This window comes from Bradyrhizobium sp. USDA 10063 (assembly GCF_054063735.1).
On record NZ_JBSSGP010000002.1, the window covers coordinates 8,942,862 to 9,000,532 of the forward strand.

At 64.1% G+C, this 57,671-nt stretch carries 45 protein-coding genes and 1 pseudogene (2 of these 46 cut by a window edge); 27 read left to right on the plus strand and 19 right to left on the minus strand.

Annotation, left to right across the window (positions count from 1 at the left end; genetic code table 11):
- On the plus strand, nt 1-806 hold the 3' end of the coding sequence (locus ACVJGD_RS43700) for a PQQ-dependent dehydrogenase, methanol/ethanol family (RefSeq protein ID WP_456639868.1). Its footprint begins 931 nt before the window's first position; only the last 806 of its 1,737 coding nucleotides appear in the window; the start codon falls outside the window, past its left edge; its stop codon occupies nt 804-806.
- A gap of 116 nt (nt 807-922) precedes the next feature.
- Nucleotides 923-1,696 (plus strand): FadR/GntR family transcriptional regulator, encoded by a 774-nt coding sequence (locus tag ACVJGD_RS43705; RefSeq protein WP_456639869.1) that lies wholly within the window; start codon nt 923-925, stop codon nt 1,694-1,696.
- 6 nt (nt 1,697-1,702) lie between these two features.
- Here the strand turns inward: ACVJGD_RS43705 and ACVJGD_RS43710 are convergent, their stop codons facing one another.
- Complete coding sequence (locus tag ACVJGD_RS43710) at nt 1,703-3,217, minus strand: porin (protein WP_456639870.1); 1,515 nt, start codon at nt 3,215-3,217, stop codon at nt 1,703-1,705.
- 312 nt (nt 3,218-3,529) lie between these two features.
- On the opposite strand from ACVJGD_RS43710, the gene ACVJGD_RS43715 reads away from it, so the two are divergent.
- The 3 genes from ACVJGD_RS43715 to ACVJGD_RS43725 all read left to right on the plus strand — a co-directional run bounded on the left by ACVJGD_RS43715 (nt 3,530) and on the right by ACVJGD_RS43725 (nt 8,258).
- Nucleotides 3,530-4,783: an efflux RND transporter periplasmic adaptor subunit gene (locus ACVJGD_RS43715; protein WP_456639871.1), complete on the plus strand. Its 1,254-nt coding sequence runs from the start codon at nt 3,530-3,532 to the stop codon at nt 4,781-4,783.
- Entirely contained in the window at nt 4,780-7,929 is a 3,150-nt protein-coding gene (locus ACVJGD_RS43720) for an efflux RND transporter permease subunit (RefSeq protein WP_456639872.1), read from the plus strand. The genes ACVJGD_RS43715 and ACVJGD_RS43720 overlap by 4 nt, the downstream gene beginning before the upstream one ends.
- A 137-nt stretch (nt 7,930-8,066) precedes the next feature.
- Nucleotides 8,067-8,258 (plus strand): hypothetical protein, encoded by a 192-nt coding sequence (locus ACVJGD_RS43725; protein WP_456639873.1) that lies wholly within the window; start codon nt 8,067-8,069, stop codon nt 8,256-8,258.
- Nucleotides 8,259-9,181: 923 nt separating this feature from the next.
- Here ACVJGD_RS43725 and ACVJGD_RS43730 read toward each other — a convergent pair.
- From ACVJGD_RS43730 to ACVJGD_RS43770, 9 genes are all read right to left on the minus strand, one after another.
- Complete coding sequence (locus tag ACVJGD_RS43730; RefSeq protein ID WP_456639874.1) at nt 9,182-11,359, minus strand: molybdopterin cofactor-binding domain-containing protein; 2,178 nt, start codon at nt 11,357-11,359, stop codon at nt 9,182-9,184.
- A 9-nt stretch (nt 11,360-11,368) separates the two neighbouring features.
- On the minus strand, nt 11,369-11,818 hold the full coding sequence (locus tag ACVJGD_RS43735; protein WP_456639875.1) for a (2Fe-2S)-binding protein: 450 nt from the start codon (nt 11,816-11,818) through the stop codon (nt 11,369-11,371).
- A 153-nt stretch (nt 11,819-11,971) separates the two neighbouring features.
- Nucleotides 11,972-13,363, minus strand: coding sequence for an MFS transporter (locus tag ACVJGD_RS43740; RefSeq protein ID WP_456639876.1), 1,392 nt, complete (start codon nt 13,361-13,363; stop codon nt 11,972-11,974).
- Nucleotides 13,364-13,507: 144 nt separating this feature from the next.
- Nucleotides 13,508-14,293 carry an ABC transporter ATP-binding protein gene (locus tag ACVJGD_RS43745; RefSeq protein ID WP_456639877.1) on the minus strand — a complete coding sequence of 262 codons (786 nt, stop codon included), beginning with the start codon at nt 14,291-14,293 and terminating at the stop codon, nt 13,508-13,510.
- Nucleotides 14,281-15,336, minus strand: coding sequence for a dihydrodipicolinate synthase family protein (locus tag ACVJGD_RS43750; protein ID WP_456639878.1), 1,056 nt, complete (start codon nt 15,334-15,336; stop codon nt 14,281-14,283). Before ACVJGD_RS43750 ends, ACVJGD_RS43745 begins: the two co-directional genes overlap by 13 nt.
- Nucleotides 15,337-15,344: 8 nt before the next feature.
- Nucleotides 15,345-16,166, minus strand: coding sequence for a GNAT family N-acetyltransferase (locus tag ACVJGD_RS43755; RefSeq protein ID WP_456639879.1), 822 nt, complete (start codon nt 16,164-16,166; stop codon nt 15,345-15,347).
- Entirely contained in the window at nt 16,153-17,190 is a 1,038-nt protein-coding gene (locus ACVJGD_RS43760; protein WP_456639880.1) for an NAD-dependent epimerase/dehydratase family protein, read from the minus strand. Before ACVJGD_RS43760 ends, ACVJGD_RS43755 begins: the two co-directional genes overlap by 14 nt.
- An 18-nt stretch (nt 17,191-17,208) precedes the next feature.
- On the minus strand, nt 17,209-17,979 hold the full coding sequence (locus ACVJGD_RS43765) for an ABC transporter permease (protein WP_456639881.1): 771 nt from the start codon (nt 17,977-17,979) through the stop codon (nt 17,209-17,211).
- Between the two features lie 83 nt (nt 17,980-18,062).
- The gene (locus ACVJGD_RS43770) at nt 18,063-18,710 is read right to left on the minus strand and encodes a TetR/AcrR family transcriptional regulator (RefSeq protein WP_456639882.1); all 648 of its coding nucleotides are present in this window, start codon (nt 18,708-18,710) and stop codon (nt 18,063-18,065) included.
- Nucleotides 18,711-18,809: 99 nt separating this feature from the next.
- Here ACVJGD_RS43770 and ACVJGD_RS43775 point away from each other — a divergent pair, with 99 nt between their 5' ends.
- A complete protein-coding gene (locus ACVJGD_RS43775) occupies nt 18,810-19,826 on the plus strand; it encodes an ABC transporter substrate-binding protein (RefSeq protein WP_456639883.1) in 1,017 nt (338 codons plus the stop codon).
- 94 nt (nt 19,827-19,920) lie between these two features.
- Nucleotides 19,921-21,855, plus strand: coding sequence for an alkyl/aryl-sulfatase (locus ACVJGD_RS43780; protein ID WP_456639884.1), 1,935 nt, complete (start codon nt 19,921-19,923; stop codon nt 21,853-21,855).
- A gap of 433 nt (nt 21,856-22,288) precedes the next feature.
- On the opposite strand, the gene ACVJGD_RS43785 is transcribed toward ACVJGD_RS43780, so the two are convergent.
- Nucleotides 22,289-23,464 carry an IS110 family RNA-guided transposase gene (locus ACVJGD_RS43785; protein WP_456632918.1) on the minus strand — a complete coding sequence of 392 codons (1,176 nt, stop codon included), beginning with the start codon at nt 23,462-23,464 and terminating at the stop codon, nt 22,289-22,291.
- A 101-nt stretch (nt 23,465-23,565) separates the two neighbouring features.
- Nucleotides 23,566-24,636, minus strand: a complete 1,071-nt coding sequence (locus ACVJGD_RS43790) for a glycosyltransferase family 4 protein (RefSeq protein WP_456639885.1) — start codon at nt 24,634-24,636, stop codon at nt 23,566-23,568.
- 310 nt (nt 24,637-24,946) lie between these two features.
- On the opposite strand from ACVJGD_RS43790, the gene ACVJGD_RS43795 reads away from it, so the two are divergent.
- From ACVJGD_RS43795 to ACVJGD_RS43810, 4 genes and pseudogenes are all read left to right on the plus strand, one after another.
- A complete protein-coding gene (locus tag ACVJGD_RS43795; RefSeq protein ID WP_456639886.1) occupies nt 24,947-26,710 on the plus strand; it encodes an ABC transporter ATP-binding protein in 1,764 nt (587 codons plus the stop codon).
- Nucleotides 26,711-26,772: 62 nt separating this feature from the next.
- Nucleotides 26,773-28,975: pseudogene (locus ACVJGD_RS43800) on the plus strand (amylo-alpha-1,6-glucosidase).
- Between the two features lie 64 nt (nt 28,976-29,039).
- Nucleotides 29,040-29,501, plus strand: a complete 462-nt coding sequence (locus ACVJGD_RS43805) for a PRC-barrel domain-containing protein (protein WP_456639887.1) — start codon at nt 29,040-29,042, stop codon at nt 29,499-29,501.
- Complete coding sequence (locus ACVJGD_RS43810) at nt 29,491-30,846, plus strand: MFS transporter (RefSeq protein ID WP_456639888.1); 1,356 nt, start codon at nt 29,491-29,493, stop codon at nt 30,844-30,846. The genes ACVJGD_RS43805 and ACVJGD_RS43810 overlap by 11 nt, the downstream gene beginning before the upstream one ends.
- Here the strand turns inward: ACVJGD_RS43810 and ACVJGD_RS43815 are convergent.
- Both ACVJGD_RS43815 and ACVJGD_RS43820 read right to left on the minus strand, forming a co-directional pair.
- Nucleotides 30,800-32,026 (minus strand): MFS transporter, encoded by a 1,227-nt coding sequence (locus ACVJGD_RS43815; protein ID WP_456639889.1) that lies wholly within the window; start codon nt 32,024-32,026, stop codon nt 30,800-30,802. The two genes, ACVJGD_RS43810 and ACVJGD_RS43815, sit on opposite strands and share 47 nt — an antisense overlap.
- Nucleotides 32,027-32,128: 102 nt before the next feature.
- Complete coding sequence (locus ACVJGD_RS43820) at nt 32,129-32,548, minus strand: cupin domain-containing protein (RefSeq protein WP_456640577.1); 420 nt, start codon at nt 32,546-32,548, stop codon at nt 32,129-32,131.
- A gap of 317 nt (nt 32,549-32,865) precedes the next feature.
- Between ACVJGD_RS43820 and ACVJGD_RS43825 the strand changes: the two genes are divergently transcribed.
- Nucleotides 32,866-33,150: a hypothetical protein gene (locus ACVJGD_RS43825; protein WP_456639890.1), complete on the plus strand. Its 285-nt coding sequence runs from the start codon at nt 32,866-32,868 to the stop codon at nt 33,148-33,150.
- 82 nt (nt 33,151-33,232) lie between these two features.
- The gene (locus ACVJGD_RS43830; protein WP_456639891.1) at nt 33,233-33,949 is read left to right on the plus strand and encodes a peroxiredoxin-like family protein; all 717 of its coding nucleotides are present in this window, start codon (nt 33,233-33,235) and stop codon (nt 33,947-33,949) included.
- Between the two features lie 21 nt (nt 33,950-33,970).
- Here ACVJGD_RS43830 and ACVJGD_RS43835 read toward each other — a convergent pair whose 3' ends face one another.
- A complete protein-coding gene (locus ACVJGD_RS43835; RefSeq protein ID WP_456639892.1) occupies nt 33,971-34,873 on the minus strand; it encodes a LysR family transcriptional regulator in 903 nt (300 codons plus the stop codon).
- A 235-nt stretch (nt 34,874-35,108) separates the two neighbouring features.
- Here ACVJGD_RS43835 and ACVJGD_RS43840 point away from each other — a divergent pair, with 235 nt between their 5' ends.
- Nucleotides 35,109-36,260 (plus strand): patatin-like phospholipase family protein, encoded by a 1,152-nt coding sequence (locus ACVJGD_RS43840; RefSeq protein ID WP_456639893.1) that lies wholly within the window; start codon nt 35,109-35,111, stop codon nt 36,258-36,260.
- A gap of 6 nt (nt 36,261-36,266) precedes the next feature.
- On the opposite strand, the gene glgA is transcribed toward ACVJGD_RS43840, so the two are convergent.
- The gene (gene glgA / locus ACVJGD_RS43845; protein WP_456639894.1) at nt 36,267-37,697 is read right to left on the minus strand and encodes a glycogen synthase GlgA; all 1,431 of its coding nucleotides are present in this window, start codon (nt 37,695-37,697) and stop codon (nt 36,267-36,269) included.
- A gap of 274 nt (nt 37,698-37,971) precedes the next feature.
- Between glgA and ACVJGD_RS43850 the strand changes: the two genes are divergently transcribed.
- The 3 genes from ACVJGD_RS43850 (at nt 37,972) to ACVJGD_RS43860 (ending at nt 41,698) form a co-directional block, all read left to right on the plus strand.
- Entirely contained in the window at nt 37,972-39,153 is a 1,182-nt protein-coding gene (locus tag ACVJGD_RS43850) for a CaiB/BaiF CoA transferase family protein (RefSeq protein WP_456639895.1), read from the plus strand.
- A gap of 248 nt (nt 39,154-39,401) precedes the next feature.
- Nucleotides 39,402-40,472 carry an alcohol dehydrogenase gene (locus ACVJGD_RS43855; RefSeq protein ID WP_456639896.1) on the plus strand — a complete coding sequence of 357 codons (1,071 nt, stop codon included), beginning with the start codon at nt 39,402-39,404 and terminating at the stop codon, nt 40,470-40,472.
- Between the two features lie 143 nt (nt 40,473-40,615).
- Nucleotides 40,616-41,698: an isocitrate/isopropylmalate dehydrogenase family protein gene (locus ACVJGD_RS43860; RefSeq protein ID WP_456639897.1), complete on the plus strand. Its 1,083-nt coding sequence runs from the start codon at nt 40,616-40,618 to the stop codon at nt 41,696-41,698.
- 270 nt (nt 41,699-41,968) lie between these two features.
- Here ACVJGD_RS43860 and ACVJGD_RS43865 read toward each other — a convergent pair whose 3' ends face one another.
- Entirely contained in the window at nt 41,969-42,364 is a 396-nt protein-coding gene (locus ACVJGD_RS43865) for a helix-turn-helix domain-containing protein (protein ID WP_130222530.1), read from the minus strand.
- Nucleotides 42,365-42,744: 380 nt separating this feature from the next.
- On the opposite strand from ACVJGD_RS43865, the gene ACVJGD_RS43870 reads away from it, so the two are divergent.
- A complete protein-coding gene (locus tag ACVJGD_RS43870) occupies nt 42,745-43,215 on the plus strand; it encodes a hypothetical protein (protein ID WP_456639898.1) in 471 nt (156 codons plus the stop codon).
- 6 nt (nt 43,216-43,221) lie between these two features.
- Here ACVJGD_RS43870 and ACVJGD_RS43875 read toward each other — a convergent pair whose 3' ends face one another.
- A complete protein-coding gene (locus tag ACVJGD_RS43875; protein WP_456639899.1) occupies nt 43,222-44,544 on the minus strand; it encodes a dicarboxylate/amino acid:cation symporter in 1,323 nt (440 codons plus the stop codon).
- Nucleotides 44,545-44,781: 237 nt separating this feature from the next.
- Here ACVJGD_RS43875 and ACVJGD_RS43880 point away from each other — a divergent pair, with 237 nt between their 5' ends.
- The 3 genes from ACVJGD_RS43880 (at nt 44,782) to ACVJGD_RS43890 (ending at nt 47,692) form a co-directional block, all read left to right on the plus strand.
- On the plus strand, nt 44,782-45,780 hold the full coding sequence (locus ACVJGD_RS43880; protein ID WP_456639900.1) for a TRAP transporter substrate-binding protein: 999 nt from the start codon (nt 44,782-44,784) through the stop codon (nt 45,778-45,780).
- Between the two features lie 80 nt (nt 45,781-45,860).
- Nucleotides 45,861-46,376, plus strand: a complete 516-nt coding sequence (locus tag ACVJGD_RS43885; RefSeq protein WP_456639901.1) for a TRAP transporter small permease — start codon at nt 45,861-45,863, stop codon at nt 46,374-46,376.
- Complete coding sequence (locus tag ACVJGD_RS43890) at nt 46,373-47,692, plus strand: TRAP transporter large permease (RefSeq protein ID WP_456639902.1); 1,320 nt, start codon at nt 46,373-46,375, stop codon at nt 47,690-47,692. Before ACVJGD_RS43885 ends, ACVJGD_RS43890 begins: the two co-directional genes overlap by 4 nt.
- A gap of 51 nt (nt 47,693-47,743) precedes the next feature.
- Here ACVJGD_RS43890 and ACVJGD_RS43895 read toward each other — a convergent pair whose 3' ends face one another.
- Nucleotides 47,744-49,018, minus strand: a complete 1,275-nt coding sequence (locus ACVJGD_RS43895; RefSeq protein WP_456639903.1) for a serine hydrolase domain-containing protein — start codon at nt 49,016-49,018, stop codon at nt 47,744-47,746.
- A 135-nt stretch (nt 49,019-49,153) separates the two neighbouring features.
- On the opposite strand from ACVJGD_RS43895, the gene ACVJGD_RS43900 reads away from it, so the two are divergent.
- The 6 genes from ACVJGD_RS43900 to ACVJGD_RS43925 form a co-directional block, all read left to right on the plus strand.
- Entirely contained in the window at nt 49,154-50,077 is a 924-nt protein-coding gene (locus ACVJGD_RS43900; RefSeq protein WP_456639904.1) for an intradiol ring-cleavage dioxygenase, read from the plus strand.
- Nucleotides 50,078-50,545: 468 nt separating this feature from the next.
- Complete coding sequence (locus ACVJGD_RS43905) at nt 50,546-51,865, plus strand: ABC transporter substrate-binding protein (RefSeq protein WP_456639905.1); 1,320 nt, start codon at nt 50,546-50,548, stop codon at nt 51,863-51,865.
- Between the two features lie 62 nt (nt 51,866-51,927).
- A complete protein-coding gene (gene ntrB / locus ACVJGD_RS43910) occupies nt 51,928-52,827 on the plus strand; it encodes a nitrate ABC transporter permease (protein WP_456639906.1) in 900 nt (299 codons plus the stop codon).
- Between the two features lie 11 nt (nt 52,828-52,838).
- The gene (locus tag ACVJGD_RS43915) at nt 52,839-53,633 is read left to right on the plus strand and encodes an ABC transporter ATP-binding protein (protein WP_456639907.1); all 795 of its coding nucleotides are present in this window, start codon (nt 52,839-52,841) and stop codon (nt 53,631-53,633) included.
- Nucleotides 53,634-53,799: 166 nt separating this feature from the next.
- Nucleotides 53,800-55,008 carry an NAD(P)/FAD-dependent oxidoreductase gene (locus tag ACVJGD_RS43920; RefSeq protein ID WP_456639908.1) on the plus strand — a complete coding sequence of 403 codons (1,209 nt, stop codon included), beginning with the start codon at nt 53,800-53,802 and terminating at the stop codon, nt 55,006-55,008.
- Nucleotides 55,005-57,671, plus strand: the 5' portion of a protein-coding gene (locus ACVJGD_RS43925; protein ID WP_456639909.1) for a nitrate reductase. Its footprint extends 33 nt past the window's final position; the window shows 2,667 of its 2,700 coding nt (coding positions 1-2,667); the start codon lies at nt 55,005-55,007; the stop codon falls past the right edge of the window. The genes ACVJGD_RS43920 and ACVJGD_RS43925 overlap by 4 nt, the downstream gene beginning before the upstream one ends.

Consider the following 57,671-nt stretch of genomic DNA (forward strand, 5'->3'; position numbering starts at 1 on the left):
CCGGCATGAACGCGCCCACGCTGGTCGATTTCAATCGGGACGGTCAAAAGGTGCCGGGCCTGATCTCGGCGCAGCGAAACGGGTACATGTTCTGGCTTGATCGCGACGCCAACGGCCGCATCGAGTACAAGAAGTCGGTGCCCTACGTGAAGAACAATGTGTTCAAGAGCGTCGATCCAAAGACAGGGCGTCCGACCTATAACGAGGATGCAAAGCCCGGCACCGGTAAGACCGCAACCTACTGCCCGAGTCTGTGGGGCGGAAAGGACTGGCCGTATGAGGCCTATAGTCCGAATACCGGCATGCTTTACGTGCCCTTCAACGACAATCACTGCATGAAGTTTACGGGCATCATTCAGCCGGTTGCGCCGGGGCAATGGTCCGCCGGCGTGGAGGTCACCGACATCAAGCTCGTTATCGAAAAAGACTTCCCATACATCGGCGGGATTCAGGCATGGAGCGTCGATGGCGGCAAGGAGAGTTGGCGCAATACCTACCCCAAGTCGTGGAATTTTGGATCCATCCTGGCGACGGCTGGTGACATCGTTTTCGCCGGCGGCACCAACGATCGTTATTTCCGCGCTTACGACGCCAGGAACGGCAAGATGCTCTGGGAGTTTCCGACCCCGTCGGGAATCATCTCGCCTCCGAGCAGTTTTGCCATCGACGGCAAGCAGTACATTGCCGTGGTGGCCGGCTGGGGTGTGGACGTCGCCATCATCCAGGGCATGATGCACGATCAGTTCGGATGGGAAAAGGCGGTGCCGGAGGGCGGATCCGTGTGGGTCTTCGCTCTGGGCGATTAACGAGCCCAGGCGGCGACGCGCGATCGATAGCGCGGGGAGACCTTGGATAGCAATCTGTTGATCTCCCCGCCGCTTCCGCTACGATCCCGAAAACCTCCAGGGTTTGTCGGACCAAAATGTCGTTAGCGGACCTTAGCAACGCCGCCGCCCAGGAGCGAGCCGGCCAGGAGCGAAACGAGCCGGCCTATCGGCTGGTGGTGCGCAGTATCGAAGCCAGGATCATGTCGGGCGAGTGGGCCGTCGGCGACCGGGTGCCGGCGGAGACCGCGCTCGCCGCGGACTTTGGCGTCCACCGCTCGACAGTCCGGGAAGCGATCCGCGTGCTGGAGCAGAACGGCCTCGTCCGCCGTCACGATGGCGGCAAGCTTCTCTACGTTACCGCGCCCCGCGAGGCCGACATTTCGGAGAAGGTGACGGCGGCAATCGTGCTGCAGGAGATCAGCTTCTTCGAGCTCTGGGAAAGCATGCGATGTTTCGAGCCGGTGCTGGCGGAATGCGCCGCGACGCGGATCGACGACGACATGCTGGCCGCGCTGCGGGCCAATGTCGAGAAGACCAAGGCCGCGCTCGAGGACAAGCAGAGCCTCGTCGAGCTCGACATCGAGTTTCATCAGATCGTCGCCCGTGCCTCGCGCAACCGCGCGCTGCAGCTCAGCCGCGAGCCGATGAGCCAGCTATTCTATCCGGCTTTCCTCAAGGTGTTCTCCCGCCTGAACGCCGGCGAACGCCTGGTGTTCGCCCATGAGAAGATCCTGCAGGCGCTTGGCGACCGCAATTCCGCCGAGGCGCGGTCCTGGATGGACAAGCACATCGTCGATTTCCGGCGCGGCTACGAGCTTGCCAATTTCGATATTGAGGCGCCGGTAGGCTGGTCGCAGCGGCCCGCATAGCTGCAGTCAAAAGCGGAAGCGCAACCCGGCCGTAGTGGCGACGTTGCTATGCTCGAAGAAGCCGAACCCCAATCCGCCGTTGACCTGGGTGAACATCACGCCGACATAGGTATCCCATTTCGGCGCAAACCTCCAATCGACCGCGGTGGAAATTGCGTCGAACGTCCCGGCGCATTGCGGGTGTTCGCTCGAGGAGCAGAAGGCGGGGCCTCCGGCGGCAGTGCCAAAGAAGGAATCCTGGATGTAGTGATAATAGGCGCCGATCACGTCCAGATCGTCGGTTAGGGAGTATTTCGCGCCGGCCCACATGACCTGAAAGGTCTTGTTGCCGAGCCCGCCGACGCCGAACGCCGCGTTATTGATGTTGGTGTTGTTGAAGGCATCGCAGCCCTGGCAAAGGAAGTTTCCCGCGATGTCCGTGAAGGCGGCCTGCGGATTGCTGGGCGCCTCGTATCGAATGTATTCGTAGCCGGCGTACAGCTTCAGTGACTTGGCCGTGTATCTCGCCACGAACATCGCGGCGGTATTGTCGGAGATCGTCGCCGTCAGTGTCTGCGGCAGGAACGGGGCGATCGGGCTCCCGAACGCGTTGTTGGCTGCAGCTCCCGACGCAAGCGCGAGCGATACGGAATCTTTGACATGGCTGTAAATGGCATCGACCGAGAGCACGTCGCTGCCGCGGATCGGAATGTCGGCGCCGAGCTGGAATTGATAGGCTCCATTGGAGGCATTGTTCTCCTCATAACCGCCGACCTGCCACAGCGCCGCTGCCCGGAAGTGGTTGAGGAAGTTGAGCCGATACTTCAGCGACGTTGAGTGTCTGCAGTTTTCGGTATTGCCGCCGCCGCAGGTGATTCCCTGGAAGCCGATTGCCGAGAAACCGTAGGAGGCGCCGAACGGATCGTAGTCGAACACGGCATCCAGCGTCAGCGAGTTCTGCCGGAAAGCGGTCAGTGTGCCATAGGTGGGCGAGCTGACGCCGACGTAGCCCTGGCCGTTGTACCACTGTCCGGCCCGGCTTGAATCCGAATAGGCGGTTTGCAGGTTTTGCGGGACGCCATTGTTTGCCGCGATCGATCCCGGTCCGTTCGAGAAGCGCAGCGAATACGGGTCGAAGCCGGCATCGAGGTCAAAGACGACGGAAAAGTCCTCGCCGATCGGCCTGGTTCCCTTGATGCCGATGGTCGAATTGCTCAAGGCATTGGGCGCAAGCGTCCATGTCGCCAACCGGTTCTGTTTCTGGATCAGGTAGGAGGCTCCAACCGCGGATCGTGGATCGAACGTTGCACCGTGACTTTGCCAGCCGAAGCCGGTGTCGATGATGCCGAAAACCGTGATGCCTTCCCAGGTAAGCTGGCAGTTGGTCGTGACGAAGTCCGTGGCGTCGGTGCATGGACGCGGCGTCGTGGAGGAGGCCACCGGCGCTTTGGTCGGCGTGATGTCGGCCGCCCACGCCTCCGATGCGTCTGACGCGCCGACGGCTGCAAGAAGAAATGCCGCACAGATCCCGAGCTTTGCCATCCGAAAGCTCCCAGCGACCGGCCCCATGGCGCAACGACCAAGCTTGGCTTGCTGGCCGATCGTTCCACAAGCCGGATTCGATGCCTTGTGCAGCGTCCGGTGACGAAAATTGGTTCCAGTAGCGGCCGGGTCACACCTCGCTACCAACGAGCCCCACCGGTCGGATCCCTCCCTCCGCCATCACATTTTGGTGCGACGCGGCGATCTGGGCATAGACGAAGCATCGATCTCGCCTCGCCATACGTTCATACCGTTGGCTTTCCCGGTGCGGATGCTATTGATCCGGATCAAACGGGACAAAGGCGCGAACAAGTGAATCTTGCAGGGATGACAATGGGCCGGCTCGCCGGGGCCGTCGCGTTGGGAACCGTCATGTTCGGCGCGCTGGCCGCTGCCGAGGCCCAGCAAGCCGCTGGACCTCCGGCCGTCGGTATTATCGAGGCGGTCAAGCGGCCCGTCACCCAATCCAACGAGTTCCTCGGACGGATCGAGGCCACCAATCGCGTCAACGTGGTCGCCCGCGTCACCGCCTTCCTGGAGAAGCGGGACTTCGTCGAGGGCGCCGAGGTCAAGACCGGCGATATGCTCTACGAGCTCGAGCGCGGCCCGTTCGAGGCCGACCTTGAATCCAAGAAGGCGCAGGTCGCGCAATTGCAGGCAACGCTCGTCAACGCCAAGCTGACGACCGGCCGCGCCAAGGCCCTGCTCGGCGGCCCGGCCGGCCAGCAGTCCACGTATGATGCCGCGCTCGCCAACCAGCAGAGCCTGGAAGCGCAGGTCCAGGCCGCCCAGGCGCAAGTTGACCTCTCGAAGATCAATCTGGACTACACCCAGATCCGCTCGCCGATCGACGGCAAGATCGGCCGCACGGCGGTGACCGAGGGCAACGTCGTGACCCCGAGCTCGGGCGTGCTCACGACCATCGTGAGCCAGGATCCGATGTACGTCACCTTCCCGGTCTCGGTGCGCGAAGCCCTCGCGCTGCGCGACCGCTACGCGGTCCTGGGTGGGTTCAAGGCGGTGGTGATCAGGGTCCGTCTGCCCGACGGCAAGCTCTATGACCAGGTCGGCCAGCTCAATTTCGTCAACAACACGATCGCGCAGAATACCGATACGATCACGTTGCGCGGCATTATCCCCAATCCCGTGCTGCCTCGTCTGTCGGCAGCAGACAACGTCACGGTGCGCCAGCTCACCGACAATGAGTTCGTCACCGTTCTGCTCGAGGGCGTGGAGCCGGTCGAGGTGGTGGCGATCCCGCGCTCGGCCGTGCTGTCGGACCAGCAGGGCGATTATGTCTTCGTGCTCGGGGCCGACAACAAGGCGGAGCAGCGGCGGATCGTCCTCGGGCAGTCGACCGCGACCATCGCCGCGGTGACGAGCGGGCTTTCAGTCGGAGAGAAGGTGATCGCTGAAGGAATGCAGCGGGTGCGGCCCGGCCAGCCGGTGGCGCCGGCGCCGGCGAGTGCGCTGATCCAGTCGAGCCTGAAGGAAACGGCTGAGAACACCGGCACGCGCCAGGGCAGCGGCGCGATCGGTCCGAAGCCTGCGGGCACCAGCCCATGATTTCCGCCGTCTTCGTCGATCGTCCGCGGCTCGCCATCGTCATCGCGCTGGTCATCACCATCGCGGGCGCGCTTGCGCTGCTGCAAATCCCGGTGGCGCAGTTCCCGGACATCGTGCCGCCACAGGTCACCGTCACCGCCAACTTCCCGGGCGCCTCCGCCGAGGTGGTGGAATCGAGCGTTGCGCAGCCGCTCGAGGCCCAGGTCGTCGGCGTCGACAAGATGCTCTATATGAAGTCGACCAGCGGCAATGACGGCAGCTACACGCTGACCGTCTCGTTCGCGCTCGGCACCAATCCTGATATCAACACCGTCAACGTCAACAACCGCGTCCAGAGCGCGCTCGCGCAACTGCCGACCGAGGTGCAGGCGCAGGGCCTCGTCGTGCAGAAGAAATCCTCGGCGGTGCTGCAGTTCATCGTGCTGTACAGCAAGAGTGGCCAGCAGGATCCGCTGTTCATCACCAACTACGCCATCATCAACGTGCTCGATGCGATCTCGCGCACGCCGGGCGTCGGCCAGGCCTCGCTGTTCGCGAAGCTGAACTACTCGATGCGAATCTGGTTCGATACGCAGCGGCTCACCAGCCTCAATCTGGCGCCGTCGGATGTGATCGCGGCGATCCGGGCGCAGAGCGTGCAGGCGCCGGTCGGTCGCATCGGCGCCCGTCCGATCGCGGACGATCAGCAGTTCCAGTTCAACGTGCAGACGCAAGGGCGGCTCACGACGGCGAGCCAGTTCGGCAATATCGTGCTGCGCGCCAATCCGGACGGCTCGGTGCTGCGGATCAGCGACGTTGCCCGGGTCGAGATCGGCGCCCAGAACATGGACAGCGAGTCCCGGATCGACGGCCAGCCTGGCGTGCCGATCGGCATCTATCTTGCGCCGGGCGCCAATGCGGTGACCACCGCCGCTGCGGTGCAGTCCACGCTCTCCAGATTGTCGGAACGGTTCCCCCCGGGCCTGACCTATCTGGTGCAGTACGACTCCACGACCTTCGTCTCCGACACGATCAAGGAAGTGCTGAAGACGCTCGGCGAAGCCTTCGTGCTGGTCGTGATCGTCGTGTTCCTATTCCTCGGCAATCTGCGCGCCACGGTGATCCCGGCGGTCGCGGTGCCGGTCAGCCTGATCGGCACCTTCGCGGTTCTCTTGATCCTTGGCTATTCCGCCAACACCGTGTCGCTGCTCGCGATGGTGCTGGCCATCGGCATCGTGGTTGATGACGCCATCGTCGTGGTCGAGAACGTCGAACGCGTGATGGAGAGCGAGCCCGAGCTGTCGCCGGCGGAGGCCACCAAGAAGGCGATGGCGCAGATCACCGCGCCGATCATCGCGATCTCGCTGGTGCTGCTATCGGTGTTCGTGCCGATTGCGTTCATCCCCGGCATCTCCGGAACCCTGTTCCGCCAGTTCGCGGTGACGATCAGCGCGGCGATGGTGATCTCGGCGCTGAACGCGCTGACGCTGTCGCCGGCGCTCTGCGCCGTGTTCCTGCGGCATACCGGGCCGCGGCGCGGCATCATGGGGCGCGTGCTCGGCGGCATCGACTGGGTCCGCGACCGCTATGCCGGCATGGTACGCCGGCTGCTGCGGGTGGCAATATTATCGCTGGTCGCGGTGCTGGTATTTGCCGGCGGCGTTTTAGGCGTGTCGCGAATAACGCCGACGGGCTTCCTGCCCGAAGAGGATCAGGGCGCCTTCTTCATCTCGGTGCAATTGCCTGACGGCGCGTCGGTGGCGCGCACCAGTCAGGTGACCAAGCAGGTCGAGGCGCTCTTGAAGAACATGCCGCAGGTCGAGCACGTGCTCTCGATCATCGGCTTCTCGCTGCTTGACGGCGCGAGCGAGCCGAACTCGGCCTTCATGGTGGCGCGCATGAAGCCGTTCGCCGATCGCCAGGCTGCCGCGGATTCGGTGCAGGCCACGATCCGGCGAATGTTTGCCGAGGGTGCGCAGATCCGGCAGGCCAATGTCCTGCCGTTCAACCTGCCGCCGATCATCGGGCTTTCGACCTCCGGGGGCTTCGAGTATCAGCTCGATGCGCTGGAGGGGCAGGATCCGGCCGCGCTCGGCAGCGTGATGACCGGCCTGATCAATGCGGCCAACCGCGATCCGCGGCTGGCGCGCGTGTTCTCGACCTTCACCGCGACCAATCCGTCGATCTATCTCGACATCGACCGCGCCAAGGCGCAGGCGCTCGGGCTGAACATGGCTGACGTGTTCACCGCGCTGCAGGCGACGCTGGGCGGTATCTACGTCAACAACTTCAATCTGTTCGGCCGCACCTGGCAGGTCAACGTGGAGGGCGAGGCTGCCAATCGCGGCGACATCTCCGACATCTGGCAGATCTATGTCCGCAACAGCGGCGGCGAGATGGTACCGATGCGCTCCATCGCGAGCGTGAGGATCGTCACCGGACCGCAGGTCATCACCCGCTACAACAACTACCGCTCGGTCACCATCAACGGCAGCCCGGCGCCGGGCGTCTCGTCGGGAACCGCGATCGCCGCGATGGAAGAACTCTCGCGGTCGACATTGCCCGCCGGTTACTCCTACGAGTGGACCGGCACCGCCTATCAGGAGCAGGCGGCGTCCGGTCAGACCGGCATCATCCTCGCGCTCGCGGTGCTGTTCGCCTATCTCTTCCTCGTTGCGCTCTACGAGAGCTGGACCATTCCGATCCCGGTCCTGCTGGCAGTCACGGTCGGCGTGCTCGGCTCGTACACGGCGATCAAGGTCGCCGGCTTGAACCTCGACCTCTACGGCCAGATCGGCCTCGTGGTGCTGATCGCGCTCGCCGCCAAGAACGGCATCCTGATCGTCGAGTTTGCCAAGGAGCAGCGCGAGGGCGGTTTGCCGATCGCACAAGCGGCGGAGCTCGGTGCCCAGATGCGTTTCCGCGCCGTGATGATGACCTCGATCGCCTTCATCCTCGGCCTGGTGCCGCTGGTGGTTGCGACCGGCGCCGCCGAGATCAGCCGCAGGGCGGTCGGCACGGCGGTGTTCGGTGGCATGCTCGCCGCGAGCTCGATCGGCATTTTCCTGGTGCCGATGCTCTACGTCAGCTTCCAGCGCTGGCGCGAAGGCGCGAAACGCCGCTTCGGCAAACCGGTCGAAGCGCCGCATGCGCCGCCGGCGGAGTAGAATGGTGGGTGAACTAGAGCGTTTTCGAGCGAAGTGGACACCGGTTCGCGTGAAGAAAACGCGTTCTGATGCAATCAGAACCGAAATGCTCTAGCCGAATCCCGATATCCCGCAGCGCAGATTTCGGAGCGTCTCTGATGGTCAACGCCCGCCGTTCGGCAACCCAGATCTTTCTGATCCCGGCGATCATCGCGGTGATCGTCGCTTTTGGCCTGGTGTCCGCCTTGCTCGGCGACGGCATCTGGGACACGACATCATGGATCGCACTCACAGTCCCGCTCGCGGTCACCGCGTTCTTCGCCTGCAAGAAGCGCCCTGCAAATTCGTAGGGCGCTAGCTTGCCATCCGCCACACCCGCTGCCGTCATTGCGAGCGCAGCGAAGCAATCCATGTCTCCGCGTGTGGCGCTATGGATTGCTTCGCTGCGCTCGCAATGACGATGTGGCGACTTTGGGTGCGACAAATCAACCCGACGGGCAAATCACCTAAAAGTCTGTCCATCCCTCGCGCGAAAAATAAATCGCTTAACGCGTCGGGCAAATCAGCACTATTAATCCGCGCGTCTCACCCGAAAGAGGGGCGGGTCGCGATCGTCACGAACGTTGCGGTGAGATGCGGTGGACGCGGGTGTTGCGACTGACGAGCGTGACATCAGCGGACGGCGAAGTCGTGTGGTTCTGGCGCCCCGACGCTGGCGCTAAGTTCGCGGAGATGATCTGCGGGCGACGGTGGCAAGAAAGCCCGGTCACCGGGAAGAGCACGAAGTAAGCCGTAAAACCATCGCGCAGGGAAAGCCGGAGTTGCTTCGGTTGACCTGTGGTCCTACCCCCGTGCTTTCTGTTGCACGGGGCCCACGGGTGCAACCGGCACCCGGCTTTCCCTGCGCCCTCTGCTATCGAGGAGGGTGAAACGAGATGCAAACCTCGGGCGAACAACGCCGCGAGAATGCGGACTCACATCCTCTCCCCACACTCCGTCGTCATGCCCGCGAAGGCGGGCATCCAGTATCCGGCGGCTTCTCGGCTCAAGCTCAGCTGCCTCTGGAATACTGGATCGTCCGCCTTCGCGGACGATGACAGCGGAGAGCTGTTTGACATTTGAATCAGAACTCGCCCCGTCATTGCGAGGAGCGAAGCGACGAAGCAATCCATGTCTCAGCGAGCGGCGCGATGGATTGCTTCGCGTACGCTCGCAATGACGGCGTCGTCCGCCCGGTACGACGCCGTGTTGTAACTGCAAGACCAGCCGCGCCCTACGCGAAGCTGATGTTCTGCTGCCGCAGCGGCACCGAGCGGATGCGTTTTCCGGTCGCCGCGAAGTAGGCGTTCAGCACCGCGGGCGCGGCGACGCCGATGGTCGGCTCGCCGACGCCGCCCCAGAAGCCGCCGCTCGGCATCAGGATCGTCTCCACCTTCGGCATCTCGCTGATGCGCATCGAGTTGTAGGTGTCGAAGTTGGTCTGCTCGATGCGGCCGTCCTTCACGGTGCAGCCGCCATAGAACAGCGCGGAGAGGCCGTAGACGAAGGAGCCCGCGACCTGCCGTTCCACCTGCGCCGGATTGACGACATAGCCGGGATCGGTGGCGGCGACGATGCGATGCACCTTGATCTTGCTGCCGTCGGTCACCGAGATCTCGGCGGCGCCGGCGACGTAGCTGCCATAGCCCATCACCTGCGCGAGCCCACGATAGACGCCTTTCGGCGGAGGCTTGTCCCAGCCGATCCGTTCGGCAACGGCGTTGAGCACCGCGAGATGCTTCGGATGGCCGGCCATCAGCTTGCGGCGGAAGGCGAGCGGATCCTGGCCGACCGCATGCGCGAGCTCGTCCATGAAGCTTTCGAGATAGATCGTGTTCGGATTGATGTTGACGCCGCGCCAAAAGCCCGGTGGGACATGCGGATTGCGCATCGCATGTTCGATCAACAGGTTCGGGATCGAATAGCCGATCGCGGCTTCGCCGCTGGGCGCGAGCCCCTGAAAGGTCGCGGGGTCCATGCCGTTGATCATCGCCTCGGGCCGCAGCCGCGCCAGGATCGACTGGCCGGAGATCCGCATCCGCAGCGCGGTCAGGTTGTTGTCGGCATCGAAGGCGCCGACCATCCGGCACTGGGTGACCGGATGATAGAAGCCGTGCTGCATATCCTCTTCGCGCGACCACAACAGCTTGATCGGCGTGCCCTGCATCTGCTTGGCGATCAAGACCGCCTGCCGCACATAGTCGCTCTGGCCGCGCCGGCCGAAGCCGCCGCCGAGGATCAGCTTGTGCACATCGCATTTGTCGGCCGGAAGGCCGGAGGCCTGCACCGCGGTCGCGAAGGCTGCTTCGCCGTTCTGCGTGCCACACCAGACATCGAGCTTGTCGCCGGTATGGAGCGCGGTCGCGTTCATCGGCTCCATCGTGGCCTGGTTCTGGTAGGGGTAGTTGTAGACCGCCTCGACCACCTTTGCGGCACGCGCGATTTCTGCCATCGCATTGCCGTTCTGGTTGCCGACGAACGCCGCCTGCGACGGCTCGAGTCCTTCGGCCAGCCATTTGCTGATCGTCTCGCTCGAGGTCTTTGCGTTCGGGCCTTCGTCCCACTCGATCGGCAGCGCATCGAGCGCGGTCTTGGCGTGCCACCAGGTGTCGGCGACGACGGCAACAGCGCTGTCGCCGACGCGCACCACCTTCTTCACGCCTTTCATGTTGGCGATCTTGGCCTCGTCAAAGCTCTTCAGCTTGCCGCCGAACACCGGGCAATCCTTGATCGCGGCGTTCAGCATGCCGGGCAATCTGAAGTCGATGCCGTAGACCATCGCGCCGGTGGTCTTGTCAGCGGTGTCGAGACGCTTGAGCGCTTTGCCCGCGATCTTCCAGTCCTTGGAATCTTTCAGCTTCACGTCGGTCGGTGGGCTGAGCTTTGCCGCCGCCTCCGCCACCTTGCCGTAGGTCGTGGTCCGTCCCGTCGGCAGATGGGTAATGACGCTGCTCGCGGCCGAGCATTCGGAAGCGGGCACCTTCCACTCGTTCGCGGCGGCCTGGATCAGCATCAGCCGCGCGGTGGCGCCGCCCTTGCGGACGTAGTCGTGCGAGCCGCGGATGCCGCGGCTGCCGCCGGTCGAGAAATCGCCCCAGGGCCGGCCGCGTGCCGCGCTCTGGCCCGGTGTCGGATATTCGGTCGTGACCTTCGACCAGTCGCATTCGAGTTCTTCGGCGACGAGTTGCGCCAGACCGGTAAGCGAGCCCTGGCCCATCTCCGAACGCGCGATGCGGATCACCACCGTATCATCCGGGCGGATCACCACCCAGGCGTTGACCTCAGGCGAGCCATCGGCGGCGCGCGCCACCGTGGGGCCGAACGGAAGATTGAAGCCGAGTGCAAGGCCGGCACCCGCCGCGGCGGTGCCAATGACGAAGGCGCGGCGATTGAGCGTGACGTGCTGATTCATGACGGCACCTCACGCGTTCGCGGCAGCGTGGATCGCTTCGCGCACCTGCGCGAAGGTGCCGCAACGGCAGATATTGGTGATGACCTCGTCGATCTCCTGGTCGGTCGGTTTCGGCGTGTCCTTCAACAGAGCCGCCACCGCCATGATCATGCCGCTCTGGCAATAGCCGCATTGCGGGACGTCGTGCTCGATCCAGGCCTGCTGCACCTTGTGCAGCTTGCCATCGGCGGCGAGGCCCTCGATGGTTGTGATCTCCTTGCCGATCGCATCACTGACGAGTACGCCGCAGGAGCGCATCGGCACGCCGTCGAGATGAACGGTGCAGGCGCCGCATTGCGCGATGCCGCAGCCATATTTGGTGCCGGTCAGTCCAATGTTTTCGCGAATCGCCCAGAGCAGCGGCGTATCCGGCTCGACATCGACCTCGATTTTCTTGCCGTTGATTGTGAGGTTAGCCATCGCAGTCCCCTTTTGATCCAGTTCCACCAACTGGACCTCGCTGCGAGTGTGACCCGGCCGCTGGAACGATTCAAATCAAGAAAATGCGTACGCGACGAGTCCGGAACAAACCCGATGATGCGGTGTTCTTTTTCTCTTGTGCCTCGCGCAGGGTCACGCGCTCTTCGGCGCGACAGCCAGCCGCAGGAAGCTCATCGCGCTACCGAGCGCGGCAAATCCGGCGCCGAGCGCAAGCGCGTAAGTGGCGCCTTCGTGGCCGGCGATGGCAAAGCAGAAGGCGGCGAGGGCGGCGCCGATGGTTTGCCCGGTCAGGCGCGCGGTTGCCACGATGCCGCTCGCACTGCCGCTGCGATGCGGCGGCGCGCTGCTCATCAATGCCTTCATATTAGGCGTCTGGAAAAAGCCGAATCCGACCCCGCAGATCACCATGCGCCAGACGATATCGGGGATGCTGGGCGAGGCGGGCAGCGTCGCCAAGAGCGTCATGCCGACACCGAGCAGGATCAACCCGATACCGCCGAGAATGCCAACTGGATAGCGGTCCGACAGACGGCCGCCGATCGGTGCCATGATGCCGACCACCAGCGGCCAGGGCGTCATGAAGAAACCGGTCTCGACCTGCGAGCGCATCAGCACCGTCTCGAAATAGAACGGCAGCGAAACGAAGGCGAGGCCCTGGATCGCGAAGGCGCAGACCGCGGTCGCCGCGGACAAGGCGAACATCGGCCGGCGGAACAGGTCGATGGGCAGCATCGGCGCCGGATGATTCCGATGCCGATGCATCAGGAGCCAGCCGAGGAGGACCGCTGTCGCAAGCTCGACCAGCACCAATCCGGGCGATGTCTTGTGGGCCGCACTGCCGATGCCGATGATGAACAGACCGAGGCAGCCCGCCGCCAGCACTGCGCCGGCGAAGTCGAAGGCATGCACGGCGCGCGGCGTCGGCGGCAAGGTCTTCATCCCGATGAACAGCGCGATCAGGCCGAACGGGATATTGATGGCAAACAGCCACGGCCAGGTTCCGAACGCCAGGATGCCGGAGGCGATCGTCGGCCCGAGGGTGAAGGCGGTCGCGACCACCAGCGCGTTGTGGCCGAAACCGCGACCGTGCATCCTGCTCGGGTAGACGTAGCGGACAAGCGCGGTGTTGACGCTCATCAGCCCGCTGGCGCCGAGTCCCTGCAGCGCTCGCGCAATGAGAAGGCTCTCGAGCGACCATGCGAGCGCGCAGCCGAGCGAGGCGAGCGTGAACAACAGCAGGCCGCCGAGATAGATGCGCTCGTGGCCGACGATTTCCCCGAGCGCGCCGAGCGGCAACAGGGTTGCGACCAGCGCGATCTGGTAGACGTTGACGACCCAGACGACATCGGCCGGGCTGACCTGGAGATCGGTCGCGATCGCGGGCAGGGCGATATTGGCGATCGCGGTGTCGAGCGAAGCCATCGCAAGCGCGGTGAAGATCGCGGCAACGGCCCACCGCCGCCGCTCTGGCGGCAAGCCGTCCATGACGGGCGCGACCGGCGCCTTCGCCGCGAGCATGTCCATTGTGGTCAGATTCTCCGGAAGGACGGGATCCCGCCCTCTCGGTCATCTACTACGCGCGCGCGGGTTGCCACAGGTATGCGGTTGCATGATGCGTATGCGCAATTCTGCGTTCCGGCTTGGCGTCGGCCGTCCACGCGCGGTGGATCAGGCGTTGGCGCTGAGCCCGAGCCGGGCATAGATGCGCCGGGCGTAGGCGCCGAATTCGTCCGTGGTCTTGATCGGCAGCGCGCGGGGGAAGGGCAGTTCGATCGGGAAATATTCCGCCATCCGCGCCGGACCCGCGGTGAGCACGGCGCAATGGGAGCCCAGGAACACCGCTTCCTGGATGCTGTGGGTGACGAAGATGATGGTCTTGCCGCTTTCGCGCCAGATCCTGAGCATTTCGAGATTCATCTGCTCGCGCGTCAGCGCATCCAGCGCGCCGAACGGCTCGTCCATCAGGATCAGTTTCGGATCGTGGATGAAAGCGCGCGCGATCGCGGTGCGCTGCTGCATGCCACCGGAAAGCTGTTGTGGATATTTGTCCTCGTAGCCGGCGAGGCCGACGAGCTTCAACAGGTCGCGTGCGCGTTCGCGCGCCGCCTTGATCGGCAGGCCGACGATCTCGGCCGGCAGCAGCACGTTGTCCAGGATGGTGCGCCATTTGAGCAGCAGCGCCTGCTGGAACACCATGCCGATATCGCGCGCGGGATCGAAGGGCGTCTTCGTGTTGCCGATCTTGATCGTGCCGCCATCGGCGCCGTGGAGCCCGGCAAGGATCTTCAGCACGGTGGTCTTGCCGCAGCCGGATGGCCCGACCAGCGCCACCAGCTCGCCCTCGGCGATGTCCATGGTGACGTCGGAGACTGCAAGGAATTCGGCACCCTTGGACCGATAGACCTTGCGAACGTTGCGCAGGCTGATGAAAGGCTCGGCCGTCATGCCAGCCATTTCTCCAGATTTGCCGCGACGAAGGCATCGTCGCTGAGATCGGCGTGCTCGCGGCAGACGCGGTCGATCTCCTGTATCTGGCCCGGGCTGAGGCCCTCATTGGGATCAAGGCACCGGATGCCTTCCATCAAGCCTTGGCGGCGGAGGATCTCGTGACAGCCGGCGATGCAGCCATGAAAATTGTTGGCGACATCGAAGAACGCGCTGTTGCAGTCGGTGACGCGAGCGTCCAGCGCGAGCAGATCGGCGGGCACAGAATCTTTGTGACGCGCCGCTTTGCACATCTCGAATTGCCGGATCGCCGTCTGCGTCCACACCGACCAGTGGCCAAGCAGGCCGCCCTTGAAATAGGTGCGGGTGGTGACGCCGTTCTCGCGCAGATCGAACGGCAGTGTGAGGTCGAGCAGGATATGATCGTCATTGCCGGTATAGAGCGCGACGCGGTCGAGCGCGCCAGCCGCGGTGACGCCGCGCAGCACGTCGAGGGTGCGATAGCGGTTGAACGGCGCGATCTTGATTGCGATCACATTGTCGATCGCGGCAAAGCGCCGCCAGAAATCCGCGCTCAACACGACTCCGCCGACCGCCGGCTGCAGGTAGAAGCCGACCAGCGGGATTTCGCGCGCTACGGCCTGACAATGCGCGATGATGTCGTTCTCCGACGCGGTCTTCATCGCGGCGAGGCTGAGCAGGCCGGCATGATAGCCGATATCGCGCGCGGTGCGGGCTTCCGAGATCGCCTGTTGCGTCGCGCCGGCAAGGCCTGCGACCATCGCCAGTGGCCGCTTGGTCCAGTTCGCTGCCGTCTCGGCGGCAAGCTCCAGCACAGGCCGATAGAGTCCGACCTCGCGGATCGCGAATTGCGTAGTGTGGACGCCGACCGCAAGGCCGCCGGCGCCGGCGTCGATATAATAGCGCGTCAGCGCGCGCTGATGCCTCTTGTCGAGCGCGCGATTGGCGTCGAGCGCGAGCGGGTGCGCGGGCAGCACCGTGCCGTCGGCGATCAGCTTGCGTATCTCGGATTTGATCTCGCTGTGATGCATGGCCAATCCTATCCAAATTCCGGGCCGGCGACCGCGAAGGGAAGCTCTTCGCTTTGTGTGGTGGCGCGACCGAACCGCATGCGCTGGAACGGCCGCTCGATGTTCCAGCCGGCACCGGTCAACCCGGCGATGAACGATTCCTGCGATGCAATCGCGTCGATCAGCAGCTTGCCGCTTTCGGTGCGGCTGATCGCATCGACCAGTGCCAGCGCGTCCGCTGGGCTATCTGCGAACAACGGACCGATGTGGCGTGCGGTGCGGCCGTCGCGCACCAGCGCCATCGCGCTGTCGCGGGACAGAATGCGCGAGCCCGGGCGCGCGGCGAATTCGGCGAGCAGGGCGTTGCGCTCAAATCCCATGGCGCGCCCGTCGCGCGCGCTGAACGTGTCGATATCGGAGGTCGCGAGCATCGCGGGCGCCTCCTGCGCTGAGTGTTCGAGCCGCAACCGCCGGAGCTGCAGTGTCGGCGTGAAGCCGAGCGGGCCGTACACCGTGGCGCCTGCCGGCGTCGCGTCGAGCCAGGTGGTGAGCCCGCGCTGTCTTGCCGCGTCGAGACAGGCGTCGACCAGCAGGGTCGCGAGCCCGCGGCGGCGCCAGCGCTCGGTCACCAGCACCATGCTGATCCAGGCATTGCCGCGGGAATATGGCAGCAGCGCCGCGGTTGCGACCAGGTGCGTTCCGTCACGGACGCCGAACACGATGCCATTGGTGAGAAAGAAGCGCCAGTCGGCCTCGTTCTGGTTCCAATATGCCTCGGTCGATAGCGCAAGCCCAGCGGCTGCGTCGTTGGCGCCGAGTTCGACGATGGCGGCAGGCTCAGTATCGGCCATCGCGCACCTCATATTTGGTCGGCTTGCCGAGGCTAGGCATCGCGCGCGCCACCCAGTCCGCGGTCCAGGCGATCAACTGTTCGGTGTCGACGACCGGCAAGCCAAACAGCTTGACCGCCTGCGATGTATCGGTCAGCCACGCCGTCGGCTCCTCCTTGCCGACGATCACCGGCTCACGGCCGAAGCGAACCCCGAACTTGGCGGCGAGATCGCGCACCGCGAGGATCTCATGGCCGCTGACATTGATCGGCGAGGTCGGCGTGGTGCAATGCGCCAGGCACCGCAGCGCCTGCGAAGCGGCATCGCCCTGCCAGATGAAATTGACATGGCCGAGGCTGACGTCGATCGGCGTGCCCGAAACCACCTTGGTTGCGATATCGTGCAGCACGCCATAGCGCATGTCGATCGCATAGTTCAGGCGGAACAGGCGGCCGGGCGTCGAGAACTTCTTCGAGAAATATTCGAACATGCGCTCGCGCCCGACGCAGGACTGCGCGTATTCGCCGGGCGGGTTCGGCGCCATGTCCTCATCGGAACCTTTGCCGTCGATCGGCACGAACGGATAGACGCAGCCGGTCGAGAACGCGACGATGCGCGCAGCGGGGAAGGCCTGTGCGACCAGCGCGGGAACATGCGCATTCATCGCCCAGGTCAGCGACAAATCGCCCTCGGCGCCGAATTTGCGGCCGGCCATGAAGATGATGTTCGGCGCCTTCGGCAGCGCCTTGATCGCGGTCTCGTCCAACAGGTCGCAATTGATGGTCTCGATGCCGCGTTTCTCGAGCCAGTCCTTCACCGCGGGATCGCTGAAGCGGGCGACGCCGATGACGCGGCGATCCGGTGCCGCGGCCTTGGCAAGGCCGGCCAGCGTCGGTCCCATCTTGCCGGCGACACCGAGGATCATGATGTCGCCGCTAACCTTGCTGATATCGTCGATCAACGCCTGGCTCGGCCGGCACAGCAAGTCGTCGAGCGCTGCAACATCCGGGATGGTCTTCGGCAAAGTATCACGCGTGAGCAGCATGGTTCTTCCCTTCGTTTCTTATTGCAGCCTGATGTCGGAGACCACGAACAGCCGTTCAAGGCCGAGCACCAGGCCGTAAAGCGCGACCCCAAGCAGCGTCAGCAGCACGACCGCCATCACCATGGCCGGCGTGTCGAGCGAGGACTGTACCTGGATCATGAGGTAGCCGAGCCCGCGCTCGGAGGCGATGAACTCGCCGACGATGGCGCCGGCGACCGCGAGGATAGCGCCGACCTTCATGCCCGAAAACACGTAAGGCAGCGATCCCGGCAACTGGATCTTCCGGAACAGCGTCCAGCGCGAGCCGCGCAGCGATTTGACGAGGTCGAGCAGGTCGGGCTCGACCTCGCGCAGGCCGCGTGCGGTCGTCAGCAGGATCGGAAAGAAGCAGATGCTGAAGGCGATCAGGATGTTCGGAACGATGCCGTAGGAGAACCACACGATGATCAGCGGTCCCATTGCCACTTTCGGGATCATGTTCAGCGTCACGAACAGCGGCAGCAGCAACAGGCTCACCAGCGGCGACCAACTGAAGATGACGGCGAGCGCAACGCCGACCAGCGCGCCGAGGCAGAAACCGCCGAGGATCTCGGCGGCTGTGACGAGCAGGTTCGACAGCCAGGCATATTTGGCCGAGCTGAGCGTGGCGACGGTCGCGAGCGGCGAGGGCAGGATGAATTTCGGTACCTGGAAGGCGTCGACCAGCACCTGCCAGAGCACGATCACGGCAAGATGCACGATCAGGATGATCGCGATGGACCGCGTGGATCGCCCGCTGTCACCGAACACCAATTGCTCCTTCGAAACACGGCCGTCCGGCCGCCTGCCATCAGCCTAGCCCGGCTACATCAATCTTTCAACCATCTGGTTGATTACAGCCGGAGCGACTGCATCACCAGGTCGGTCACGTGCCGTCGCCGGGCCCGCCGCGCTGCCGTGCTCGACAGGTCTTTGCCGAAAATCGCCGACAGCGTCGGCGTGTTGGAAAAGAAGAAGTAGCTGAGCGCCGCGATCGAGATATACAGGTGCACCGGATCGATGCCGCGCCGGAACACGCCGGCGCGCACGCCTTCATTCAGGATCTTCGAGACCATGCTGACGAGCGGCGAGTGCATGGCCTCCAGCCGGCGGGAGCCACGGACGTGCCGGGCGCCGCCGCGGTTCTCGTCATTGAGGAGCACGATGAAGTCGGGATGGGCGGCGAGGTGATCGAACGACGCTTCGATCAGCTTCTTGATCGCCTGTTCGGGCGGCAGTCCCTCCAGGTTGAGCTTGCGCTCCTGCTCGCGGATCTCCTCATAGACCCATTCGAGCACGGCGAGGTAGAGCGCGTCCTTGTCGCCGAAATAATGGTAGACAAGCTGCTTGTTGACGCCGGCTCTGGCCGCGATCTCGTCGACCCTGGCGCCGGCAAGCCCGTTCTGCGCGAATTCGCGCCGCGCCGCGGTTAGGAGTTTCCGTTGCGTGGCGACCGGATCGCGCCGCTGCGGCTTTGTGTCGTCGGATCGTCTCTTCAGCATTTTCAACCAAACAGTTGACAATTACGTCGGTGCCTTGTTGCATTGGTAACGTCACAAACGAGGTGCGACAAGGCCGGGTTGCAGACAGGGAGAATTGCGATGAAGGGTTTGAGGCTTGCAGCCCTGGCTCTAGGCTTGGCTTTTGCGCCAGTCGCATCAGTTGCGCCGGCGCGCGCCGCCGAATCCGTCAATCTGATCCTGAACTGGACGCCGACAGCGGATCACTCGCCGTTCTATTACGCCAAGGCGCAAGGCTGGTACGAGAAGGCCGGCATCGACCTCACGATCGAGACCGGCAAGGGCTCCGGCGTCTCATCGCTGAAGGTCGGCTCCGGCGGCTCACCGTTCGGCATCGCCGACCTCGCGACCATGCTGGTGGCAAAGAGCAAGGGCGCCGACGTGGTGGCACTGATGAGCATCTATGCCAATACCGGGCAGACCTTCTATTGGCTGAAGAGCTACGGCGTGAACGGGGTGAAGGATTTCCCCGGCCACAAGATCGGCAATCCGCCGGGCGACGCCTCGCGCGTGATGTGGCCGGCTTTCGCCAAGGCAGCCGGGATCGCGCCTGATGCCGTCAATTTCGTCAATGTCGGCCCGACCGCGAAGATCGCGGCGCTGAAGAGCCATACCGTCGACATCATCAGCGATTTCTACAACGAGCACGATCTCAAGGTGATCGAGTTCGGCGCCGATCTCGGCTACCTCAACTGGAAGGATATCGGGCTCAATCCTTACGGCAACTCGCTGATCGTCAACGGCGCGTTCCTTCAGAAGAATCCGAAACTGGCCGAGGAATTCGTGCGCGTCACCCAGAAGGCCTACGCCGCCTGCGTCGCCGACGTTGCGCCCTGCCTGAAGGCGCTGCTCGACCAGGTCTCCGGCCTCGACCGGGAGAACCAGGAACGGCAGTGGGAGCGCATCAAGTTCCTGATGACCGACGAGTTCACCACGACCAAGGCGCTGGGCTGGATCGATGCCGAGCGGATGAAGAAGGATTACGACCTGGTGCACACCTATCTCGGCATGGAAAAGCCGTTCGACGTGAGCACGGCGTTCTCGACCAGGATGCTGGATACCGGCATCAAGATGGATGCGAGCAAGGTGAAGAAGTAGCGCAGCCGACAAAACGCATTTGACGCCTGAAGCCACAGGCTCATAAATCCCTCTCTGCAGCCGGACCGAACGGCCAGGCAGGGAGGGACCAGACATGACCGAGACAATTGCCGGCGAAGCTCCCAAGGATGCATCGCCCTCCGTGGTCGCACAGCATGCGGCGATGCTGGATACGTTGCCATTCCACGACACGGCCGATTTCGACGACGCGGCGCGCGGCTTCCTCGGCACCATCGACAACGCGCATATCGCCACGGCGCAGGGCAGGGTGGTCTGGAGCCTCGAACCCTACGGATTCCTCACCGCGCAGGACGCCCCGCCCACCGTCAATCCCAGCCTGTGGCGGCAGTCGCGATTGAATATGCATCATGGCCTGTTCGAGGTGGTGCCCGGGGTCTACCAGGTGCGCGGGCTCGATATCGCCAACATGACGCTGATCGAAGGCGACCGCGGCGTCATCGTGGTTGACACGCTGACCTCGATCGAGGGCGCGCGAGCCGCGATGGAGCTTTATTTCAGGCATCGCGGCAAGCGTCCGGTCGCGGCCGTGATCTTCACCCATACCCACACCGATCATTGGGGCGGCGCCCGCGGGGTGCTTGATGACGAGACATTGTCGAGCAGGCAGGTCCCGATCATCGCGCCGGACATGTTCATGGAGCACGCGGTCTCCGAGAACATCATCGCTGGACCCGCGATGCTGCGGCGCGCGCAATATCAGTTCGGGCCCTTCCTGGCGAAGGGCGCGCGTGGACAGGTCGATTGCGGCCTCGGCAAGTCGATGGCGGCCGGATCGGTCGTGCTGTTGCGGCCGACCGACCTGATCCTCGCCACTGGCGACAGGCGCATGATCGACGGTGTCGAATTCGAATTCCAGATGGCGCCGAACAGCGAGGCGCCGGCCGAGATGCATTTCTACCTGCCGCGCTACAAGCTCCTGAATCTTGCGGAGAACTGCACCCATAATTTCCACAATCTCCTGCCGTTCCGCGGCGCGGATGTGCGCGATGCGCTGGCGTGGTCGAAATATCTCGGCGAGGCGCTCAAGATGTGGGGCGGCAAGGCGGAGGCGATGTGCGGGCAGCATCATTGGCCGGTGCGGGGGCGAGAACGGATCGACACCATGATCCGCCAGCAGCGCGATCTCTACAAGTTCGCGCATGACCAGACCATCCGCCTGATGAACCATGGGCTCACCGCAAGCGAAATCGCGGAGACCATTCGTCTGCCGAAAAGCCTGGAAGGCGCCTGGCACGGGCGCGGCTATTACGGCCACATCAGGCACAATGTGAAGGCGATCTACCAGAAATATCTCGGCTGGTACGACGCCAACCCGGTCCATCTCGATCCGCTGCCGCCGGTCGAATCGGGAAAGAAATATGTCGAGTATATGGGCGGCGCGGATGCGATCCTGCAACGGGCGCGGAAAGACTTCGCCAACGGCGAATTCCGTTTCGTCGCGCAGGCGGTAAGCCATCTGGTGTTCGCCGAGCCGGACAATCAGGCGGCCCGCGCGCTGCTCGCCGATACGTTCGAGCAACTCGGCTATGCCGCGGAAAGCGCGACCTGGCGGAACAGCTATCTGTTCGGGGCGCAGGAGTTGCGGCAGGGCATGCCGAAGGCGCCGGCGCGGCCGGCGATGCCGCGCGAAACGCTCGCCGCGCTCCGCACCGGGCAGCTCTGGGACGTGCTCGGCATCCGCCTCAACGGCCCCAAGGCCGAGGGCAAGCGCATCGTCCTGAACTGGAAATTCACCGACACCCACGAGACCTTCGTTCTCAACCTGGAGAATTGCGCGCTGACCTACGTCGCCGACGCGCAAGCCGAGGACGTCGATGCCAGCTTCACGCTGGCGCGCAGCACGCTCGATGCAGTCATCGCCAAATTGACGACGTTTCCGGAAGCGGTCGCCAGCGGCAAGATCACAGTCAGCGGCAACGCGATGCGGCTCAACGAGCTGATGACGCTGATGGACGAGTTTCCGCGGATGTTCGAGATCGTCGAGCCGAAGCGAACAGCGGTGAGTTGAGGAGACGGCGTCGCGTAGGGTGGGCAAAGGCGCCTTGGCGCCGTGCCCACCACCAAGTGTACGCCCGCAAGGGTGGGCACGCTGCGCTTTGCCCACCCTCATATGGGGCTTTGTGAGTCAAGGCTCTTGAACCGGTGCGGGTTGGGTTTTTGCAGTGAGAGGGCGGCGCGCGGAGCCATGCGTAGCGCAGCGCGACGACCGGGCCCCGGGCGAGGATTGGCTTCCGAAGATTTCTGCAGCTCACTGCATCACCTCATATCCGGTCGGATCGGCTGATCCGTACCCACATTCCGCATGCTTGCGGCGAGGAAGCCAAGAGGATGAGACCCATCTACAAAGCGGCCTGGTTGGGCCCCTGGGTGGCACGGTCATCATCCATCCTGTACGGGGCGCGCGGCGCGGAGCCGCCTCGCCCTGGTGGCGTGGTCCGGTGCTAGGCCTTCATCACGGCCTGCTCCGGAACAAGGCCGGTGGTGAGATAGCGCCACAGCGCCACGATCAGCTTGCGCGCCAGCGCGACGATGGCGATGCGCTTGGCGCGCTTGCCGGCGTTTTCGGTGCGGGTGCGGAACCAGCGGCTGAGCGCGCTGTCCGGCTGATGGCGCAGCCAGAGCCAGGCCAGTTCGATCGTCTTGTGGCGGGCGCGCCGGTTGCCGGCCTTGCTGATCCCCTGCTCGCGATCGATGCTGCCGCTTTGCCAGGGACTGGGCGCCAATCCGCAATAGCTGGCGACCTCGCGCCGGTTGCGGAAGTCCTTGTAGAACACCTCGTTCACCAGCGTCGCGGCAAACGCCGGGCCGAGCGCCTTGAGCTGCTGCAACTGATCCCGTCGCTTCGCCATCGGCGCCGGCGCCGCGGCGGCTTCCGCCGCGACTTCTGCCGCGACTTCTGTAGCGACTTGGGCCTGCTCCAGCGCCTTGAGCTGGTCGCGCACCAGCATCAGCCGGGCATGCTCGCGCTTCACTTCGGCCAGAAGCTGCGGCGGCAGCGGCTGCCCTTGCCAGTCCCGCTGCTGCTCCAGCCAGGCGAGCCAGGTCCGTCGTCGCAAGGTGCCGGCCGCCATGCCCAACAGGCGCAGCAGCGCCTTGATCCGGTTGGTGTGCCCCGTCTGCTCCTTCACCAGTCGTTCGCGTTCGCGGCTGGCGCGCCGGGCGTCCTCCTCGGCCACGCTCGGCACCCGGACGATCCGCACCACCCGCGGCTCGCCTCGCAAATGAGCCATCAAGGTGCGCAGCAGAAGCTCGCCATCGATCCGGTCTGTCTTCGCCCGCCGCGCCCGTTGCTCCACCGCGATGCTCGCCGGGTCGAAGATGAAGTTGGTGATCCCAGCCGCCGCGAGCAGCCGGTGCAGCCAGAAGCCGTCATAGCCAGCCTCGTAGCAGCTCACCACCCGCGGCGCCGCTCCAAGCTTCGCAGTCGCCCGGGCCTTGACCTGCTCGATCAGCGCCAGCAGCCCGGCGTGATCGCCGCCTTCCAGCTTGTGGCGCGATATCCGGTCCCGATCCGGACTGTGCAGCGTCACCAGCCACGTCTTCTGACTCAGTTCGATCGCAACGAAAATCGTGCCACAATGCCCGGCGGTGGGCGTGTTCTTGGTCAATGCTTGCATCAGACTCTCCGATGGTTCGAGTGTGGAAACCCAAACCTACCGGAAAGGGCGCGCTCACCGCCCCATGGAATCTACGGCGCTACGGCACCGTACGCCGCCACTTACTCCGCGCTTGCCACCAGCCTGACACGCGGCGAGGCCGCTTCCATCAGGTCGCGATAGGCGTTGAGATAGTCGAGCGCCATGCGGCGCGCGGTGAAGCGGGCCTCGAACCGCTGGCGGATCGTGCGCCGGCTGAGCGCGGGAAGCCGGCCGACCGCGCCGACCGCGCTGGTCTCATCCTCGACGATGAAGCCGGTCAGGCCGTCCTCGATGATTTCAGACACCGAGCCGCGGTTGTACGCGATAACAGGCGTGCCGCAGGCCATGGCCTCGATCATCACCAGCCCGAACGGCTCCGGCCAGTCGATCGGCAGCAACAGCGCGATGGCGCCGCTCAGGAACTCCGGCTTCTCGCGGTCGCTGATTTCACCGATGAACTCGACCAGCGAATTCCCGTCGATCAGCGGGCGGATGCACGCGTCGTAATATTCCTGGTCGGCGCGGTCGACCTTTGCCGCCATCTTCAAGGGAATGCCGCAACGCATCGCAATCTTGATGGCACGGTCGACGGCCTTTTCCGGCGCGATGCGGCCGAGCACTGCGAGATAGGACGGGGTGACCGCCTGCGGCGCCAGCAGGTTCTCGGGCAGGCCGTGATGGATCGTCTTCACCCAATTCGCCTGCGGCACCGGACGGCGCTGCGCGTTGGAGATCGAGATCACCGGCACTTCCGGGAACGTGTCGAACACCGGCTGGTGCTCGGGAAGATCCAGCCGACCGTGCAGGGTGGTTACAAAGGGCGTCGGCTGCCGCTGGAACAGCGACCACGGATAATAATCCAGATGGAAGTGGAGGAAATCGAACTCCTCCTGATCGCATTTCTGTCTGACGCGTTCGAGCAACACCATGTGCAGCGCATTGGGATCGCGAACCGATCCATCCAGGCGCAATGCTTTCGGCCACATCGCCTCCAGCTTGCCCGAGGTCTGTGAGTCCCCGCTGGCGAACAGGGTGACGTCGTGGCCTAACATGACCAGTTCTTCGGTCAGCCAGTGCACGACCCGTTCCGTGCCGCCATAGAGCTTCGGGGGAACAGCCTCCGTCAGCGGCGCAACCTGCGCGATGCGCATGTTTTAGTCTCCTCTGTGTGATGTGGGATAATCAAGCCCAACCCCATTTGTCCGGCACCGGCATGCCGTAACGGGAACGTTCCCGCACGTGCGAAGTTCCTTTGGTGTGCGGGTCGTTCTTTCTTCCTTCACAGTGTGGTCTTGCTGATGCCATCTGCCGCGAACAAATTTTCGCAACTATCGGTGCTGCAGAATTGTTGCGCAGTGATGGCTTCGCGATACGAAACATCGATCACCGCCCCTCACGGAATCGTGTGCGGGACGGTGCCCTAAGAAATTCACCTTACTGCTCAACAGGTTTGCAGGCGTCATGGACAATCTTTCAGGATATGCGCACCGCCCCTTTCCCTTCGTGCTGCGCTATCTGCGGCGGCGGCCCGCATCACACGTCGTAATATTGGCTTGCGTTCTCGGCGCGGTCGGCTGCTCGGTGGGCACGCAGTACGGCGTGAAGAACCTCGTGGACAGCCTGTCGGGCGGTCCAGCCAAGGCCGGCGGCGTATGGCTGGCATTCGTTCTGCTCATGTCCCTGATCGCGGCCGATAATTTTCTCTGGCGGATCGCAAGCTGGATCGCGAGCTACGCGTTCGTCGGCGTCACCGGCGACCTCCGGCGCGACCTGTTCCGCCACCTCACCGGCCACGCGCCGAGCTATTTCAGCGATCGCCTGCCGGGCATGTTGACCAGCCGGATCACGGCCACCTCGAACGCGGTCTACACGGTCGAGAACATGTTCGTCTGGAATGTGCTGCCGCCATGCGTCGCGACCTTCGCGGCGATCGCGTTGATCGGGACCGTGAGCCTGACGATGTCGGCGGTGCTGGTCGTCATTGCGGGAACCATGGTGTTCGGGATGTTCCGGATGGCGGCCGCGGGCCGGCCGCTACACGACGATTTTGCCAACAAGGCCGCCGCCGTGGATGGCGAGATGGTTGACGTCATCAACAACATGCCGCTGGTGCGGGCGTTCTGCGGATTGAGCTTCGAGCACGCCCGGTTCGATACGACCGTGAACCGGGAACTGACCGCCCGGGGCCGCAGCCTGCGCTATCTCGAAAAGCTGCGCCTCACCCATGCGGCGGTAACGGTGGTCCTCACCATCTGCATGCTGGCCTGGGCGATCAACCTTTGGCAGCAGGGCGCCGCCACGACCGGCGACGTGGTCCTGGTCTGCACGCTCGGGATCTGCATCCTGAGCGCGACGCGCGATCTGGCCGTGGCGCTGGTCGATGCCACCCAGCACGTCGCCCGCCTGATGGAGGCGCTCGCGACGCTGCTGGTGCCGCACGAATTGAAGGATCACCCGGAGGCCGAGCCGCTGATCAAGAGCGGTGCCGCGATCGCCTTCAACAACATCTCGTTCCAGTATCCGGGCGGCATGCAGGTGTTCGACAAGTTCAACCTGCGCATCCAGCCCGGCCAACGGGTCGGCCTGGTCGGGCAATCCGGCGGCGGCAAGTCGACGCTGTTCACACTGCTGCAGCGCTTCTACGACGTGCAGCGCGGCAGCATCACCATCGACGGCCAGGATATCTCGCGGGTCACGCAGCAGAGCCTGCGCGAGGCGATCTCGGTGGTGCCGCAGGACATCTCGCTGTTCCACCGTTCGATCCTGGAAAACATCCGATACGGACGCCCGAACGCCACCGACGACGAGGTACTGCGGGCGGCGATCGCGGCGCGTTGCGACTTCATCGAGAATTTGCCCGAGGGAATGGACACCATCGTCGGCGATCGCGGCGTCAAGGTGTCGGGCGGCCAGCGCCAGCGCATCGCGATCGCTCGCGCCTTCTTGAAGGACGCGCCGATCCTTCTGCTCGATGAGGCGACTGCGTCGCTTGACAGCGAGTCCGAAGAGGCCATACGTGAAGCCCTGTCGCGCTTGATGCGCGGGCGGACCGTGGTGGCGATCGCCCATCGCCTGGCCACGCTGCGCAGCTTCGACCGCGTGGTCGTGCTGCAGGGCGGCCGCATCGTCGAGGACGGGCCGCCCGATATCCTGGTGCAGGGCAGGGGGCCGTACCGCGAACTGGTCGCGCGCGAAATGGGCCGCCTCGCCACCCAGGCTGCCTGATTCCACGGAAGTTGCGTATAATCATCGTCCATCGCAACCCGAGAGAAGCGCTCGAGGTCTAAATGGCAGCGGAGATCGTCACGCAAATTTCGACCACGCGCGTCATCGAGAAAATCGCGGAATCCCCCTTCTACATCCCGATGACGGGTCCCGCCGCAAGGCCGCGGCGGTCGCTAAAACATGACGATACGTTCATCGTGCTCGACAGCCATGGCGACATCGGCGCTTCCGCCGGCGGGCCCGACGGCCTGTTCAACGCCGATACGCGCTATCTCGCGCGACTGGAAATGGTGCTCGACGACGTGCAGCCGCTGTTGCTCGGCTCGAACATGCGCGACGACAATTCGTCGCTGACCGTCGATCTCACCAATTCCGACGTTTATCGCAATGGCCGGCTGGTGCTGCAGAAGGACACGCTGCACATCGTGCGCTCGATCTTCCTGTGGCGCGGCACCGCCTATCAGCGCATCGGCCTGCAAAATCACGGCGACCATCCGGCGAGCTTCGATCTCACCTTGCTGTTCGACAATGATTTTGCCGATCTGTTCGAGGTGCGCGGCGAGCGCCGGCCGCGGCGCGGCACCGGCTCGAGCAGGTTGCTCGGCCCGACGGATGTCGTGCTCGAATACGGCGGACTGGATGGCCAGGTACGGATCACGGCGCTGCATTTCGATCCGAAGCCGACGCGGCTGTCGGTCAATGCCGCGACCTATCATTTCGACTTGGCGCCCAAGGCGGTCACCTCGCTGTTCATCGCGGTGTCCTGCAACAAGCCTATCATGCACAAGCCGGTGCCGTTCTTTCGCGGGCTGCTCGCGCATCGCCGCGAGATGCGGCGCTCGACAGCAGGTGCCGGGACCATCGAGACCTCCAACAACATCTTCAACGAGGTGCTGTGCCAGGCGATGGCCGACCTCAACATGCTGATGACGGAGACGCCGCAGGGCCGTTATCCCTATGCCGGTATCCCCTGGTACTCGACGACCTTCGGCCGCGATGGATTGATCACCGCCTTGCAGATGCTGTGGATCGATCCGCGCATCGCGCAAGGCGTGTTGAAGCGGCTTGCGTTCTTCCAGGCCAAGAGCGTCGATCCACTTGCCGATGCCGAGCCCGGCAAGATCCTGCACGAGATGCGCGGCGGCGAGATGGCGGCGCTGCGCGAGGTGCCGTTCGCGCAATATTACGGCAGCGTCGACTCGACACCGCTGTTCGTGCTGCTCGCCGGGCATTATTTCGAGCGCACCGGCGACGAAGCGACGCTTGCGGAACTCTGGCCTGCGATCGAGGCAGCGCTGCAATGGATCGACGGCCCCGGCGATCCTGATCGCGATGGTTTCATCGAATATCAGCGCGCGACCGAGCAGGGCCTCGCCAACCAGGGCTGGAAGGATTCCTTTGACGCCATCTTCCATGCCGACGGCAGGCTGGCGGAGGGCTACATCGCGCTCTGCGAAGTCCAGGGCTATGTGTTCGCGGCCAAGCGGCTGCTTGCCAGGGTGGCGCGCCGGCTCGGCTATGCCGATCGGGCTTCCAGGCTCGACACGGAGGCCGAAACGCTGCGCCAGCGCTTCGAGGAGGCGTTCTGGTGCGAGGAACTCGGCACCTATGCGCTGGCGCTCGACGGCAAGAAGGAACCGTGCCGGGTGCGGACCTCGAATGCCGGCCAGCTCCTGTTCACCGGCATCGTCCGGGAGGACCGCGCGCGGCTGGTCGCAGCCGAGCTGATGAGCCAGAGCTTCTTTTCGGGCTGGGGCATCCGCACGGTTGGCAAGAACGAGGTCCGTTACAACCCGATGTCCTATCATGACGGCTCGATCTGGCCGCACGACAATGCGCTGATCGCGCTCGGCTTTGCCCGCTACGGGCTGAAACACGCGGTGGCGCATCTGTTCAAGGGCCTGTTCGACGCCGCAAGCTACATGGATTTGCGGCGGCTGCCCGAATTGTTCTGTGGGTTCCAGCGCGAACGGCGGCGCGGACCGTGTGCTCTATCCGGTAGCCTGCGCGCCACAGGCTTGGGCGAGCGCGACCCCCTTTACGCTGGTGGAGGCGGCGCTGGGGCTCGAATTCGACGCCGCGCGCGGCGAGATCAGGCTGCGCGATCCGCGCTTGCCTGAATTCCTGAATGAGGCGATCCTGCGGGACCTGCAGCTCGGCGCCTCGAGTGTCGATCTGAGAGTCCGCCGCCATGATGGCGAAGTGTCGCTCGAAGTGTTGCGTACACGCGGTCAAATCCAGGTGTCGATCGTGCTGACGCATTGAATGTCGGCCGGAATGTTTAGCTTTATTCCTGGTTTGGAGGCCCCCGATGTGGGCGAGCATGGTGATGACAATTGTTGCTGCGGCCTTTGCCGCTATTGCGGCCGCACAAGCGGCCGATGATCCGGCGGCACCGCCGCCGACCAAACCGCCGGCTGCGCAAAAGGAACCGGCGCCTCCACCTTCGGTGACGGTGATCGGCGCCAGGGATGCGCATGGCATCCTCGGGCGCGACGTGCGCAGCGCTGCCAATGAGGACATGGGACGGATCGTGGACGTGATCGTCGATCGCGAAGGCACCGTGCGCGCCGCCGTGATCGACTTCGGCGGCTTCCTCGGTGTCGGCAGCCGCAAGATCGTCGTTGACTGGAACGCACTGCATTTCGGCAAGGTCGCCAACAAGAGCGACAGCATCACGCTGGAACTGAACAAGGAGCAGGTGAGCGCGGCGCCGGAATACAAGGAGGATACGCCCCTCATCGTGCTCGGCGCCGCCGGCAGTTTGCGTCCATGGCAATATGACCATTAAAGTCGGAGATACATTGATCGCTCGTCCCTCCTCTCTGCCGGACAGGATTGGCGGCGATCGCAGGCGGTCGACGGCGGACGATCACGGTGCGCCACTGGTGCCCGAGTTGCCGGCACCAGACCCGTCGCGGCAACCTTCACCCCAGAGCCAGCGCGGTCTGGACTGGTTCATCTTCTTCCTGGCCGATGTGCAGACCGGGTTCGGCCCGTTCGTGGCGGTCTACCTGACCACGCAGAAATGGACCCAGGTCGAGATCGGCTTCGTGCTGTCGATCGGCGGCATCATCGCATTGCTGGGGCAGATGCCCGGCGGCGCTATCGTCGATGCGGCACGCTCCGAACGATTTGTCGCCGGGGCCGCGGTCGCGACCATCGGCTGCGCCGCCCTGGCTTATGCGGTGTGGCCGATCTTCCCGGTCGTGGTGACGGCGGCGACCCTGCACGCGCTCGCAAGCTGCGTGCTCGGGCCGGCGATTGCAGCGATTAGTCTCGGTCTGGTTGGGCCATACGCGATCGGCGAGCGGCTCGGGCGCAATGCCCGTTTTGCCTCGCTCGGCAACGGTTCGGCGGCGGCGCTGATGGGCGCTGCCGGTTACCTGATCTCGAGCCGCTCGGTGTTCCTGGTCACCTTCATGCTGGCGATACCGACCCTGATCGCGCTGTCGCGGATCCGCGACAAGGAGATCGACGTCGCACAGGCGCATGGCGCCATCGTCCGCGAGGTCCCCGACAAGAAGGCGACAAGCGTGCTCGCCTTGTGCAGCAAGCGGCCGCTGTTGATCTTCGCTTTCAGTGTGCTCCTGTTCCAGCTCGCCAATGCGGCGATGTTGCCGCTGATGGCGGGCGTGGTGACGATGCGCTCCAGCCAATGGGCGCCGGTCCTGATCGCGGCGTGCATCATTGTGCCGCAGGCGATCGTGGCGCTGGCCTCGCCCTCGGTCGGACGCAAGGCGCAGGCCTGGGGCCGGCGGCCGCTGCTCCTGCTCGCCTTTGGCGCGCTCGTGATCCGCGGCGTGCTGTTTGCAACCGTGCGCGATCCCTATCTGCTGGTGGCCGTGCAGATCTTCGACGGCATTACCGCGGCGGTGTTCAGCGTCATGGTGCCGCTCATCGTGGCCGACGTCGCCTTCGGCAGCGGCCATTTCAACCTGGCGCAGGGCATCGTCGGCACCGCGACCGGGATCGGCGCATCGCTGAGCACGGTGCTCGCCGGCTATGTGAGCGACAAGTTCGGCAGCAATATTGCGTTCCTTGGCCTTGCGGGTATCGCCGCCCTCGGCCTTCTGCTGATCTTCTCGATCATGCCGGAGACCCGGCGAGTGGCGAGGGCGCCAGACGCACGGTGAGCCCCGTAGCCACGGCGAGCGATGCGGCGATGCCGGCTACACAGGCCGGCCACCCCAATCGGTCGAACAATTGGCCGAGCACGGCGCTGCCGACGAGGCCGCCAAGGAAATAGCAGGCCAGATAGACCCCGCTGGCGACGCCGCGGTTTCCGTTGGCCGCCCGGCCGACGAAGCCGGTCGCGCAGGCCTGTGCAAAGAAGGTTCCGACGCCGACCAGGATCATGCCGCTCAGCACGAGCCAAAGACGCGACGACAGCAGGAGCGGCAGGCCGATCCCGGCAACCGCAAGCGCTGCCCAGATCGCCGGCCGCGTGCCGAAGCGCGCGATCGCCGTTCCCGCAAATAGCGTCGTCACGATCGACGGAAGGAAGACCAGATAGACCAGGCCGAGGTCCATGCGACCGAGCGACAACGGCGGGCGCACGAGGACGAAATTGACGAAAGTGAAGGTGCCGATGAAGGCGAACAGGATGCAGAATCCGAGTGCGAAGGCGGCACGTAGCGAGGGGTTGCGCCAATGCTCGATCGTCGCTTGCAGCGGCGAGATCGTCGTCTTCATCTCGTGCATTGGCTTCGCTCGGGCGACGGTGAAATAAACCAGAACTGCGCCTGCGACATTGAGCAGCGCAAAGAAGCAGAAATTCGGGGCCAATCCGAATGTATCGGCAATCGCGGCGGACATGAGCCGGCCCACCAGATTGCTCGCGACATTCCCGGTGACATAGGCCGCAAACGCGCCCGCTGCATCGGTCGCGCTACACCGTTCGCCGAGATAGGCCAGTGTCAGCGTGAACGCCGAGGCCATGCACAGGCCCTGCGCGATGCGGAGCGCCGTGAAGGTGGTGAGATCGGGAGCAACGGCGAGCAGGGCGGTAGGCACCGCGAGCAGGAGGAGACTTGTCAGAATGCCTCGCCGCCGGTCGATGTGCGGGCTCAGCATGCCGATCACAAGGCCTGCGACGGCCATGCCGAGCGTGCTCGCATTGACCGCAACGCCCATCGCGGCTGGAGATACGTTGTAGTGGCGGGTGAGCGAGGGCAGGATCGCCTGGGTTGCGAACAGATCCACGACCGTCAGGAACGCGGTCATGCCGATGACGAGCGATCGCAGCGCCATGCCTGGCGAGCGGTCATGTATCTCCATCGTCTCGGCTTCGATGTGTGCGGTCAGGTCGGTCATGGCGATATTCTCGAAAGAAGGGAGGATGTGACGCCTGGGCGTGTGGGCGGCACGAGGAATCCAGGACGTCACATCCGGTGACGAGGCTGGGGCTGGCGCTCGTCACATATTGTGGTCGTGCGGATCCTTCCTGATGTCGCCGACATAGAGGATGACGGTCTCGTTGCCGAGATTCTTCCACCAGTGCGACGTGCCGGACACTTCGGGGCGGATGTCGCCGGCCTTGTGTACGATCGGCTCGGCGCAATTGCTGGCATATTCGACGATCTCGCCCTGCTGCACGAAGATCAGCGCCGGGCGGTCGTCATGGCTGTGCCAGGGCACGATGCCGCCGGGCTCGATTGTCAGCTTGCGGAAGCGCAGTTCGCGATCCCTGATATGGGCCGGCTGCTTTTCGAGGTTGATCGAGCCGAGGGTGACGTCGCTGACGCCGACCGCCTTGGCGTCGACCTTCTCGCGGACATCGGGTTTCATCTTGTCGGCCGGACACTCGCCGGCGCGCGCGGCTGAGGTTGAGGCCATCGATCCGGCGATGGCGGCGGCGACCGCGAGGCGGCGCCAGGGCAGGCGTGCATGGATGCCGGACATGTCGTGATCTCCCTTTTGCTTCGGCGGCGGATATGCCGGCCGGCTATGGCGTCACCTTCGTCGAAGGATCGCGTCGGATGAAATGCCGGCTGGCTCTCGACTCGATAGCGCCGCGCTATGAACCGTTGTCAGGTTACGATGCTTGGCGGCTATCGAACCCATTGGCCAACGGCATTTCTAGTTTCGAAGGTTCGAGCCCTTGATGGGGCAGGCGCCCGGTTGTCGGGCGTCCCATCCAGCGAGAGGATCCCATGAGCAAACCAGTCAAGACCGTCATCGTCGCCGCGGCGTTCGCCGTGATTGCCACTTCGGCGCTTTCGCAGGTGGCCTGGGAGTTCAACCCCGGCATGGCCTACATGTACGCCGGTCCCGGGAAGATGACCGCGATGGCCATGGCACCGGGCGAAAAGAACCACCAGGCGATGATGAAGCACGCCACCAGGGTGCCCAACAACACCATCCTTTTCATGGATGGCGGCCAGCTTTATTCGGTTTCGGGCACGCTCGATCCGACCGGCAATTTCTATCGACCCTGAGGCCCGGCCGGCGAGGCCGCCCCTTGCGGGCGGCCGATCGCCGCAAATAATATCGAACTCGATTGATCGGTCGGAGCCAGAGATGACCCAGCTTTCGCCTGCCGACGCCGAACGCCTCAGGGACGCGTTTCAGTGCTGCCGCGACATGGATGGTACGCTTGGCGAGCAGTTGGAGGCGTATGCTGCGGCCGGTCGCGAGATCTTTCCTGCCTATAGCGAGGCCGTCGACCGTCTGGTCGCGCGGCTTCGCGAGAATGGCGGCGGCGAGAATGCGCCGCGACCGGGCGATATGATGCCGCTCTTCGTGCTTCCGGACGAGGCCGGCCGGTTGGTCAGTCTGGAATCATTGACCGCAGAAGGGCCCGTGGTGGTGATGTTCTATCGCGGGCACTGGTGCCCTTATTGCAGGTTGAGCGTCAATGCGGTGGTGCAGGCTCAGGACCGGATCAAGGCGCTGGGAGCTCAGGTCGTGGCGATCATGCCCGAGACGCAGAGATACGCCGAACAATTCAAATCGGACTCTGGCGCGCGATTTCCCGTGCTGACCGATCTCGACAACGGCTACGCATTGTCGCTGAATCTTGCGGTCTGGCTGGGCGCCGAAATCCAGCGGCTGTTGTCCTATCTCGACCTGTCCGGCTTTCACGGCAATGACGGCTGGGTGCTGCCGATCCCGGCGACCTTCGTGGTCGGCCGCGATGGAATCGTGAAGGCGCGCTTCATCGATCCCGATTTCCGCAGGCGGATGCAGATCGAAGATCTCATTGCCGCTGTGAAAAGCGCGGACGAGCCGCGCTAGCCGTGGAAGCAAAGATGAGGCCTAGGCGATCGCCGTGCGGCCCAGGACATGCTGCCAGTCGGCGCCACGGAGCATCCGCATGACGGTGGAAGCGACGGCGGTGCGCTGGCGTCCCGCGACGCCATAAAGATTCACGGTACGTCGGGAGTCCAGTCCATCGAGCGCGGTGCGTTTGAGGGTATCCGGAATTGCGCTCGTATGAGGGATCACCGCAATCCCGATATCGGCCTCCAGCAATTCGATCAGGTCGCGTTCTGAGGAGATCTCGTGGCTGCGATCGACCGCGATACCGCGCTCGCGCAGCGATCGCGCCAGCCGCTCGGAATGCTCGCAATAATTCCGGGAAAGCAGTTGCTCGGATCTGATGTCGTCGAAGCCGATGCTGTCGCGGTTGGCCAGCGGATGATGTCTGCTCATGACCAGATAGAAGTCTTCCGTGAACAGCGGCCAGGTGTCCAGCCGGTCCCAATCGTCGCCGAGTTCCGCGGCGAGGCCGAGCTCGGCTTCGCCTCTCTTCAGGTATTCGCCGACCTCGTGGCTGCTGCCGCGCAGGAAGCGAAACTCCAGCCGGTTGAACTGCCGCTTGATCTGGTCGAGATGCGGAATCAGGAGCGACAGGTCGATCGCATGGGTCAGCGCGATCCGCAATGCGCCGATCTCGCCGCTCTTGAAGGACGATGCCAGCATTCGCGCGCCTGCGGCCGCGTCATAGCATTGCAGCAACAGCGGATGCATGCGCTGGCCGAGCTCGGTCAATTGCGCCGCCGGCCGCTCGCGCCGGAACAGGTCGCCGCCGAGCTCGCCTTCGAGCTGCTTGATGGCGCGCGTCAGCGAAGGTTGCGTGACATTGCATTCCTCGGCGGCGCGCGTGAAGTTCAACAGCCGCGCGACTGCGAGGAAATACCTGACCTGATGCATCTCCATGATCGTACTGCCCTGGCCGATCCGGGGTGAAGGTTAGCGGAAACTCGCTGGCAATAACACCAGAACCGCGATAGCGCCCGCCTATGGTTTCGGAAGCAAACGGGTATTTCCGATATTCGCCTGCGGGGCAGATTATGCCGGCACTCACTGTGCGCCAGCGGCTGGACGTCACACCGAAACGTGATCGTAACGGATCTCCGGCACGGGCGAACATCAGAGGTGGAGGCAGTGTGACATGAGCAACGCAAAGGACAGGAATTCTCCCCTAGGCCTTGATGCCGGGCCGGGCCAGGTCGTGCTGGTGCTGCAGGGGGGCGGGGCGCTCGGCTCCTATCAGGCTGGGGTCTATCAGGCGCTGCATGAAGCCGGCATTGAGCCGGACTGGATCATCGGCACGTCGATCGGCGCGATCAATGCGAGCCTGATCGCGGGCAACTCGCCGCAGAACCGGATGCCGCGCCTGCGCGAATTCTGGAAGAAAATGGAGCAGTCGCCGGTCTGGAGCTTTCGCGATATCTTTCCCGGCTTCAACGAAAAGCTGTCGTACTGGTCGACCGTGACCAATGGCATTCCCGGCTTCTTCCGGCCGAACCCCTTGGCTCATGCCGGCGATTCCTTTCCGCTCGGCGCCGACAAGGCCGGATACTATTCGACCGCGCCGCTGGAGCGGACCCTTGCCGAACTCGTCGACTTTGATCTCGTCAATCGTTGCTCGCCGCGGCTGACGATCGGCGCCGCCCATGTCCGCACCAGCCAGATGCGCTATTTCGACAGCCGCGATGTCAGGCTCGGAGTCGGGCACATCATGGCCTCCGGCGCGCTGCCGCCGGCCTTTCCCGCTATCCGCATCGATGGTGAACTCTATTGGGACGGCGGAATATTGTCGAACACGCCGACGGAAGCCGTATTCGACGACAATCCGCGCAAGAGCTCGCTGATCTTCGCGGTGCACCTTTGGAATCCGCACGGTGCGGAGCCGACCACGATGGCGGAGGTGCTCAACCGTCACAAGGACGTGCAATATTCCAGCCGGATCTTGAGCCACATTGCGCGCCAGCAGCAGGCGCACCGGCTGCGCCACGTCATCAACGAGCTGGTCGCCAGGTTGCCGGAAGCCGACCGCAATAGCGAGGCGGTGCGCGAATTGGCTGGCTACGGTTGTCCGACCCGGATGCATGTGGTCAGGCTGCTCGCGCCGCAGCTCGATTGCGAGACCCACACCAAGGACATAGATTTCAGTCCGTCCGGCATCATGAAACGCTGGGATGCCGGCTACACGCACACCAAGGCGGTGCTGCAGCGCGCCCCCTGGATCGGTGAATTCGATCCGCTGTCGGGTGTCATCCTGCACGAACAGATGGAGATCATGCCGCAGGCGGCGGAGTGACGCCGGTCAGCCGCTGACGACCTGTGGCAACGCCAGCTTGCGATAAAGTGCGTTGTACAGGGCGGCCGAGATGCTCCAACTGAAGCTCCGCGACATTGCGCTGCGGCGCATGGTATCGAGCCGGTCCTTGGCGACGAACGCCTCGAATGCCCGGCGTACGCCGCCGAGGAAGGATTCCGCCGACGGCTGCGGGAACAGAAATCCGGTCTCGCCGTCCTTGATGGTCTCGGCCAGCCCGCCGGTCTGGTGACCGATCGGCAGCGAGCCGAAACGCTGCGCATACATCTGGCTCAGGCCACAGGGCTCGAAGCGCGACGGCATCAGCGTGAAATCGCTGCCGGCGAAGATCCGTCGCGCCTGGGCGTCGTTGAAGCCGATCGCGACCCCGATCGCGTCCGGCCGCCGCCGGTGCGCCTCCACCAGCGCCTGCTCGATCCCGGGCTCGCCGGAGCCGGTGACGACGATTTGCCCGCCGGCCGCGACGATCTCGTCGGCCGCAGACAGCACGAGGTCGACGCCCTTCTGGTGGACCAGGCGGGCGACCACGCCGAACATCGGTCCGCGGGAGACGGCGAGGCCGAACTGCTTGCGGACGTAATCCGCGTTCGCCTGCTTGCCGACCCAGTCGCCGGCGCCGAACTGCTGCGCAAGCTTGGCGTCGAAACGCGGGTCCCAGCTCTCGTCGATCCCGTTGAGGATGCCGGTGAGCTGCGCGGCATTGGAGCGGATGCGGAGCAGGCCCTCGAGCCCGCAGCCGAGCTCTACGGTCGTGATCTCCTTGGCGTAGGTCGCGCTGACGGTCGTCAGGTGCGAGGCATAGACGATGCCGCCCTTGAGGAAGGACAGCTTGTCGTAGAATTCGAGCCCGTCGATGTGGAATGAGTTTTCCGGCGCGCCAATCCGCCGCAACGACTCCTTCGGGAAGAGTCCCTGATAGGCGAGGTTGTGGATGGTCAGGATCGAGGGGATGCGTGCGCCGCGCCAGGCCAGATAGGCCGGCGCCAGTGCGGCCTGCCAGTCATTGGCATGGATGAGGTCGGCTGCCCAATTCTTGTCCAGACTGCCTGCGGCGAGTTCTGCCGCGGCGGACGCGAAGCGCCCGAAGCGGATGTCATTGTCCGGCCAGTCGCGTCCCGTCTCGTCGCCGTAAGGGTTGCCCGGACGGTCGTAGAGCTCCGGGCACAGCACGACGTAAACCGGCATGCCGTCGCGGGTGGAAGCGCGGCCGAGGGTGCAGGCTGGCATCTCCGCAAGCGGCGCGCATTTGCCAACAATTTCAATATGAGTGAGTTGTTCGACCACGTCCCGATATCCGGGGAGCATGATCCGTACATCGCTCCAGGGACGCAGGGCTCGGGGAAGGGCGGCGGAAACAGCGGCAAGGCCGCCGACGCGGACGAAATCGTCCATTTCAGTTGTGACGAATAAGACCCTCAAAAAAGCGCCTCGCTCCAACCCTGTAAACAACTATGCAAAAATGGGTCCAATTTGCCTTTGACCAAAATCAAAGGGCCCCGCCCAGTCCGGTCTGGATCAGACGCTTCCCTGTAGAAGCTGCTCCGCTGGCGCGGGATGACTTTTCTTCGAACGTCATCCCGCTCCACCTTCTTGTTTAAGCACGATCCTTTCGGAAAACCGGTTTCCACTTTTCCGGATCATGCTCTAGGTTCACGCCGCGCCGACAAGAGGTACGACTGAGGGAGCTTTGCGAATGACGATAGTCGAGAACGATGAGGGCCATTTGACAAAGAGCCTTGACGGCCTTCGTGTGCTTGACTTTTCGACCACGATCGCCGGGCCTCATTGCACGCGCATGCTTGCCGACCTCGGAGCGGAAGTCATCAAAATCGAGCCTGCCGAAGGCGAGATGATGCGTACCCGCCCACCGGTGCGCAATCATTGCTCGACCGCGTTCGGCCAGCTCAATGTCGGCAAGAAAAGTCTGACGCTCGACCTGAAGTCGGCGGAAGGGGCGGAAGTGGTCCGCCGGCTTGTCGGGAGCGCCGACATCCTGGTCGAGAATTTCCGCCCGGGGGTGATGCGGCGGTTGAAGCTCGATTATGCCAGCCTGCGCGAGCTCAACCCGCGGCTGATCTATTGCTCGATCTCCGGCTATGGCCAGACCGGGCCGTCGGCCGGCTTGCCGGCCTATGCTCCGGTCATTCACGCCGCCTCCGGCTACGACATGGCGCATCTCGCCTATCAGGCCGGGCGGAGCAGGCCCGACTATTGCGGCATCTACATTGCCGACGTGCTGAGCGGCGTCTATGCGTTCGGCGCGATCGGAGCGGCGCTGCATCAGCGGCACCGGAGCGGCGAGGGCCAACACATCGACGTCTCCATGCTTGAAGCGATGCTGAGCCTGACCTTGAATGAGGTGCAGTGGGCGCAGTTCAAGGTGCAGCCGACGCAGCGGCCAATGTTCGGCCCCGTCGAGACCTCCGACGGCTACGTCATGGTCGCGATCGCCAGCGAGAAGACGTTTCAGAGCCTGATGCAGGTGATCGGCCGTCCCCAATGGGTGAGCGATCCACGATTTGCCAAATATTCCGACCGCCGGGAAAACTGGGCGAGCTTGATGGAGGGCGTCGAGGATTGGTCACGCCGGGTGACGACGGAACAATGCCTCGCCGCGCTCAATGAGGAGGGCGTGCCCTCTTCCGCCTATCGCACGGTCGCGCAGGCGCTGGCCGATCCGCAGCTCGCGCATCGCGGCGCCCTGGCCGAGGTCGAGGACGGCGGCGGGACCTTCAAGGTCGTCAACCTGCCGTTCCGGATGTCCGGGGCAAAGGTTGCGGCCGCCAGGCGCGTCTCGACGCTCGGCGAGCACAGCCGCGCCTATCTCAAGGAAGCGGGCCTGTCCGAAGCCGAGATCGCCACATTCGCAGGCTAGCAGATGATGCGCATTTGAGCCGGGCCGCGCGTTCACTCACCTCTCCCGCTTGCGGGGGAGGTCGGCGCGAAGCGCCGGGTGGGGGCTCTCTCCACACGATCGGACAGCGCGAATCATGGAGACACCCCCACCCCAGCCCTGCCGCAGGCGGGAGAGGGAGCGCAGCATCCATCGCAACGCCATGGTTTGTCTCGCGTCGGCAGACGTGGCAATGTTGCCGCAACAACGAAAATGTCGGGAGAACAACGATGAAGAGTTTCCAGGTTGCCGAGTTCAACGCCCCCTTGAAGGAAGTCGACCAGCCGACGCCGGAGCCGACCGGGACGCAGGTACTGATCAAGGTGAAGGCGGCCGGCATCTGCCACAGCGATCTGCATATCTGGGAAGGCGGCTACGACCTCGGCCACGGGCGCAAGCCGCTGTCGCTGAAGGATCGCGGCGTCTCGCTGCCGCGCACGATGGGGCATGAAACCGTCGGCGAGGTGCTGGCGTTCGGGCCGGACGTGAAGCCGGGCGACACCGGCGGCCTCAAGGCCGGCGACGTCGCGCTGGTCTATCCCTGGCTCGGCTGCGGCAAATGCCCGACCTGCCTTGCTGGCGACGAGAACATGTGTGCGGTCAAGCCGAACTCGCTCGGCGTCTATTGCGACGGCGGCTATGCCGACCACATGCTGGTGCCGCATCCAAAGTATCTTCTGACCCTGAAAGGGCTCGATCCCGTCACCGCCGCGCCCTATGCCTGCTCGGGCGTGACCACCTACAGCGCGCTGAAGAAGGTCGAATACGCTTTCGATTCGCCGATCGTGATCATCGGCGCCGGCGGCCTCGGCCTGATGGCGCTGTCGCTGTTGAAGGCGATGGGCGGCAAGGGCGCGATCGTTGTCGACATCGATGCCCGCAAGCGCGAGGCGGCGGAAGCCGCCGGCGCGCTCGGCACCGTTGACGGCAAGGCGCCTGATGCGCTGGAGCAATTGGCGAAAAAGACGGGCGGGCCGATCCGCGCGGTGATCGACCTCGTCGGTACCGCCCAGACCACGCAACTCGGCTTCGACTGCCTCGCCAAGGGCGGCAAGCTCGTGATCGTCGGCCTGTTCGGCGGCGGCGCGACCTTCCCGCTGCCGCTGATCCCGATCAAGGCGATCACGATCCAGGGCAGCTATGTCGGCAACCTCCGCGAGACGCAGGAATTGCTCGACCTGGTCCGGACCAAGAAGATCGCGCCGATCCCGGTCACGCCAGTGCCGCTCGCCAAGGCCTATGACTCCCTGCTCGAACTGCAGAAGGGCAAGCTGGTTGGCCGCGCCGTGCTGACGCCGTAAACCCGTCACTGTACTCTGCCGTCATGCCCGGGCTTGTCCCGGGCATCCACGTCTTACTGTCGATCAGCGAAGAACGTGGATGGCCGGGACAGGCCCGGCCATGACGAGTTAAAAAACTTCCATCGCCTCGAATGGAAAATCCCATGTCCGCAAACAACGCGTTCCACATCGCCGTGCTCGGCGGCGACGGCATCGGTCCGGAGGTGATGGCGCCGGCACTCGAGGTGTTGCGCAAGATCGAGGCGACGACGGAGCTTCGATTCCGCTTCACCGAGGCGCCTGCGGGCGCCAACCACTACAGACAGACCGGCACCTCGATGCCGGAATCGACGGTCAGGCTGTGCGAGCAGGCGGATGCGATCCTGCTTGGCGCCTGCGGCCTGCCGTCGGTGCGTTACCCCGACAACACCGAGATCGCGCCGCAGATCGAATTGCGCTTCCATTTCGATCTCTATGCCGGCGTGCGGCCTGCGCGGCTGATTCCGGGCGTGCCAAGCCCGATCGTCGGCGCGGAGCAGCGCGGCATCGATTTCGTCGTGATCAGGGAATCGACCGAAGGCCTGTTCGCCTCGATGGGCAAGGGCGTCGTCACCGAGGATGAGGCGCGCGAGACCATGGTGATCACGCGCAGGACCTCCGAGCGCCTGTTCGAGTTCTCGTTCCGCCTCGCCGAGCGCCGCAAGGCGCGGCGCCGCGTCGGCGGCGGGCTGACCTGCGTCGACAAGGCGAACGTGTTCAAGGCCTTTGCGTTCTTCCGCGGGATCTTCGACGAGACGGCAAAACGGCATCCGGACGTCAGGGCCGACCATCTCTATATCGATGCCTGCTCGGCGCTCATGGTGAAGCGTCCATGGGATTTCGACGTGCTGGTGACGGAGAACATGTTCGGCGACATCCTGTCCGACCTTGCTGCCGGCGTGATCGGCGGCATGGGCATGGCGCCGTCGGCCGACATCGGCGACCGCTACGCGGTGTTTCAGCCTTGCCACGGCACCGCGCCCGATATCATGGGGCAGGGCAAGGCCAACCCGACTGCGATGATCCTCTCGATCGCGATGATGCTGGACTGGCTTGCCGACAAGCATGGGCTGGAGAGCGCGGCAGAGGCTGGCGAGCGGATCGAGCGCGCCGTCGACAAGGCCTATGCCGGCGGCATCAAGCCGATCGAATTCGGCGGCAGCAACGGAACCGCCGACATCGCCAAGGCCGTGCTGGCGCTGCTGTAGTTTCAAACCCGCGAGAAGAGAGGCCCTCAGGCCCTGACGATCGCGCGACCAATTGTCGCTCTAGGTACCGATGCTCGACCAAACGAGTCTTCGCGCATCGCATTGAGATCCGCGATCTCAAAAGCAAAAAGCGCCGCCATCTCGATGGCAGCGCTTCAGCAGAGCTTCGATCCGAACCAACGCGTAGCCCGGTGCAGACTTACGCCACGGCTCGACCCGCTTGCGCGGATCGGTGCGGTCCGCGCCATGAAACGGAGAAGGGCCGACCGCTCAGCCTTCGTTCGCGGCGATCGACTCCATCAAGGACACCAGTTGACGTTGAACCGTCTGGTCCTTGATCTTGCTGTAGGCCCGCAGCAACCTCAGGCTGAAAGCGCTGTCGAGGAACAGGAGGCTTTCGACCTCGCGCGACTTGTTGTCGCCGTCATAGAAGAACGTGACAGGCACGTCGAGCGCGGCAGCGATCTGCTGAAGGCGAGCAGCGCCGACGCGGTTCACGCCCTTCTCGTACTTCTGGACCTGCTGGAAGCTGACGCCGAGCTTCTCGCCCAGCTCCGCTTGCGAGATCTTTTGCTCCACACGCCGCAGGCGAATCCGCTTACCCAACTCAATGTCGGGCTTGCCGGCACTGCGTTGCTTCATCTTCTTTGCTGCTGATCTGTTCATTCTGGTTACCCGTCCTTCAAATCGGGAGGCCCTGCGCAGATTGGTCAGGGATTCGTCCATACTTCCGCGTTAACTTTGTCCGGATCGTGAGTTCGTCTGGCGAACCACGGCATTCCAAGCAGACTGTCGAATGGTAGCCAAACGCCACGCGCTTTGGAAGTACCCGGATACCGACGCTGTCGGACTACCTAAAGTCGTCAACGCCCGGGTCATCTTGCGATATCCCGCAATGTACATTTGGCAAAATATTGGACAAACCACAACTACTACGGGTTCAATCGACACAGATTTTGGACGCATGCTTACTACCTCGCCTCTGCATACGTCGTTCTACACCCCGTACTTGTACGGCCCCTGAACGGCTCGGATTTCGCGGAAAATTGACAGGGAGCAGCGTCGCCGCGCGCCCGGCCCGCGCTTTAGAACGAAAACAGAGGACCAATCACCCGCTGGACAATTTCGCAAAATTTCTGGATCATCTGCCTATTCACGCGCCCGACCACCAGCAGGCTTTTGTGGAGAGGCCCATGAAGCGAAGAACTGAAACGCCGCGGATCTACCTCGCAAGTTCGGGAGCGGAAGAAATGCCGGTTGCCCATACCGAAGAACGGTTGCTCTCGCTGCTTGCGACGCTTGAGGAGTGCAGGGACTTCCTCACGGACAAGGCAAGTCCGGAAACGGCGCGTTTGCTGTCGCTGGCCATCCTCGAACTCAGGATGGAACTGCATCAGGTCACCGACGCCGAACTCAAGGCGCTGTGCGATCTGATGACTCCGGAAGAGCGGCCGCCTCAGGAAGTTAGGTCGGTCTCCGGCAGGCCGCTGCCGCCCTACCTGAAACTGGTCAAATAGCGGCGATCAGCCCGCCGTCACATCGACCACTTCGGCGCCATCAAGTACGTGGCGCGCTTTCACGCGGTCGAGATCGCCCTCCCACGCCGCCACCACGACCGTCGCAACGCAGTTGCCGATCAGGTTGCCGAGCGCGCGCGCCATCCCGATGAACCAGTCGACCGACAGCACCAGCACGAGGCCGATGGCGGGAATGGTCGGCACCGCGTTCAGCGTCGCCGCCAGGATCACGATCGCCGAGCCCGGCACGCCGTGCGCACCCTTCGACGTGATCAGGGATATGCCGAGCACCAGCAGGAGATCGCCGAACGACAGCGGTGTGTTGGTCGCCTGCGCGATGAACACCACGGCCAGCGTGAGATAGATCGAAAAGGCGTCGAGGTTGAACGAATAGCCGGTCGGGATCACGAGCCCGACGACGGAGTCCTTGACGCCCAATCGCTCCAGCTTGCGCATGATCTGCGGCAGCACCGCGTCCGAAGAGGCGGTGGCAAGCACGATCGTCAATTCCTCGCGCATGTAGCCCAGGAATTTGAGGATGTTGATGCCGGCCAGGGCCATCACGCCGCCGAGCACGCCGAACACGAAGATCGCAACCGAAACGTAGAACAGCGCGACCAGCGACACCAGTTGCTTGAGCGAGCCGACGCCGTATTTGCCGACCGTATAGGCTACTGCGCCAAGCACGCCGAGCGGCGCCACGCGCACGATCAGCCCCATCGCGCGGAACAGCACCGCCGACACCGCGTCGATCATGGAGGTGACCTTCTCGCCCTTTTCGCCGCCGACCAGCGCCAGGCTGACGCCGAAGATCACCGCGAAGAACAGCACCTGCAGCACGTCGTTGCGCGACAGCGCGTCGAAGGAGGTGGTCGGAATGATGTTCAAGAGGAAAGCACCGATACCGCCGCCCTGCAGCTTGTGGGCGTTGTCGGCATAGGTGTTGAGCGCCTTGGCATCGAGCGTTGCGGTGTCGATGTTCATGCCATGGCCGGGCCCGAACAGATAGGCCAGCAGCAGGCCGACGACGAGTGCGATCGTCGTCATCACCTCGAAATAGACCAGCGCCTTGACGCCGACGCGACCGACCTTCTTGAGATCGCCGGCGCCGGCAATGCCGTGCACGACCACGCAAAACACGATCGGCGCCACGATCATCGAGATCAGCTTGAGGAATGCGTCGCTGAAGATCTTCAGCCCGATCGCGAAGTCGGGAACGGTCACACCCAGCGCGATGCCGAGGATCAGCGCGGCAAGCACCTGGACAAAGAGGGACGCATATAGCGGCTTGCGGGCTTCAGTGGCGGCCGTTGCTGTCATGGTCGACATGGCGTGTTCCCCATAGGTTTCGTCCATTCGTAGCAACTTGCGTGCCAAAACGTCGCAGGCGAACCCGCTTTCGAGCGAAGCGGGTCGGTGGGGCGGAACATTGGGCTGGATTGGGCGCGCTCCAGGTCTCGCTTCCATCGCCGCATTCTTTTGCATACGCTTCGAGATCGCCGCCGCATCGTCGGCGGCACCCACGACCCCGGTTAACAGGGGCGGGGCATCACAGGGAGGGAGACGATGAAGCGAAGATCCGTGCTCGCCGGACTTGGCGCTACGGCCGTTGTCGGCACATTCGGCACGCCGTCAATTCTCAGAGGACAAACGCCCGTCTCGCTGAATGGCGCGGTGCAGTTCAATGACGATCACGCGTTCACCAAGGCGCTGGTGCGATTCCAGGAGCTTGTGCAGAAATACTACGGCAAGCCGGTCAATTTCACGCTGCACAAGAACTCGTCGCTGGGCCTCGAAAAGCAGTATTTCGAATACATGTCGCAGGGCAAGGCCGTCGACTACGCGATCGTCTCGCCGGCCCACATGTCGACCTTCGCCAAGGCCGCGCCCTTCATCGATGCTCCCTTCGTGTTCAAGGGCATCGAGCACATGAACAAGGTCGTTGAACAGAATATCCTGGCGCCGATCGCCGATGAAGTGTCGAAGAAGGCCGAGGTTGTTCTGGTCGGCTACGCAGGCGGCGGCGTCCGCAACATCTTCGCCAACAAGCCGCTGAAGACGCTTGCCGACATCAAGGGTCTCAAGATCCGCGTGCAAGGCGCGCCGATATGGTCGAAGACGTTCGCTGCCGCCGGCATGAGCCCGACGGTCATCGCCTATAATGAGGTCTACAATGCGATCCAGAACGGCGTGATCGCGGCCGGCGAGAACGAGGCGGCAGGGGTCGAGGCGATGAAGTTCTACGAAGTCGCGCCACACCTCAGCCTGACGCAGCATGCGGTGTCGATCCGGCCGATCTGTTTCTCCGTGAAGACGCTCAAGACCCTGCCCAAGGAGCTGCAGGACGCGATCTTCAAGGCTGGCAAGGAGGCCGGCGATTTCGGCCGGCAGCTCGAATCGAGCGAAGAAGTCGTCAAGCTCGATGCGTTGGAGAAGGCAGGCAAGCTGAAGCGCATACCGTTCGAGGAACGCGACGCCATGAAGAAGCTTGCTGATCCCGTGATCGCGACCTACGCGAAGGAAATCGGTGCCGAAGGCATCTTTGAAAAAATCAACGTCGCGTAAGCCGCCAAGCCATTGAATGAGATGTCGGGGCAAGCCTCGTTGCTTGCCGCGGGCACGACTGAGACCGCGGGGGGGGGCCAATGACCGGAATGCCGCTGACAACCAGGCCAAGCTTGTGGCGTCGCGTCACGGCCGGCTACGCGAAACTGCTGGAAATCCTGCTGGCGGCGTGTGTCGGCATCCTGATCGTCCCTGTCACGCTGCAGGTGATCTCGCGCTACACGCCGTTCATCCCGTCCTATATCTGGACCGAGGAGATGGCGCGGTTCCTGTTCATCTGGACCATCATGATCGGCGCGATGGTCGGTGTCAGGGAGGCGCTGCATTTCGAGGTCGACGTGTGGCCGGACCTGCCGCGACGGGCCGAGGCCGCGGTGCGGATCCTTGCGCGTCTGGGCATCCTGGGGCTGGCGCTCGTGTTTGTATGGGCGGGGTTCGAGTTCACGCAGTTTGCCTGGAACAGGACATCGGAATTGGCGGAGTTGCCGCTCTGGCTCATTCACGTTGCCTGGCCGGTGGCGGGCGTCACCTGGATCGTGTTCGCCGGCGAGCAGATCATCGATGAGGCGCGCATCCTGTTTGGAGCCGCGCGATGAGCGGAAACATCCTTTCCGCCGGACAGGCCGCTCTGATCTTGTTTGGCGGCTTCATCGCCCTGTTGATCGTGCGCGTGCCGGTCGCTTTCGCGCTCGGCCTTGCCTGTCTGCCCATCCTTCTGATCGAGCCGCGCCTGTCGGCGATGACGCTGGCCCAGGAGACCTTCAACGCCTACAACTCGTTCATCCTGCTCGCGGTGCCGTTTTTCCTTTTGACCGCGAACCTGATGAGCATCGGCGGCATCACGGACCGGCTGGTTGCGCTGTCCCGCTCGATGGTTGGGCATTGGCCGGGATCGCTGGCGCAGATCAACGTCGTGCTGTCGGTGTTCTTTGCCGGTATCTCGGGTTCTTCGACCGCGGATGCGGCGAGCCAGTCGAAAATCTTCATCGATGCCCAGACCAAGGAGGGGTACGACCTCTCCTTCTCCATTGCGATTACGGCGGTCTCGGCGGTGCTTGCCGTCGTCATCCCGCCGTCGATCCTGATGATCGTGTGGGGCGGGCTGATCTCCACCTCGATCGCCGCGATGTATCTGGCGGGCATCGTGCCCGGACTATTGATCGCGGGCGCGCAGATGCTGACCGTGCATGTCTATGCGGTGCGCCGCGGCTATCCGACCTATCCGAAGGACGGCTGGGCGGATTTCGCACGCGCCGTCTGGCGGTCGTTGCCGGCATTGACGACGCCGTTCATCATCGTGGGCGGCATTCTGCTCGGCTGGTTCACGGCAACCGAGTCCGCTTGCATCGCGGTGCTCTATTCCATGGCGCTGTCGACGTTCTTCTACCGCGAGACTGGCCGGCGCGAATTGTACAAGGCGCTGCTCGACACCGGGCGTCTGGCCGCAGTCGCGCTGTTTTGCGTCGGCACCGCCAGCGCATTCGGCTGGCTGCTGGCCTATTACAGGATCCCGCAGGAACTGCTGGCCAACGTCTCGACCTGGGGCATGGGGCCGATTGCGGCTGGCTTCTTCATCTCCTTCTGCTTCCTTGTCGTGGGCTGCTTCCTTGACGCGATTCCGGCAATCGTGATCGTCGGCACCGTTCTGGAGCCGCTGGCAAGATCGGTCGATCTGCATCCGGTGCAGTTTGCGATCATCTCGATCGTCTCGCTGGCGTTCGGGCTGGTGACGCCGCCATATGGATTATGCCTGATGATCGCCTGCGCCGTTGCCGGCGTCCGGCTGCGCTATGCTCTGAAGGACACCGTGATCATGCTGGTGCCGATGCTGATCGTGCTGGCGTCGCTCATCATCTGGCCGGGCGTGTCGCTGTTTCTGCCGCGCCTGATCGTTCCGGAGATGCTGAAATAGCCTTGATCCACTCCGCGGCGCCGAGAATCTGCGCCGCGGAATCTCCTGATGTCAGAGATTGCTGTCGGTGATCGCGGCGTAGACCATCGTGCGCAGCTCGCGCCGGAGCGGGTAGGCGCTGGAGGGAAGCACCTGCGTCATGAAGATCGTGATCAGCTCTTCCGCCGGGTCGATCCAGAATGACGTGGTTGCAGCGCCGCCCCAATTGTATTCGCCGGGGCTGCCGGCGATCAGCGTCTGCGCCGGGTTCATGGTCACGGCAAAGCCGAGGCCGAAGCCGATGCCGTTATAGGCCGCCTCCGAGAACAGCGAGCGCGACAGCGCCGGCAGGTCGACATTGCCGGGCAGGTGGTTCGACGTCATCAGCTTCAGTGTCTTCGGCCCGATCAGCCGCACGCCGCCGAGTTCGCCGCCATTGAGCAGCGCGCGGCAGAAGGTGAGATAGTCGGCGGTCGTCGAGCACAATCCGCCGCCGCCAGAGATCAGCGAGGGCGGCGAAAGGAACGAGCTGGTGGTTGGGTCGTCCTGCAGCGTCAGCCCGCCCTTGCGGTCGGCGGCGTGGAACGTCATGCCGCCTTGCGGGTCGGCGGAATAGCAGGCCGCGAGACGATGCGCCTTGTCTGCCGGCACGAAGAAATCGGTATCGTTCATGCCGAGCGGGTTGAAGATGCGCTCCTTCAGGAACTGCTCGAACGGGATGCCGCTGATCTTGCCGACGAGATAGCCGATCACGTCGGTGGCGACCGAGTAATTCCAGGCTTCGCCCGGCGAGAATTCCAGCGGGATCTTGGCGAGGTCCTCGATCATGCTGTCGAGCGTGCCGGCCTTGACGACCTCGCCGATCTTCTTCTCGCGATAGGCGGCATCGACATTGGAGCGCTGCTGGAAGCCGTAGGTGAGCCCCGACGTGTGCCGCAGCAGGTCGACGATCAGCATCGGCCGCGACAGCGGCCTGGTCAGGAATGCCGGCGCGGTGCCGGCCTGGAACACGCCGAGGTTCTTCCATTCCGGGATATATTTGTGCACGGGCTCGTCGAGCGCGACGCGGCCTTCCTCCACCAGCATCATGAAGGCGACCGAAGTGATCGGCTTGGTCATGGAGTAGATGCGGTAGATGGTGTCGTCCTTCACCGGCACCTTGCGCTCGACATCGGCAAAGCCCTGCACGGTCGAATGCACCACCTTGCCGCGGCGATAGACCAGAAGCTGGGTGCCCGGAAAGCGGCCGGCCTCGATGTAGCGCCGCTTCAGATGGTCTTCGAGGCGGTCGAGCGCCGCCTGTGACATGCCGGCGGATTCGGGGGAAGCGGGGGTGGGGGCTAGCATCGCTCTTCTCCGGTTCTGAGACAGGCCTTGATAGCCGAAAAGTGTCCAGTGTTCCAATCACCCGGCGCTTACCCCGCCGTGGGCCGTCGTGTAGGCTGAAGCCAAGCGATACCGATTTCGCAAGGGACGGAAACAATGCCTCAATTCAACGACACCGAACTGACCGCTGCCGTCATCCAGAGTTTCGAGGAAACGCCGAGCCCGCGGGCCAAATTCCTGCTTCAGGAATTGGTGAAGTCGCTGCACGACTATGTCCGCCGCACCGACCTCACGTTCGAGGAATGGGAATATGCGATCGATTTCCTGACCCGTACCGGTCACAAATGCACCGACATCCGCCAGGAGTTCATCCTGCTCTCCGACGTGCTCGGCGTCTCCATGCTGGTCGATGCCGTCAACCACCGTGACCGCGACGGCGCCACCGAGACCACGGTGCTCGGTCCGTTCTATGTCGGCGAGCACAAGGTGACGCCGCATGGCACTGATATCTCGGCAACGCTGCCGGGCGAGCGGCTGTACGTGCAGGCCCGCGTCACCGATCTCGACGGCAAGCCGGTCGCGGGCGCGCCGGTCGACGTCTGGCATGCCGACGACGATGGCTTCTACGATTCACAGAAGCCGAGCTATGCGACGCAGGGTCCGTCGTCGCGGGCGCGCTTCATCACCGGCGATGATGGCCGTTTCCATTTCCGCACCATCCTGCCCTGCAGCTATCCGATCCCGACCGACGGCCCGGTCGGCGAGATGATCATGCAGACGCGTCGTCATCCGATGCGGCCCGCGCATATCCATTTCCTGGTCGCGGCCCAGGGCTATGAGCCGCTGATCACCCACGTCTTCATGGAGGGCGACAAATATCTCGACTCCGACGTGGTGTTCGGCGTCAAGGACGAGCTGGTCGCCAGGATCGAGAAGCGCACCGATCCTGTCATGCCCGACGGCACGAAGACCAGCGAGCCGTGGCACCTGATGACCTACGACTTCCGCATCAAGCCCGGCGAGGGAACCCCGCCGGCGCCGCTCGGTGTGAAGGTCGAGGAGGTCGCCGAAAACGCTTAGTAGTTGGTCCCGTCGGTCGTCCCGCGAGCTCACTCTGACCTCTCCCGCTTGCGGGGGAGGTCGGCGCGCCAGCGCCGGGTGGGGGCTCTTTCCCCACGGATGGTCCCATCGTGGAGGCGCTCTCACCCCGGCCCTCTCCCGCAAGCGGGAGAGGGGGCCTAGTGGTCTGCTCAATTCTTGTGCGACGCACAAAGATTGAGCGAATCGCAAACTTTGGCGGCGGAACCGGGCGAGCTGCGCTGACTGATGCGACTCGCAACTCATTCTATTTCTTAGAATTTTTCCAAAATATCGGCTTGGCACGAAGCTTGAATGGCCATGCTGCGACGCCATTGAAGCCGTCCCTCGAAACCAATCATCCGAATTGTGACACCGCCAGACTGGGGCCTCCCCAGAACGCGACCCCGTGCGCTTTCGGGGCAGTGCCACAAGCGGACGGGCATTCAGACGCAAAGGACATTTGCACCTATGACGAAGCCGACCAAAGAGACCTCCCGCCATGGCGTCAGCCGCCGCCAGATTTTGAAGGCGGCAAGCGGAACGGCCGCATTGCTGGCCGCGGCGAAATTGAATTTCCCGGCCGGCGCGTTCGCACAAGGCGCAGGCCCCGAGGTGAAGGGCGCCAAGCTCGGCTTCATCGCGCTCAGCGACGCCGGTCCGCTGTTCGTCGCCAAGGACAAGGGCATCTTCGCCAAATACGGCATGCCCGATGTCGACGTGCAGAAGCAGGCCTCATGGGGCACGACACGTGACAATCTCGTGCTCGGCTCCGAAGGCAACGGCATCGATGGCGCGCATATCCTCACCCCGATGCCCTACCTGATCTCCGCCGGCAAGGTGACGCAGAACAACCAGCCGACGCCGATGTACATCCTGGCGCGGCTCAATCTCGACAGCCAGTGCATCTCGGTCGCCGGCGAATATGCCGATCTCAAACTCGGCGTCGATGCGACGCCGTTCAAGGCGGCGCTGGAAAAGAAGAAGGCCTCCGGCAAGGCCGTGAAGGCGGCCATGACCTTCCCGGGCGGCACCCATGATCTCTGGATCCGCTATTGGCTCGCGGCGGGCGGCATCGATCCCGACAAGGACATCGAGACCATCGTTGTCCCGCCGCCGCAGATGGTCGCCAACATGAAGGTCGGCACCATGGATTGCTTTTGCGTCGGCGAGCCCTGGAATTTGCAGTTGATCCACCAGCGCATCGGCTACACCGCCGTCACCACCGGGGAAATCTGGAACAAGCATCCGGAAAAGTCGTTCGGCATGCGCGCGGCCTTCGTCGACAAATATCCGAAAGCCGCCAAGGCGCTGCTGATGGCGGTGATGGAAGCCCAGCAATGGTCCGACAAGGCGGAGAACAAGCAGGAACTCGCTTCGATCATGGGCAAACGGCAATGGATGAATTGCCCGGTCGAGGACGTCTATGACCGCAGCGCCGGCAAGTTCGACTATGGCATCCCCGGCAAGGTGGTCGAGAACTCGCCGCACATCATGAAATATTGGCGCGATTTCGCGTCCTATCCGTTCCAGAGCCACGATCTCTGGTTCCTCACGGAAGACATCCGCTGGGGCAAATATGAAGCGGGCTTCGACACCAAGGCGCTGATCGCCAAGGTCAATCGCGAAGATATGTGGCGCGAGGCAGCCAAGGAAATGGGCGTGCCCGCGTCCGAAATTCCGACCTCGACCTCGCGCGGCAAGGAGACCTTCTTCGACGGCAAGGTGTTCGATCCCGAGAATCCGTCGGCCTATCTGAAGTCGCTGTCCATCAAGCGTGTTGACGTCTGATCCGCGCAGCTCCGCGCCCGTCTGCGCGTGGCCTGCCACCTGAACACGGAGAGAGATTTTCGATGTCTATGCCTGCAGTGAAAACCGACGCCGCCGTGTCGACGGCGCTTCCGGTCGCCTCGGCGCCGGTCGTGACCATGACGCCGAAGCGTGCGCCGCAGTCCGAGAAATACGTCAAGATGGCGAGGGAAGCTGCGGCGCGCGTGGTGCCGCCGCTGATCGTCGTCGCGCTCCTGCTCGTGGTCTGGGAGCTGATCTGCCGGCGCGCCGGCTCGACGCTGCCGCCGCCTTCGCGCGTGTTCAGCGACACCAGGGAACTGATCTTCGATCCGTTCTTCGACAATGGCGGCATCGACAAGGGCCTGTTCTGGCATCTGTCGGCGAGCCTGCAGCGCGTCGCCTACGGCTATTCGATTGCCGCGGTCGTCGGCGTCGCGCTCGGCACGCTGGTCGGACAATCGGTATGGGCGATGCGCGGGCTAGATCCCTTGTTCCAGGTCTTGCGCACCATTCCGCCGCTCGCCTGGCTGCCGCTGTCGCTCGCCGCGTTCCGCGACGGCCAGCCGTCGGCGATCTTCGTGATCTTCATCACCTCGGTATGGCCGATCATCATCAACACCGCGGTCGGCATCCGGAATATCCCGCAGGATTACCGCAACGTCGCCGCGGTGGTGCAGCTCAATCCGCTGGAGTTCTTCGCCAAGATCATGATCCCGGCGGCTGCGCCTTACATCTTCACGGGCCTGCGCATCGGCATCGGCCTGTCCTGGCTTGCGATCGTCGCAGCAGAAATGCTGATCGGCGGCGTCGGCATCGGCTTCTTCATCTGGGACGCCTGGAATTCCTCGCACATCAGCGAAATCATCCTGGCGCTGTTCTATGTCGGCATCATCGGCTTCGTGCTCGACCGCCTGATCGCGGGACTGGCGAAGTTCGTGACCCACGGCACCGCCGTGAACTGAAGGGAAATGTCATGCAGGCCTATCTGAAGCTCGACCACATCGACAAGACCTTCACCCGCGGCAATGCCACGACCGAAGTGTTGAAGGACATCAACCTGACGATCAACAAGGGCGAATACGTCTCTATCATCGGCCATTCCGGCTGCGGCAAGTCCACGCTGCTCAACATCGTGGCTGGCCTGACCGGCGCCACCAATGGCGGCGTGCTCTTGGAGAACCGCGAGGTCAACTCGCCCGGTCCGGATCGCGCGGTGGTGTTCCAGAACCACAGCCTGCTGCCGTGGCTGACGGTCTACGAGAACGTCAAGCTTGGTGTCGACAAGGTGTTCGCCAAGACCAAGACGCGGGCGGAGCGCGACGCCTGGGTGATGCACAATCTCAACCTCGTGCAGATGGCGCATGCCAAGGACAAACGCCCCAACGAAATCTCCGGCGGCATGAAGCAGCGCGTCGGCATCGCCCGCGCGCTCGCCATGGAGCCGAAGGTGCTGCTGCTCGACGAGCCCTTCGGCGCGCTCGACGCGCTGACCCGCGCGCATCTGCAGGATTCAGTGATGGCGCTGCACCAGAAGCTCGGCAACACCATCCTGATGATCACCCACGACGTCGACGAGGCCGTGCTTCTATCGGACCGCATCGTCATGATGACCAATGGCCCGAGCGCGCGGATCGGCGAGGTGCTGGACGTGCCGCTGGCGCGGCCTCGCAAGCGGCTCGAACTCGCGACCAGCGCCGGCTACCTCAAGTGCCGGCAGCGGGTGCTCGAATTCCTCTACGAGCGGCATCGCTTCGTCGAGGCGGCGTGATGAAATCAGGCCGGACTGCATCCGCGACGAATGCTGCGCCCCCCCTCCCGCTTGCGGGAGAGGGTTGGGGTGAGGGTGCTTCCGCATTGGGATTCCCTGAGGGGAGAGAGCCCTCACCCGCTGCGCCAAGGGCGCAGCGACTTCTCCCGCAAGCGGGAGAGGTGAAGTGAGCGAACCGCTGGTCATTGTCGGCAACGGGATGGCGGCTGCGCGCCTGGTCGATGAGTTGTCGAAGGTGGCGCTCGGGCGCTACGCCATCGCGGTGATCGGCAGCGAGCCGCGGCTGGCCTATAACCGCGTGCTGCTGTCCTCGGTCCTCGCCGGCGAGACCACCTCGGAGGATATCGAGCTGCAGCCGGCATCGTGGTGGCGCGACCGCGGCGTCACGCTGAAATATGGCTGCATCGCCACCGAGATCGACGTCGGCCGCCGCGAGCTGAAGATTGCGGGCGAAGAGAGCATCGCGTACTCGAAGCTGGTCTTGACCACCGGCTCCTCGGCGCTGCGACTGAACGTGCCGGGCGCCGATCTTGCCGGCGTGCATACGTTCCGCGACAGCCGCGACGTCGACCTGTTGCTCGCGCTCGCCGCGCGCAAGACGCGGGTGGTCGTGATCGGCGGCGGATTGCTCGGGCTTGAGGCCGCCTATGGGCTTGCGAAGGCCGGGGCGCCGGTGACGCTGGTGCACCTGATGGACCGGCTGATGGAGCGCCAACTCGACGCACCGGCAGGTGCGCTCCTGAAATCGCTGGTCGAGAGCAAGGGCATCGAGATCCTGCTCGAGGCCAGCACCGCGCGCATTCACGGGCAAGATCGCGTCGAAGGCGTCGCGCTTGCGGATGGACGGCTGATCGAGGCGGACGCCGTGATCTTCGCCGCCGGTATCCGGCCGAACATCGCGCTGGCAAAGGAAGCCGGCATTGCCGTCAATCGCGGCATCGTGGTTGACGATGGCTTGCAGACCAGCGCGGAAGGCGTGTTCGCGATCGGCGAATGCGCCGAGCACCGCGGCATCTGCTACGGCCTGGTCGAGCCGGCCTATGAGCAGGCGCGCGCGTTGGCGCGGCATCTTGCCGGGCAGGATGTCGCCTATGCCGGCAGCATCGTGGCAACCAATTTGAAAGTGTCCGGTGTCAGCGTGTTTTCCGCCGGCGATTTCATCGGCGCCGAAGGCAGCGAGAGCATCGTGTTCACCGACGTTAACCACGGCACCTACAAGAAGCTGGTAATCTCCGACGGGCTGCTGACCGGCGCGGTGTTGATCGGCGACACCACCGATGCGCTCTGGTATCTCGACCTGATCCGCAGCGGCAGGCCGGTCGCGAAGATTCGAGGCGACATGATGTTCGGTCGTTCGCTGGCCGAGGCGGCATGAGCGCCGATCCCGCCCTCCATGCCGTCAAGACCACCTGCGCCTATTGCGGCGTCGGCTGCGGCGTGCTGGCGACGCCTGACGGCAAGGGCGGCGCCGCGATAGCCGGCGATCCCGATCATCCCGCCAATTTCGGACGGCTGTGCTCGAAGGGCTCCGCGCTCGGCGAGACGCTGGGGCTGGCGAACCGGCTGCTCCATCCGATGATCCGCTGCGACAAGGGGATGGAGCGCATCGCCTGGAGCGACGCGCTCGACCATGTCGCGCATCGCTTCAAGCACATCATCGCGCGCGACGGCCCCGGCGCGGTCGCGTTCTATCTCTCGGGCCAGTTGCTGACGGAGGATTATTACGTCGCCAACAAGCTGATGAAGGGCTTCATCGGCAGCGCCAATGTCGATACCAATTCGCGGCTGTGCATGTCGTCCTCGGTGGCCGGCCACCGCCGCGCCTTCGGCGCCGACACCGTACCCGGCTGTTACGAGGATCTCGAACAGGCCGACCTCTTGGTGCTGGTCGGCTCCAACGCCGCCTGGTGCCATCCGGTGCTGTTCCAGCGCATGCTCGCGGGCAAGCAGCAGCGCGGCGCGCGCATCGTGGTGATCGATCCGCGCCGCACCGATACCGCTGGCGACGCCGATCTGTTCCTCGGCTTGAAGCCCGGTACCGACACTGCGCTGTTCTGCGGCCTGCTGGTGCATCTCGCTGACGCCGGCGCGCTCGACCACGGTTATATCGAGAGCCACACGAGCGGCTTCGATGAGGCGCTTGCGCGCGCCCGCGGCATGGCCGGCAGTGTCGGCGCCACTGCGCTCGCCACCGGTCTGTCGGAACAGGACGTCGCGGCCTTCTTCAAGCTGTTCGCCAACACGCCGCGCGTGGTCACCTTGTATTCGCAAGGCGTCAACCAGTCGGCGCAGGGCACCGACAAGGTCAACGCCATCCTGAACTGCCACCTCGGCACCGGCCGCATCGGCAAGATCGGCGCCTCGCCGTTCTCGCTGACGGGACAACCCAATGCCATGGGCGGGCGCGAAGTCGGCGGGCTCGCCAATCAGCTCGCGGCGCACATGGTGTTCACGCCGCCGGATATCGACCGCGTCCGCAGATTCTGGAAGGCGCCGCGCATCGCCACGCACGAGGGCCTGAAGGCCGTGCAGATGTTTGAGGCGATCGGGCGCGGCGAGATCAAGGCGTTGTGGGTGATGGGCACCAACCCGGCGGTGTCACTGCCGAACGCCGACGCCGCACGCGAGGCGCTGAAGAAGCTCGAATTGTTCGTGGTGTCGGAGAACGTGCTCTCCAACGACACCGTCGCCACAGGCCCGCATGTGCTGTTCCCGGCGCAGGCGTGGGGCGAGAAATCCGGAACGGTCACCAATTCCGAGCGCCGCATCTCGCGCCAGCGCGCCTTCCTGGAGTCTCCGGGTGAGGCGCAGCCGGACTGGTGGATACTTTGCGAGGTCGCGAGGCGCCTCGGCTTTGGCGCGGCGTTCGACTTCAAGTCCGCGGCGGATGTCTTCCGTGAGCACGCGGCTCTGTCGGCGTTCGAGAACAACGGCATCAGAGATTTCGATATCGGCGCGCTGACGTCGCTGTCGGACGAAGCTTTTGACGCAATGGCGCCAGTGCAATGGCCTGTGCGGCAGGAGGCGTCGCCGCAGCCACGCTTCTTCGCCGAAGGCGGCTTCTTCGCCAACGATCGCAAGGCGCGCTTCATCGCGCCGGAGATTCCAGCGCTGCGGAGCGAGACCACGCCGGCGCGGCCGTTGCGGCTCAACACCGGCCGCATCCGAGACCAGTGGCACACGATGACGCGTACCGGCGCGAGCCCGAGGCTCGGCCAGCATCTGCCCGAGCCGTTCGTCGAGGTGCATCCGGACGATGCGCTGCGCTACGGTGTCACCGACGGCAGCTTTGCTCGCGTCACCACCGACTACGGGCAATGCACGCTGCGCGTCGTCGTCAGCGAGCGCCAGCAGCGCGGCATGCTGTTCGCGCCGATCCACTGGAGCGAGGCCACCGCGACCGGCGCCCGCGTCGGCTCGCTGGTCGCGCCCTTCACCGATCCGTTCTCCGGCCAGCCCGAGAACAAGGCGACGCCCGCGTCGATCGCGCCCTACGAATACGTGTTCCGCGGTTTTGCCTTGTCGCGCCAGCCTCTGCAATTGCCTGCTCATGCCTGGGTCGCACACGTTGCGGTCAATGGCGGTCACGGTTACCTGTTCGCTGACAATGCCGACCTGTTGGGCTGGCAGCTTTGGCTCCGGATGCACACCGAAGGCGATCTCGCCGAATACAAGGATTTCGGCGGCGGCATCTATCGCGGCGCCTCCTTCAGCGCTGGCCATATCGAGACCTGTCTGTTCATCGGCCCCGCTGATGATGCCGGCGACTGGAACGTGGTGAAGAGTCTGTTCGCCGCCGATGCGCTCGGTGACGAGCAGCGCCGCATGCTGCTCTCGGGCAAATCGGCCGACGGCCTCGCCAATGCCGGCCCGATCGTCTGCGCCTGCTTCGGCGTCGGCCGCGCCACGATCTGCGACGCGATCGCCGCCGGCGCGACTTCTCCGGCCGAGATCGGCGCGAAGCTCAACGCCGGCACCAATTGCGGCTCATGCATTCCCGAACTCAAGCGTCTGATAGCGCAGACCGATGCTTCGGGT

Excerpts from the sequence above, each read along its gene's own strand:
- ACVJGD_RS43720 (WP_456639872.1), top strand. The coding sequence starts at position 4,780 with ATGATTTCCGCCGTCTTCGTCGATCGTCCGCGGCTCGCCATCGTCATC.
- ACVJGD_RS43815 (WP_456639889.1), bottom strand. The coding sequence starts at position 32,026 with ATGACCGACCTGACCGCACACATCGAAGCCGAGACGATGGAGATACAT.
- ACVJGD_RS43820 (WP_456640577.1), bottom strand. The coding sequence starts at position 32,548 with ATGGCCTCAACCTCAGCCGCGCGCGCCGGCGAGTGTCCGGCCGACAAG.
- ACVJGD_RS43785 (WP_456632918.1), bottom strand. The coding sequence starts at position 23,464 with ATGCAAGCATTGACCAAGAACACGCCCACCGCCGGGCATTGTGGCACG.
- ACVJGD_RS43900 (WP_456639904.1), top strand. The coding sequence starts at position 49,154 with ATGCCTCAATTCAACGACACCGAACTGACCGCTGCCGTCATCCAGAGT.
- ACVJGD_RS43750 (WP_456639878.1), bottom strand. The coding sequence starts at position 15,336 with ATGCATCACAGCGAGATCAAATCCGAGATACGCAAGCTGATCGCCGAC.
- ACVJGD_RS43780 (WP_456639884.1), top strand. The coding sequence starts at position 19,921 with ATGACCGAGACAATTGCCGGCGAAGCTCCCAAGGATGCATCGCCCTCC.
- ACVJGD_RS43790 (WP_456639885.1), bottom strand. The coding sequence starts at position 24,636 with ATGCGCATCGCGCAGGTTGCGCCGCTGACGGAGGCTGTTCCCCCGAAG.
- ACVJGD_RS43905 (WP_456639905.1), top strand. The coding sequence starts at position 50,546 with ATGACGAAGCCGACCAAAGAGACCTCCCGCCATGGCGTCAGCCGCCGC.
- ntrB (WP_456639906.1), top strand. The coding sequence starts at position 51,928 with ATGTCTATGCCTGCAGTGAAAACCGACGCCGCCGTGTCGACGGCGCTT.
- ACVJGD_RS43795 (WP_456639886.1), top strand. The coding sequence starts at position 24,947 with ATGGACAATCTTTCAGGATATGCGCACCGCCCCTTTCCCTTCGTGCTG.
- ACVJGD_RS43890 (WP_456639902.1), top strand. The coding sequence starts at position 46,373 with ATGAGCGGAAACATCCTTTCCGCCGGACAGGCCGCTCTGATCTTGTTT.
- ACVJGD_RS43885 (WP_456639901.1), top strand. The coding sequence starts at position 45,861 with ATGACCGGAATGCCGCTGACAACCAGGCCAAGCTTGTGGCGTCGCGTC.
- ACVJGD_RS43830 (WP_456639891.1), top strand. The coding sequence starts at position 33,233 with ATGACCCAGCTTTCGCCTGCCGACGCCGAACGCCTCAGGGACGCGTTT.
- ACVJGD_RS43865 (WP_130222530.1), bottom strand. The coding sequence starts at position 42,364 with ATGAACAGATCAGCAGCAAAGAAGATGAAGCAACGCAGTGCCGGCAAG.
- ACVJGD_RS43725 (WP_456639873.1), top strand. The coding sequence starts at position 8,067 with ATGGTCAACGCCCGCCGTTCGGCAACCCAGATCTTTCTGATCCCGGCG.
- ACVJGD_RS43730 (WP_456639874.1), bottom strand. The coding sequence starts at position 11,359 with ATGAATCAGCACGTCACGCTCAATCGCCGCGCCTTCGTCATTGGCACC.
- ACVJGD_RS43775 (WP_456639883.1), top strand. The coding sequence starts at position 18,810 with ATGAAGGGTTTGAGGCTTGCAGCCCTGGCTCTAGGCTTGGCTTTTGCG.
- ACVJGD_RS43850 (WP_456639895.1), top strand. The coding sequence starts at position 37,972 with ATGACGATAGTCGAGAACGATGAGGGCCATTTGACAAAGAGCCTTGAC.
- ACVJGD_RS43745 (WP_456639877.1), bottom strand. The coding sequence starts at position 14,293 with ATGGCTGGCATGACGGCCGAGCCTTTCATCAGCCTGCGCAACGTTCGC.
- ACVJGD_RS43760 (WP_456639880.1), bottom strand. The coding sequence starts at position 17,190 with ATGCTGCTCACGCGTGATACTTTGCCGAAGACCATCCCGGATGTTGCA.
- ACVJGD_RS43840 (WP_456639893.1), top strand. The coding sequence starts at position 35,109 with ATGAGCAACGCAAAGGACAGGAATTCTCCCCTAGGCCTTGATGCCGGG.
- ACVJGD_RS43740 (WP_456639876.1), bottom strand. The coding sequence starts at position 13,363 with ATGGACATGCTCGCGGCGAAGGCGCCGGTCGCGCCCGTCATGGACGGC.
- ACVJGD_RS43735 (WP_456639875.1), bottom strand. The coding sequence starts at position 11,818 with ATGGCTAACCTCACAATCAACGGCAAGAAAATCGAGGTCGATGTCGAG.
- ACVJGD_RS43855 (WP_456639896.1), top strand. The coding sequence starts at position 39,402 with ATGAAGAGTTTCCAGGTTGCCGAGTTCAACGCCCCCTTGAAGGAAGTC.
- ACVJGD_RS43875 (WP_456639899.1), bottom strand. The coding sequence starts at position 44,544 with ATGTCGACCATGACAGCAACGGCCGCCACTGAAGCCCGCAAGCCGCTA.
- ACVJGD_RS43810 (WP_456639888.1), top strand. The coding sequence starts at position 29,491 with ATGACCATTAAAGTCGGAGATACATTGATCGCTCGTCCCTCCTCTCTG.
- ACVJGD_RS43770 (WP_456639882.1), bottom strand. The coding sequence starts at position 18,710 with ATGCTGAAGAGACGATCCGACGACACAAAGCCGCAGCGGCGCGATCCG.
- ACVJGD_RS43915 (WP_456639907.1), top strand. The coding sequence starts at position 52,839 with ATGCAGGCCTATCTGAAGCTCGACCACATCGACAAGACCTTCACCCGC.
- ACVJGD_RS43895 (WP_456639903.1), bottom strand. The coding sequence starts at position 49,018 with ATGCTAGCCCCCACCCCCGCTTCCCCCGAATCCGCCGGCATGTCACAG.
- ACVJGD_RS43880 (WP_456639900.1), top strand. The coding sequence starts at position 44,782 with ATGAAGCGAAGATCCGTGCTCGCCGGACTTGGCGCTACGGCCGTTGTC.
- ACVJGD_RS43705 (WP_456639869.1), top strand. The coding sequence starts at position 923 with ATGTCGTTAGCGGACCTTAGCAACGCCGCCGCCCAGGAGCGAGCCGGC.
- ACVJGD_RS43835 (WP_456639892.1), bottom strand. The coding sequence starts at position 34,873 with ATGGAGATGCATCAGGTCAGGTATTTCCTCGCAGTCGCGCGGCTGTTG.
- ACVJGD_RS43825 (WP_456639890.1), top strand. The coding sequence starts at position 32,866 with ATGAGCAAACCAGTCAAGACCGTCATCGTCGCCGCGGCGTTCGCCGTG.
- ACVJGD_RS43710 (WP_456639870.1), bottom strand. The coding sequence starts at position 3,217 with ATGGCAAAGCTCGGGATCTGTGCGGCATTTCTTCTTGCAGCCGTCGGC.
- ACVJGD_RS43755 (WP_456639879.1), bottom strand. The coding sequence starts at position 16,166 with ATGGCCGATACTGAGCCTGCCGCCATCGTCGAACTCGGCGCCAACGAC.
- ACVJGD_RS43860 (WP_456639897.1), top strand. The coding sequence starts at position 40,616 with ATGTCCGCAAACAACGCGTTCCACATCGCCGTGCTCGGCGGCGACGGC.
- ACVJGD_RS43805 (WP_456639887.1), top strand. The coding sequence starts at position 29,040 with ATGACAATTGTTGCTGCGGCCTTTGCCGCTATTGCGGCCGCACAAGCG.